Source organism: Lelliottia sp. RWM.1, assembly GCF_016859735.1.
Taxonomy (GTDB): Bacteria; Pseudomonadota; Gammaproteobacteria; order Enterobacterales; family Enterobacteriaceae; genus Enterobacter.
This window is the reverse complement of sequence record NZ_WLVC01000009.1, coordinates 1-57,671: the sequence shown is the minus strand read 5'-3', so window position 1 is coordinate 57,671 and position 57,671 is coordinate 1. Positions and strand designations below refer to the sequence as shown.

The following is a 57,671-nucleotide window of genomic DNA, read 5'->3' as shown; positions in this document are numbered from 1 at the left end:
TCCGGGTCCTGGCCCAGATTACCGACGAGAATCACCTTGTTTACGCCTCTGCTGGCCATGTTCGTGTCTCCTGAATACGTTTCTTAATAGTGTAAACGCGCGAGTGTACCATTTCCATGCGGCCTTTTGATAGTTTCGACGCATCTTCCAGAGTTCTCGCGTGGACAGATCATTGTTGCACAGTCGATCTGAATTTGCATTCCAATACTGTATATTCAAACAGGTCGAATTGTGTCATAATTAGCCGTTTCTGACAGCCGGTTGTCCTTCAAACAGACCAGGCAAACAGTGTTCCTACCGGGAAAGGTGAATGGATAAGATCGAAGTTCGGGGCGCCCGCACCCACAATCTCAAGAATATCAACCTCATAATCCCTCGCGACAAACTCATCGTCGTGACCGGGCTTTCGGGGTCTGGCAAATCCTCACTGGCTTTCGACACCTTGTATGCCGAAGGACAGCGTCGTTACGTTGAATCGCTCTCTGCGTATGCACGTCAGTTCCTGTCACTGATGGAAAAACCGGACGTTGACCACATTGAAGGGTTATCGCCTGCTATCTCCATTGAGCAGAAATCCACGTCACACAACCCGCGTTCCACCGTGGGGACGATCACTGAAATTCACGACTACCTGCGTCTGCTGTTCGCCCGTGTGGGTGAGCCGCGTTGTCCGGATCATGACGTTCCTCTGGCTGCGCAGACCGTAAGCCAGATGGTGGATAACGTTCTGGCACAGCCGGAAGGTAAACGCCTGATGCTGCTCGCCCCTATCATTAAAGAACGTAAAGGCGAGCACACCAAAACGCTGGAAAACCTGGCAAGCCAGGGCTATATCCGCGCCCGTATCGACGGTGAAGTGTGTGACTTATCCGATCCGCCAAAACTCGAGCTGCAAAAGAAACATACCATCGAAGTGGTTATTGACCGTTTCAAAGTACGCGAAGACATGGCGACACGTCTGGCAGAATCCTTTGAAACGGCGCTTGAACTTTCGGGTGGCTCGGCCATTGTTGCCGATATGGACGATCCGAAAGCCGAAGAATTACTCTTCTCCGCCAACTTTGCCTGCCCAATATGCGGCTACAGTATGCGCGAACTGGAACCACGTCTGTTCTCGTTCAACAACCCGGCAGGGGCATGTCCAACCTGTGACGGCCTGGGCGTGCAGCAATACTTCGACCCGGATCGGGTGATTCAGAACCCCGAATTATCACTGGCTGGCGGCGCGATCCGCGGCTGGGATCGCCGTAACTTCTACTATTTCCAGATGCTGAAGTCGCTGGCAGAACACTACAAATTCGATGTCGAAGCGCCGTGGGCCAGCCTGAGTCCGGCAGTTCATAAAGTGATCCTCTCCGGTTCCGGCAAAGAGAACATCGAATTCAAGTATATGAACGATCGTGGTGATACCTCGGTGCGTCGCCATCCGTTCGAAGGCGTACTGCACAATATGGAACGCCGCTATAAAGAAACAGAATCCAGCGCGGTACGTGAAGAGCTGGCGAAGTTTATCAGCAACCGTTCCTGCACCACCTGCGACGGAACCCGTCTGCGCCGTGAAGCGCGCCACGTCTTTGTTGAAAATACCGCGCTACCGACCATCTCGGATATGAGCATTGGTCATGCGATGGACTTCTTCAACAACCTGAAACTTTCCGGCCAACGCGCACAAATCGCGGAAAAAGTGCTGAAAGAGATCGGCGATCGCCTGAAGTTCCTGGTGAACGTTGGCCTGAACTATCTGTCACTTTCTCGCTCAGCAGAGACGCTGTCCGGTGGTGAAGCACAGCGTATCCGTCTGGCAAGCCAGATTGGCGCTGGCCTGGTCGGTGTGATGTACGTACTGGATGAGCCGTCTATTGGGTTGCATCAGCGCGACAACGAACGTCTGCTCGGTACGCTTATCCACCTACGCAATCTCGGCAACACGGTGATTGTGGTTGAGCATGACGAAGATGCGATTCGCGCAGCCGATCATGTGATCGATATCGGCCCTGGCGCAGGTGTGCATGGAGGCCAGGTTGTGGCAGAAGGTACGCTGGATGCCATTATGGCTGTACCTGAGTCGCTCACGGGTCAGTACATGAGTGGCAAACGCAAAATTGAAGTCCCCAAACAGCGTGTCGCGGCTAACCCGGAAAAAGTGCTTAAACTCACCGGGGCGCGAGGCAACAACCTGAAAGATGTCACCCTGACGCTGCCTGTTGGTTTGTTCACCTGCATCACGGGCGTCTCAGGTTCAGGGAAATCCACCCTTATCAACGACACGCTGTTCCCGATTGCGCAAACGCAGTTAAACGGGGCGACACTCGCAGAACCAGCGCCGTATCGCGATATTCAGGGCCTGGAACATTTCGATAAAGTTATCGACATTGACCAAAGTCCGATTGGCCGAACCCCACGCTCTAACCCGGCAACCTATACCGGCGTGTTCACACCTGTACGTGAACTCTTCGCAGGCGTACCGGAAGCCCGTTCGCGCGGGTATACACCAGGACGTTTCAGCTTTAACGTGCGTGGCGGACGCTGCGAAGCCTGTCAGGGCGACGGAGTGATCAAAGTGGAAATGCACTTCCTGCCGGATATTTACGTACCGTGTGACCAGTGCAAAGGCAAACGCTATAACCGCGAAACACTGGAGATCAAATACAAAGGCAAGACCATCCACGAAGTGCTAGATATGACCATTGAAGAAGCACGTGAGTTCTTTGATGCCGTTCCGGCACTGGCGCGCAAGCTGCAAACGTTGATGGACGTGGGCCTGACCTATATCCGTCTTGGTCAGTCAGCAACGACGCTTTCGGGTGGTGAAGCCCAGCGCGTGAAGCTGGCGCGTGAGCTGTCCAAGCGTGGCACAGGCCAGACGCTCTACATCCTTGATGAACCAACAACAGGCCTGCACTTTGCGGATATCCAGCAGTTGCTCGACGTCCTGCATCAGTTGCGCGATCAGGGCAACACCATTGTGGTGATTGAGCACAACCTGGATGTGATTAAAACCGCAGACTGGATTGTCGATCTCGGTCCGGAAGGCGGCAGCGGCGGCGGTGAAATCCTCGTTTCGGGTACACCAGAAACAGTCGCTGAGTGCGAAGCCTCGCACACCGCGCGCTTCCTCAAACCATTGCTGTAATTGTCACACCGAGAGTTGCTGTCGGGTCGTTTCCGGCAGCAACTCAACGGCCTGCTGATAGGACGCATCCACCAGATAGTAAATCTGTGATCCTGGCAGAGAACCATCAAGATAGACGGTACTCCAGTGCAACTTATTCAGATGTTTACTCGGCCTGACATCATGATGCTGCTGGCGCAGCAACTCTGCCAGATGCGGGCTGGTTTTCAGTGATGCCGCCGGGCGGCCTTCAACCTCTTTCACCATTGCAAAAAGAACATCCCCGACCTTTATCTGCGTAGCTTTCCAGTCACTGTGGACGCTTTGTTCAGCGCCGGGTTTGTTCATGCAGTATTGAAGTATCTCCGAAATTGTCATCTTTGCTCCCCTGTAAATGGGTTGAACGCGACCTGAGTATCTGCCCTTTTAAGTGTGCAGCAAGACGACAAAAGGTAAACCCGGCAGACCAGATTTGTTCAAAAAAACAGCATGCCTAGTATTCCGAATTAACGATCACCTCTTCACCAAACGCACCTGCCATCGGCAATGGTCGATAGGTCGAGTTAGAGGCGCGTAATACCCGAATACCTCTGGCCCCAACATCGCGGGCTGCCGTGATGTCGTTATCAGAATCACCGTAGAATACTTTGATATTTTTCTGTTCCAGCCACTGCATCTTGGTATTTTGCCCGGCTTTATCACCGGCAAAAATTACCGGATTCATGTTGACTGCCGGGATCAGAAAATCATCCTGCAACGTTTTGGAAACCGTTTCAGTTTTGGTCTGGCTACGTCCCGTAACAAAATAGATGCTGTCACCACGTTTCACGTGCATGGCAATCAGTGAGCGGGCCACCTCTTTCGGGATACTGAACTCATCCCAGCCGTTGTTCATCTTTTCCCAGAACTCCGGGTTCTTCAGATAAGCTTCGCTGTCAGGTGAGTAGGTTTTTTTACCACGCCAGAAGCCAGGGCTGGAAAACAAGACCGTATCGTCGATATCAAAACCGACCGCCATGGGTGGACGCCCCATCAGGCTATTTTCAATTTGAGCCACGGAAACCCAGTGAATGGGGGCTTGTTCGGCAAGAATGGCGGCGGTGGTTCCGGTGTAAAGCGGCGTCGGTGCGGAGGCGCGCGCAACGACTGCACTATTAAGCGAGAACAATAAGCAGGCGGCGCTGAGCGCCAGTGTGATCTTGCGCATATTTTCCCCTGAATATTCAGTTTGTTATCGTTTTATTTTGAGCAAATGGTCAAAAAACTATCCGACCATAACCTCTGGGGGAGTCGAATGAAAGGAGTTTTTACTTATGAATCTGAATAAAAAGAAGAAGATCACAGAGTGCTGAGCGACATGCAGGTACGGCCTGATGCCCTCACACCGCCTCTCTCCCTGTGGGAGAGAGGCGTGTAAGTGAGTGCTTACATCACGGCAGCAAAGGCCTTTGCCACACGCTGAACATTGTTTACGTTAAGCCCTGCCACGCACATTCGGCCGCTGGCAATCAGGTAAACGCCAAACTCGTCCCGCAGACGATCAACCTGCGCCGGGCTGAAACCGGTATAGCTGAACATGCCGCGCTGCTTAAGCAGATAGTCAAAATTATGTTCTGGCGCAGCGTCTTTCAGCACATCAACCAGCGTTTGACGCATCGCCAGGATCCGCTTACGCATGGTTTCCACTTCCGCAAGCCAGCGAGCTTTAAGCGGCTCATCACCCAGCACCGTCGCGACAACCTGCGCACCAAACGCTGGCGGGCTGGAGTAGATGCGACGTACTGTAGCTTTGAGCTGGCCCAGTACGCGCCCGGCAGCCTCTTCATCTTCACATACCACAGACAGGCCACCCACACGCTCACCGTACAGGGAGAAAATCTTGGAGAATGAGTTGCTGACCAGGGCAGGCAGCCCGGCGCGGGCAATCGCGCGAATGGCATAAGCGTCGTCTTCCATGCCTGCGCCAAAGCCCTGATAGGCGATGTCGAGGAATGGGATTAGGTTGCGCGCCTTCAGCACTTCAATGACGGCATCCCACTGGGTATGAGTCAGATCAGCACCGGTCGGGTTATGGCAGCACGGATGCAGCAGGACGATACTGCGCTCCGGTAACGTATTCAGTTTTTCCAGCAGTGCATCTGCGCGAACACCGTTGGTTTCGGTGTCGAACCATGGATAAGTCCCTACAACAAAACCCGCACCTTCAAAGATGGCGACGTGGTTTTCCCACGTTGGATCGCTGACCCACACACCGGAATCCGGGAAGTATTTCTTCAAAAAGTCTGCACCCACTTTCAACGCGCCCGATCCACCCAGCGTCTGAATAGTCGCCACCCGTTTTTTCTGCAGCACCGGATGATCGGCCCCAAACAGCAGTGGCGCAACGGTGTGGCGATAGGTATTCAGCCCTTCCATCGGTAAATAGAGCGATGCACCATGCGGAACGGCATTCAGACGCGCTTCCGCTTCGGCCACGACCTGCAACTGAGGAATAATGCCCTCTTCATTGTAATAAAGGCCAATGCTGAGATTCACTTTGTCGCTACGAGGGTCTTCTTTGAAACGCTCCATTAAGGAGAGAATGGGGTCGCCGGCATAGGCGTCAACTTTTTGAAACACGCGATGGTTCTCCGGAAATCGATGAGGCAGGGATTTCAACAATAAACCGGAATATGACGTAACACCACTCTTTCCCCCCTATCCCGCAGATGACATAGGTTCTTTGTGTCTACCAGATGGGATATTTGCCAAATACCCCGCACATTTTCAGTGCCGTAATGTGACTCCTGCGCAACCGCGCATTCACTGATTCAAGGAGTTCACATTATGGATTCACAATTTATTGGTTCAGTTATCAACGCCCTTCCACTTGAACATATGATTGGCGGCCCACTGCAGGCCATGATCAAAGCTCAGGTACAGGCCAGCAAATCCTATACCGATTTCCTGCTTTCCGTTTGTATCAAGGACGGAAAAGCTGTTGCAATCGAGTTTGATTACGACGAAACGTTGGTGGATGAGCAAGGGGTAAGCAAAGGCAGCGTCACCCGCAAAATGAGCATTCCGCTGCTGGCTGCCATTGCTCATCCGATTATTTGCATCGAAGAGGGTACGATCGACTTCGAGCTGGAGGTGAGCCAGAGCGAGGCCAGCTCAAGCAGTACCGACACCGAAGCGTCCGTGGAAGCCTCCATTGGCTGGGGGATTTTCAAAGCCAAAATGACCGGCAAAGTCTCACATAAATCCGAGCAAACCCGTTCGACTGATACACGCGCCAAATACTCCATCCATACGCAGATTAAGCGCCAGGAACCCCCTGAAGCCCTGCAACGCGTTATCGATTACTTAACCAACGCCAAAACCAAGCCTGTCGCTGCGCAGTAACGCTTCGCGCCGTGAGTGTATTGCTATTCCGTCACACAGGGGCCGCCACCGGTGGCCTCCTTTCAGGAGCGAATTATGTCTTTTAAAAAATGGCTACGCGGCGACAAGGATGAAGAACCGGAAAACAAGACGGAGAAAGAGGCTGCAGGAACATCGCCTCCGGTACAGGGAAATAATCCACCGTCGCCTCCAGCAGATATTCCCGGCCTGCCGGTCACGCTTGAGGACATTACGCGTGGAATGCAGTACGCGGCAACGGCTGCGAACGAGTTAATTGCTCAGCAATATATGAAAGCGCTGGATCCTTTCTTCGAACCTGCAGATGACGGTTCACTGATACCGCGTACCGTACAACTGGCTCTGGATGAAAACCACTATTTCGATCTGCCTTTAGTCGCCCTGTCTACTCCACGCGGACTGATGCTGGAAAAGATGAAAGTGAACCTGACGATACGTACAGAAGGTATGCAGGCGCCCTCCCGGCAATCGGGAGAAAACGAATTTGGCCGCTTTCATGTCAGCCTCTCGCCAGCCAGCGATAACAAAGGGGGCCGTGACAGCAGGCATGTCGATGTGGAAATGCAATTCACCGCTCTGGAGCCACCTGAGAGCGTGATGCGTTTGATAGACGAATACACCAATAAAGTGATCCCCCGTCCAAAAGCAGAGGAGACTCGATGATGCAAAAACAACCTGGAAGTACAGGCGAAAAAGGTGTGCAGCTGATTTGCCAGTTTGAAGGACTCAAGCTGGAACGTTATCGCGATGCCGTAGGTTTATGGACCATTGGTTACGGTCATTTGATTTTAAAAGAGGAGATGGAAAAACTGACAAAAATCACCACAGGAGAAGCCAAAAGCATCCTGCGTAACGACCTGAAGCGCACGGAAGATGGGGTGAAAAGACTCCTGACGCATTCTGCAACGCAGAACCAGTTCGATGCATTGATCTCATTTGCGTTCAACCTGGGGGTCGGGAACTTAAAAAAATCGACACTCTTAAAGAAATTTAATTCCGGCGATATGGAAGGCGCGGCATTGCAATTCAAAAGCTGGAATAAAGCAGGCGGTAAAGTGCTGGCGGGACTCACAAGACGCCGTGAAGCCGAAATGAAATTATTTCTTAGCTAAGTGAGAGGAAACTCCGATGAACACAATGTTTTCACTGAAGATGGCTCTCGCGCTCATCACTCTGTCCGCCACGCTGCAAGTCCATGCGGCACTCAAAACCTGCGAAGAAGAAATTAAGGAAACGAATACTTTTTTAACCGGGCAAGGCGCAGTTCCCGTTAATGACATCACGGATCTTGCCACTACACTTCGCACGATTAAAAATTTTGGCCGCTTGCCGGATCGCTATATCACGACGGAAGAAGCCAAAAGGCTTGGCTGGTCTGGTAAAGATTCAGAGTCACTTTGGGGGTTAAAACCGACCAATAAAAAGTGGGTTGGCGGCGATCGTTATAGCCATCCATCTCTGCCTACACCTCAGACCTGGCTGAGCGCAGATATTGATGTTGCCAAAGGCCATCGCAGCCCTAAGCACGTGATTTATAGTTTTTCTGGGCAGCAGCGGTATATCACTACCGATAATTATCAACACCTGGTTGAGTTAGCGCCTTGCCAATAACGAGTCTATGTAACGGTGATAAAGTCCCCTTCTTAGTTAAGGGGATTTTATTCTTGCTGAGGATAATTTCATGTCTGCTATCTATCTTCCGACACTGATAAGTGAAGCATTACTGGCTTTTTCAGGTTTATTTGGTGGTGTGAGTATCTCTTTTTTCTGGCAGCCTCAACGATTACACCAGCATAGCCGGTTTATGGCTGGCATTATATTTGGTGGTATCAGTATGGGAGCAGCAGTAGCCCTTGGAGGGCTATCTGCCCGCTGGCTAAAAATCGATCTCAATCAGGCCGATATTACCCTAGGACTGGGATATATATTGGGCGCACTCAGCAACGGTTTGATTGTCTGGCTGGCCAATTTCTTTCGACGCAATGAACAACGCGATATTTTCGATGTTGCCAGCGTCATTAGAAGAAAAGTCAGAAATGAGTCTATCCCTTCGCCACAGTTAAATGACAATAAAATAGACGGAGAGTAGCATGCCTAACATCATGAATGGTTGGCTTCTGTATTTTATTATTGCTGTCGATCTTATCACATCATTTCTTATCCTCTTTGCAGCGTATAGTCGTAGAGTTCATGCTTTACCCGTAATGAGTAAAGTCGGCATAGCCGCACTGGCGTTTGGTTTTTTTGGTGAAAGCAGTTTGAACATAAAATTCATTTTAACGGGGGCTGATATTCTGAGTGACAGTTTTCCTTTCTGGCTACTGCAGGATTTTGGAACGCTGGTTGTTGTGATTTATTACTTTCAAGCAAAATATAAATAGCATGTTTAAAGCGCAACACAATACTGCTTGTTGCACTTTAATTAATGCGTACTGCGACGCCATAATAAAATTTCGTAAACAATATCTAATTAGCAATATATTTAAAATAGATCATCGCGGCTTGTGTGCGGTTGTTAACCTGGAGACGGTGAAAAATAGATTCAAGATGAACCTTTACCGTCCCCGCGCTGATATTCAACTGCCGACTGATTTGCTTATTAGTCCCTCCATTTGCCAGAAGATGCAACACCTCTTGCTGACGCTGGCTTAGTGAGTGAATGGGGGCAGCAAAGGTGGGTTGCTCACGGTGTACGACTGCCTGCTCAGGAAAACAGACCACACCAGATGCCACCATCGTCAATATTTGGCTGATCTTCTCCACAGAGAGATCTTTGGTGAAGATACCTTTTACATTCTGCCTAATATAAAAATTAAATATTCTCTCCGTCGTTTTTCTCAACATAACCACAATGGGCAATGCTGGCCGCTCCGACGTCAGTATATTTATAAAATCACTGCATTTTATTTCTCCATCCAACAAAACAATACTGATTTGCCTTGATGACAAAATTGATTGTGCATCTTCAATGCTGTTTGTAGCAAACACGGTACACTCCGGCATCACTCTCTTCAGTTCAGTCTTCATACCGTGAATGTAGATCGGTAATTCATCGATCATCAATATATTCATTGCGATTTGACCTCATGTAATTTCGTCTTCCTTAGATTATTCAATCAACCTTTTCCGAAATGAGTATGGGTGGTATTTTCAAACTTTAAAAACTGCATTTGGCATAAGGCAATTGTCATATTCCTGTTTAAATATTTAAGCCGCACTTAACAAAAAATATAGCTCTAATTAACTATATACAGCCATTGATCATACGAACAATAACCTGGGCTTATCGGTCTATTTTATCATGCGTTTTTCATGTTTATTATTCAAACGCACATGTGCCTTCCCTTTACATATTAATATTTAAATGAGGTTTGCTATGACAACATTAACAGTGTATTTCTGTGGTACAGGCTCTAATAAATTTGATGATTCACATGATAATTATTGGAATGGCGAATTGATTTCAATGCTGGCGGCGAATAACAAAGGAAAAGAGTTTGCGGAATGGGTTATTCTTGATGGTCCAGGAAGTGGTAACCTGCAAAGCGACGAGTTATGGGTTAAAAGTGGTGATTACTCTCAACTGCGAGGGCAACTCCTTGGAAGTGGCTGGAAAGAGAATGTTCAGCATGCTCTCAATATTATGAAAGGACATATTGACTGGCAGCGTGAAAAACTGACCAAAGAAAATTACGCTCAGTTGAAAAAAGCAGGTATTCCCATTGAAGATGTTGAAGTAACAGGTTCCTTCTGGTGGCGAAAATATGATTATGGCGATCGAAAAGTCACCCAACAGGAACTTCAGCAGCAGATTATTAAAACCTTCCGAAAAGGACAGATTCTGCCAACACAGGTCAACTTAGTGGGATGGAGTCGGGGTGGCATTAGCTGCCACATGCTCGCCAATGCCATGCTTGCCGATCCTGTTCTGACCACCATCCCGGTCAATATTTTTGCAGTTGATCCGGTTCCGGGAACAGGTAATTTTCAGACAGAGAAAGTGACCTTAGGCAGTAACGTCAGAGAATATGTTGCATTCTATGCTAAAGATGAGCGCTCAAAAGGTTTCTCCTGCGTTATTCCGAAAACAGACAAAGTGACCCAGGTGCATATTTACCCTATGGCAGGGCGACACGCCACACTCGTCGGAAATGCATCTGCAAACGGAGACAAAGGCGAGAAGCTCCTGCACGAACCGGGGATGATCGTGCGTCATTTTGCAGAAGTTTGCCTGCAAAGATGGGGAGTGAATATGGATAAAAAACTCAGTCTGGATGGCGTACAACTGCTGGAGTTGCACCAGTCGATCCAACGCAAAGCCGCGCTGTTTATGCAAATGCAAAAGAGCGTCTATACCGTTTCCGAGAATGATAAAGGTGAACGCTATGTCTCTTCAGGCAGCACCGGCGTGCCTTTCTCGACTCTGCGGGGAAATACTTTCATACCGGAATCAGGACTGGCCTCGGACTATTTAACCCATCAGGCTATTTATGATGTGCTGAAACCATAAAAAGTCGGCATAGCATCCAACAGCCATCACGTCTGTTGGATGCATTGACTCAAGCCAGCTTAATCAACGTACTTCATTGCGACCCGTGAGGTCAGGCGCGTAATAAGTTCGTAAGCACTTACTTTTGTCATTTCAGCAATGCGTTCAACGGGTAAGCCTTCACCCCACATCACCACGGCATCACCGGCTTTATCTTGGGCGTCTGGGCCCAGATCGACGCAAATCATGTCCATCGCCACGCGGCCCACGATCGTCACTTCACGACCATTGACCAGCACTGGCGTGCCGGATGGCGCAGCGCGCGGATATCCGTCACCATACCCCATTGCGACCACACCCAGCCGGGTATTACGCTCACTGACCCAGGTTCCACCGTAACCCACCGGCTCACCCGCCATGTGATCGCGTACGGCAATCAGATTAGACACCAGCGACATCACAGGCTGGAAGCCAAAATCAGGCCCCCAGGGCTTGTTCTCCAGCGGTGAAACACCATAGAGAATAATCCCCGGACGCGCCCAGTCGAAGTGAGACTGCGGCCACAGCAAAATGCCACCGGACGCCGCAATAGAGCGCATTCCCGGCTTGCCTTCACAGAAGGTATTGAAAATATCGAGCTGTTGCTCCGTCGCACCGCATTCCGGTTCATCAGCACGGGCAAAGTGGCTCACAATATTCACCGGCTGGCGTACGTTTTTGCACTGACAAAGACGCTGGTAAAACGCCTCTGCATTTTCCGGGCGCACACCCAGACGATGCATACCGGTATCAAGCTTCATCCAGACGGTGACAGGCTCACTCAGCTCTGCGGTTTCGAGTGCAGAAAGTTGCTCTTCGTTATGTACCGCCGTATGCAGATGCTGGTCGGCAATGGTCGGCAGATCTGCCGCTTCAAAAAACCCTTCGAGCAACAGGACGGGTTGTGTGATCCCTCCCGCGCGCAGTCGGAGGGCCTCTTCGAGACGGGCGACACCAAAAGCATCGGCATCGGGGAGCGTTCGCGCGGTCTCAAGAAGACCGTGTCCGTAAGCGTTCGCTTTCACGACTGCAACGAGCTTGCTGGCAGGAGCCAGTTCACGAAGGCGTTGCAGGTTGTGTCGCAGAGCGCGGCGGTTAATGACTACTGTTGCCGCTTGCATTTGAAATCCTTAATAAAAGAATCTCCAGAATCATTCGCGTTGCAGGAAAGCGACAAGCCCGTGAATCTCCCGGAGCTTAGAAAGCTAAGTGTCTGGGATGATCGGGCGTTGTCAACGTACCTGCGGCGTGAAGGATGACGGAGATTTATTCGTCATCATACTGAGGGCCAGCGTAATTATCGAAACGCGACCATTGTCCGTTAAAGGTCAGACGTACCGTACCGATAGGGCCGTTACGCTGCTTACCAATAATGATTTCGGCGATCCCTTTCAGGTCGCTGTTCTCGTGATAAACCTCATCACGATAGATAAACATGATTAAGTCGGCATCCTGCTCGATGGAGCCCGATTCACGCAGGTCGGAGTTTACCGGGCGTTTATCCGCACGTTGTTCCAGGGAGCGGTTCAACTGTGACAAGGCAACAACAGGAACCTGCAACTCTTTGGCTAATGCCTTGAGTGAACGGGAGATCTCTGCGATTTCCAGCGTACGGTTATCCGACAGCGATGGCACACGCATCAGTTGCAGGTAGTCGATCATGATGAGGCCGATACCGCCATGTTCGCGGGCGATACGACGTGCGCGGGAGCGGACTTCCGTCGGCGTCAGGCCAGAGGAGTCATCAATATAGATATTGCGCTTTTCCAGCAGAATCCCCATCGTGCCGGAGATACGCGCCCAGTCCTCATCGTCGAGTTGGCCAGTACGAATTCGGGTCTGATCAACGCGCGACAGCGAGGCCAGAGAACGCATCATAATCTGATCCGATGGCATCTCAAGGCTGAAGATAAGAACTGGTTTATCCTGCAACATCGCTGCATTTTCGACGAGGTTCATAGCAAATGTCGTTTTACCCATCGAAGGACGCGCCGCGACAATAATCAAATCCGACGGCTGTAGGCCCGCGGTTTTCTTATTGAGATCGTCATAGCCCGTGTTGACGCCCGTGACCCCATCATGTGGCTGCTGGAACAACTGCTCAATGCGTGCGACAGTCGAATCAAGCACTTCGGCAATGTTTCTTGGGCCTTCATCTTTATTGGCGCGGCTTTCGGCGATTTTAAAGACACGAGATTCGGCAAGATCGAGCAGATCTTCGCTGGTACGCCCCTGTGGATCAAAGCCCGCTTCAGCGATTTCATTCGCGACGGCGATCATTTCACGGACAACAGCACGTTCACGAACAATGTCAGCATAAGCGCTAATGTTCGCCGCACTTGGCGTGTTTTTAGATAATTCAGCCAGGTAGGCAAACCCACCGACGCTGTCCAGTTGCCCCTGACGCTCCAGCGACTCCGCGAGCGTGATCAGGTCAATCGGGCTGCCCGACTCTTGCAGTCGTGCCATTTCGGTAAAGATATGGCGGTGAGGACGGGTATAGAAGTCGTCGGACACGACGCGTTCGGCAACATCGTCCCAGCGTTCGTTGTCCAGCATTAAACCGCCCAACACCGACTGTTCCGCTTCAATCGAGTGTGGCGGGACTTTTAACCCGGCAACCTGAATATCGCGTTCACGGGGTTCAGTCTGTTTGTTGAAGGGTTTGTTTCCTGCCATAGTGAATGGAGTTACCGAGATAAAGAGTGGGTCGAAAGATTACCACATTTTCTTATGGAGGAAGCATGGCAACGCGTATTGAATTTCACAAGCATGGCGGCCCTGAAGTACTCAATGCGGTGGAGTTTACCCCCGCAACACCTGGCGAAAATGAAATCCAGGTTGAAAACAAGGCTATCGGCATTAATTACATTGATACCTACATTCGCGGCGGCCTGTACCCGCCTCCGTCGCTGCCCAGCGGACTGGGAACCGAAGCCGCTGGTGTGGTGATTAAGATGGGCAGTGGTGTCAGGCATATTAAAGAAGGCGATCGTGTCGTGTATGCGCAATCATCGCTGGGTGCTTACAGCTCTGTGCATAACGTTCCGGCAGATAAAGCCGCTATTTTACCGAACGCCATCTCCTTCGAGCAGGCAGCCGCTTCGTTTCTGAAGGGGCTGACGGTTTATTATCTGCTGCGCAAAACCTATGAAATCAAACCTGACGAGCCGTTCCTGTTTCATGCGGCCGCAGGCGGCGTGGGATTGATCGCCTGTCAGTGGGCGAAAGCGCTGGGTGCAAAGCTGATTGGTACAGTGGGGAATGCACAAAAAGCACAACGCGCCCTGCAAGCTGGCGCATGGCAGGTGATTAACTATCGCGAGGAGAGCATTGTCGAGCGCGTGAAAGAGATCACTGGCGGCAAGAAATTACGCGTGGTGTATGACTCCGTTGGTAAAGATACCTGGGAAGCATCGCTGGACTGCCTGCAACGTCGGGGCCTGATGGTGAGTTTTGGTAACGCATCGGGCGCCGTAACCGGCGTGAACCTGGGCATTCTAAACCAGAAAGGGTCTCTGTATGTGACTCGCCCTTCACTGCAAGGCTATATCAGCACACGTGAAGAGCTGGAGGAGGCCAGCAACGAGCTGTTCTCGCTGATCGCCAGCGGTGTGATTAAAGTGGATGTGGCAGATGCGCAGAAATACGCTCTCAGCGATGCGCGGCGTGCGCATGAAGTGCTGGAGAGTCGGGTAACACAGGGGTCAAGTCTGTTAATTCCCTGAGCCCTAAAAAGAAATTGGGCTTCCCGTAGGAAGCCCTTTCTTTTTTTAGTTCGGCTGTATGTAGGGTACAGCTCGATGAATTCTTTAACGGCGGTCATAGTGACAGATTCGATAAGTAAATCCTATTCCGTTCTAAGCAATGCCGCAGGAAAAGTTGCAGGTATGTGACGAACCCCTCAATACCTTAGTAACGAAAGCGGTTATTGCGCTGATACTGCGAAACTTTTGGTGTTTTAATCGCCCGAATCACCCACACCACAACAACGGCCAGGAGCAGCCATGGCAGCAGCTTAATCATCAGCGCAAACAAGCCACCAATAAACATCACGGCAGTCGCAACAACAATTGCCGCCAGAATGCCAAGCAGTGAAACACCGGTCACCAGCAACATGACAAAAAATCCAACGATAAAAAGAAGTTCCAGCATGATTCCCCCTAAAAATTATCTTGTCCGGCGGCATTACGCGTACCGGCTTGCATGCAAAGGGGATTACAAGAAATGTGCCAAAATTAATTCATTGATTTAAAAGCAAAACGCCCCGCAAGAGGGTTGCAGGGCGTGGTGAATTTGACCATCTTTTAGCGAAATTTATCGCTTATCTGCCACCAGACGCAGCGCGTGCTCCAGCACGTTAATGTCTGCACCCGCTTTATGTGCATTTTCACTCAGGTAGCGACGCCACTGACGCGCACCAGGAATCCCCTGGAACAAGCCGAGCATGTGACGCGTGATATGGCCAAGATAGGTTCCATTACTCAACTCACGCTCAATGTACGGGTACATCGCCCGCACCACAGCAACCGGATCGGTATCCGCACCTTCGACACCAAAAATTTCACGATCAACCGTCGCCAGAATACCTGGATTTTGGTACGCCTCGCGTCCCACCATCACCCCATCCATATGCTGAAGATGCGTTTTGGCCTCCTCCAACGATTTAATGCCACCGTTAATCGACATCGTCAGATGCGGGAAATCGCGCTTAAGTTGATAGACACGCGGATAATCCAGTGGCGGGATTTCGCGGTTCTCTTTCGGGCTCAGGCCTGAAAGCCAGGCTTTGCGTGCATGGATGATGAACATCTCGCACTCACCTTTACCGGCAACCGTCGTCATGAAATCGCAGAGAAATTCGTAGCTGTCCTGATCATCGATCCCAATACGGGTTTTTACGGTGACCGGAATCGACACCACATCGCGCATGGCCTTCACGCAATCGGCAACCAGTTGAGCATTGCCCATCAGACATGCGCCAAACATGCCGTTTTGTACACGATCGGAAGGGCAACCGACATTCAGGTTGATCTCATCGTACCCGCGCTCTTCCGCCAGCTTCGCACACTGGGCAAGCGCGGCCGGATCGCTTCCACCTAACTGCAACGCAACCGGATGTTCTTCCTCGCTGTATGCCAGATAGTCTCCCTTGCCGTGAATAATCGCACCTGTTGTCACCATTTCGGTGTACAGCAGCGTATGGCGAGAGAGCTGACGCAAGAAATAGCGGCAGTGTCTGTCCGTCCAGTCGAGCATAGGTGCGATGGAGAAACGGTGTGCAGGGAAAACAGGCTGTGATTCTGACGACATGGCGAACTTTTAAGCATCTGGTGGAAAAGGGGCGCTACTATAGCACAAAGAAAAGTCGGAGGCGCAGCGCCTCCGCTTCACTTTAGAACGCCACGCTCAACTGTGCACCTGCACCCCAGGTTTCGTCCTCACCATAGAGCCCCATCAGGTCAACATGTACCGTGTTAAACGGTGCAAACCCGACACCTGCGGTAAAGACATTGCTGTCGTTATTCTTCACATCAGCACGATAACCGGCACGAACGGCCAGCCAGCTTAACGGGGTCACTTCCGCGCCCACGCCAACGTACTGGGAATTCTCTTCACTTTTAAAACCTTTGGTTTCGGTCAGATCACCATCGGCAGTCAGCGTCACCAGGCTGGTATGCCAGGCCACACCTGCTGTCACGACAGGGCTGATTTGGTAGGTATCGCGTACACCATCCACCTCTTTGGTGTCGATATCGCGGGAGAAGAGGTTTTGCCCGGTCAGACCGACCGTCCAGTTCTCGCTAAAATCGGCGGCAAGGCCAGCATCGACGTTAAATCCTGTGTCATCATTACGATAGCGGCTGCTGTTAATATCGTCGCTGTTAAAATTGTAAATCGACACGGTGTAATTATAGAGCCAGGTTTTCTGCAACTTCGGAGTGATCCCGACCGAAACCGGTACGCCACTGATATCAAACTGTCGCGCCAGCGCAACGCCATAATCAGAAACAATCGCCGCCCGACCAAAGCCTTTAGATTTCAGATTATCCGGATCAACGCCCAGGATTGTTGCCGGTGTTTTTTCAACCGCGCGCAGCATATCGATATCACCCTGATCGATATAAGAACTGACGCGCGCACGCGCATTCGCTTTTGCCACAAACGCGACGGATAACGTGTCATTCGGAATACTGACAGCAATGCCACCCCCCGCTTTCCCGCTGGCGGTTTTTCCTTTCAGAGATTCCAACTGGCTGGCCAGATCGCCTGCCGCAGAAGAGACCTGCTTGTAGCCGGAGCTGGTGGGGTTGAAGAGATCGAAAAGGTTAATGTCATCCAGGGAGCTGCGGTAGCGATTGATATCGTCGCTGACGTCATCAATTTTATCCCGCAGGTTGTCTTTGTCGGAAATTTGCGCGCCAATAGACGGCAAAATAACGGTAATGCCATCGTCAGGCTTTGCTTTAGCCAGCAAAGCAGGGTTGATTAACACCCCGCTTCCGTAGCTGCCTGCGGCAACACCTGTGCCCCCCATTGCGTCACTACGCGCTTCTGTCCAGGTATTGGCGGCAGATGCCTGATGCGCCGCAAAAAAAGAGACAGCAATGCTAACCACCGAAAATTTAAATACTTTTTTCACAGTATGCTCGTCTTATAGTCTGTTATGAAATAGCCCTGTCTGTTATCACCCAAACAGGAACGAACTATTGCTGTGAATAAGTACAAAAAGACCCGCTATTTCCTTAAGTTAAATCACCCATCTGGCCTATTGTATTTTGTGACGGCCCTCAATATTTATAGAAGAGGATATTATTTTCGCCCAGCTTTTCCGTCATGCGGGCCAAAAAACTGCGGTGGATGGTCAACCCAGCGATCCTCACGCGTCGCGGCATAGACCGGATTCAGCGGGTAATAGATGCGGTTATGCTTTTTATTTGCCTCGCCAACAACCAGCAGCCGCACCTCTTCATCAGTGTTATTGATAAAGGTATGGCATACGCCGGTTCCGGCAGGAAACCCGACGCTATCACCTGGCTCCAGCTTCCACAGGTAGCCGTTAATCCAGGCTTCGGGATATCCTTCCAGCACGTAGATAAACTCCTCTTCATCACTTTCTGCATGTGGATACGAGGTGCGACGCCCTGGGGGTAATCGCTCATGGTGAATACCAATACGGCCAAGACCGAGTTTTCTGGCCAAGGGCGCGCCAATGGAGAAACGTTCGTCACTGTCGGGATACGTTGCATCGTCCGCACCTTCGATGTCTCGCCAGTGCCGGATACAGTCAGGTCTTTTCATTATTTATTTCCTGTATTGCGATGCGTCAGGTATAGCACAGCCCGGCGGATCTCGGTGTTTTTAGCAGAACATGGTAAAGTGAGGGTTTTCGATCCTACAACATCCGAGGTGCTAAATGGATAAGACCACAACGCAAGAGCTGTTAGCGCAAGCTGAAAAGCTGTGTGCCCAACGCAATGTGCGCCTGACTCCACAGCGCCTTGAAGTCTTAAGGCTGATGAGCCTCCAGCAAGGTGCGATCAGTGCATACGATTTGCTCGACCTGCTTCGGGAAACAGAACCACAGGCGAAGCCTCCAACGGTGTATCGCGCGCTGGATTTCCTGCTGGAACAAGGCTTTGTGCATAAGGTTGAATCAACAAACAGTTATGTTCTGTGCTACTTGTTTGATCAGCCCACCCATACCTCTGCGATGTTTATCTGCGACCGCTGTGGCGTGGTGAAGGAAGAGTGTGCGGAAGGTGTTGAAGACATCATGCATACGCTGGCAGCGAAAATGGGCTTTGCACTGCGTCACAATGTTATTGAAGCACACGGGTTGTGCTCAAACTGCGTAGAAGTGGAGTCCTGCCGGCATCAGGGTGAATGTCACCACGACCACTCGATTCTGGTAAAGAAAAAACCCCGCTGACGGCATAGAAAAGGGCGGCTCAAAGCCGCCGACAGGGAGTACATCCTTGTACTTACGGGTATAACCTGTTTACCAGCGGTAATCGTTACGTTTTTCCCAGTCACCCACTTCTTTCTCTGCCTGTTCTTTAGCGTAGCCGTAACGCTCCTGAATTTTACCGACAAGCTGATCGCGTTTACCTTCGATGACGGTCATATCATCATCAGTCAGCTTACCCCACTGCTCTTTCGCTTTACCTTTGAGCTGTTTCCAGTTGCCGCCGATTTCGTCTTTATTCATCATCACATCCTCATCGTTCGGTCATTCAATAGTGAAAAGGGTCGCCCGAAACCTTCATTTCATGCTGGACGTGATAATAATTTTAGTCGAGCCTGTGGCATCTAAGAATTTATTCAGAATCTTTTACCATCAGGAGATTTTAAGGCGTTATGAAAACCAGGTGTTATTCCGCCAGTGGCGATGCCAGATAACCGCCAGTGATAACCCTCGCAGGGAAAGAAAGACCGCCAGTGCCAGCCATAGCCCGTGGTTACCCAGATACGGTAACGTGAGCAACGTCAGTGCAAATCCAGCAGCGGCAACGGCCATACTGTTGCGCATTTCCGCTCCACGCGTCGCACCGATGAACATGCCATCCAGCAGATAACACCAGACCCCCACTATCGGTAGTACCACCTGCCAGATGATGTAGTGGCCTGCCAGTTCGCGCAGTGCCGGTAATGACGTTAATAGCCCCACAATATGTTCGCCCAGGAAGGCGTAGATCAACGCAAAGATCAGCGCCACCAGCCCCGCCTGACGGCAGGCCGCGCGCCAGACATCCTGCAACTGACCGCTTTCCCCCGCACCGTACGCGTGCCCGGAGTGGGCTTCAACGGCATAGGCAAAGCCGTCCAGTGCATAGGCGGTAAAGGTCAGCAGCGTCATCAGTACTGCATTAACCGCCACAATCTCTGGCCCAAGGCGCGCGCCGAAAACCGTGAGCGCACCAAAACAGAGTTGCAGGAGGAGCGAGCGGAGCATAATGTCGCGATTCAGCGCCAGGAGTTTACGGATATTGCCGCGCCAGGCTGCTTTCAGCATCGCCAGAGAGATACCGCGCATTTTCAGCACCCGCCACACCATCCATAACCCAATGATGAACGTCCCATACTCTGCAATGGCAGTCGCCAGTGCCGCCCCCTGCACGTTCATGTGCAGCCCCATCACCAGCCACAGGTCGAGCACAATGTTGAGGATATTTCCCACCACCAGCAGGATCACGGGGGCACGCGCGTACTGAACGCCCAGCAGCCAGCCAAGCAACACCAGGTTTGCCAGCGAGGCCGGAGCACTGAGCCAGCGGATCTCAAGAAAGCGACGAGCCTGTTCGAGAACGGCCTCGCTACTTCCTACAATATGCAATGCGAGATCGATTAGCGGAGCACGTAACAGGACGATCACAGCACCCGCTCCCAGCGCCAGAATCAATGGCTGAACCAGAGCACGCGCCAGACGAAGCGGATCTTTCGCACCAAACGCCTGAGCGGTAAGACCCGTGGTACTCATCCGCAAAAAAAGCAACAGCATGAAGAGGAAGCTGGTCGCTGTCGCGCCAATCGCCACACCGCCCAGATAGACCGGCGAATCCAGATGGCCAATTACTGCCGTGTCCACCAGTCCCAATAACGGAACGGTGATATTCGAAAAGATCATTGGCAACGCAAGACGCCACAGCGCCTTATCTGAAGCAGTCAGCAGTGACATGAGAAAATACCGGGGCAGGAAAATAAGTCAGGCTGCGGGGATACCGCAGCCTGTCAGGAAGAGATTACAGCCATTCACCGTTACGGATAACGCCAACGGCAAGGCCTTCAATAGAGAAACTTTGCTCGCGAAGGTCAACTTCGATAGGAGAAAACTCGCTATTTTCTGGCAGAAGCTGAACGGTATTACCCTGTTTTTTCAGTCGCTTAACGGTCACTTCATCATCGATACGCGCGACAACAACTTGCCCGTTACGCACATCCTGCGTTTTATGTACCGCCAGCAAGTCACCATCAAGAATACCGATATCTTTCATTGACATGCCACTTACGCGAAGCAGGAAATCAGCGCTTGGTTTAAACATGCCTGGATCAACCTGGTAATGGCCTTCGATATGCTGCTGTGCCAACAGAGGCTCGCCCGCAGCCACTCGGCCTACAAGCGGAATACCGGTTTCTTCTTCCACCAAAAGGCGAATACCACGTGAAGCACCGGAAACAATCTCCAGGACGCCCTTACGTGCCAGCGCTTTGAGGTGCTCTTCGGCAGCATTTGGAGAACGGAAACCCAGACGCTGAGCGATCTCCGCACGCGTGGGTGGCATACCCGTCTGGCCGATATGATCCCGGATGAGATCAAACACCTCTTGCTGCCTGGTCGTTAACGCTTTCATTCCGCCCCCTGGGTGTATATACAGTTATGCTGTGAGTATATACAGTCAAAGGTGATTTTGGAATCAAAAACTGCACAAAAAACCAGGGAGTTACTTATTCCTGAAGGCTTATCGGAAATGTGACCAAAGAAGCGTGCCCCAGGTAATCATGGCGGTAATAATCGCCAGTAATACCGCTGCGGAACCCATATCTTTCGCACGCCCAGAAAGCTCGTGAAAATCAGAGCCAATACGGTCCACCACAGCTTCAATAGCACTATTAAGAATTTCCACTATCATCACCAAAAGCACCGAGCCAATAAGAAGAACGCGGGTGATAGCATCAACATCAAGGAAACAGGCGATAATCACCGCGACAATAGCGGCGATACCTTCCTGACGGAAAGCAGCCTCATTGATCCAGGCGGCGCGGAAACCTTTCCATGAATAGCCAGCTGCTTTGATAATTCGGGTTAACCCAGTGGTATTATTGGCCATTAAAAGAACCTTTTATGAGAAATAGCGTCAGTAACTATAGCCGCAGTCCATTTGACTGCTGCCTGAAGTATGACGGGTAACAACAGAAATTTTGCGCGCTTTCTGTTATCCTTGCGCAGCAATTGCATTATTAACCAGAGGCTTTACATCGTTTATGTCCGGCTGGCCACGAATTTACTACAAATTACTTAATTTACCATTAAGCGTCCTGGTAAAAAGCAAGTCTATCCCAGCAGAACCCGCGCTGGAATTAGGGCTCGATACCTCTCGCCCTATTATGTATGTTTTGCCTTACAACTCGAAGGCAGACTTGCTGACGCTCCGCGCCCAATGTCTGGCGCATGACTTACCCGATCCGCTTGAACCGCTGGAAATTGATGGCACATTGTTGCCACGCTATGTCTTCATCCACGGCGGACCGCGTGTGTTTACCTATTACACGCCAAAAGAAGAGTCCATCAAGCTGTTCCATGATTACCTCGACCTGCACCGCAGCAACCCCGATCTGGATGTTCAGATGGTTCCGGTGTCGGTGATGTTTGGTCGTCGTCCTGGGCGCGAAAAGGGTGAAGAAAACCCACCGCTGCGTATGCTCAACGGCATCCAGAAATTCTTTGCGGTGTCATGGCTAGGCCGTGATAGCTTCGTGCGTTTTTCCCCTTCCGTCTCCCTGCGCCGAATGGCGGACGAACACGGTACGGATAAAATCATTGCGCAAAAACTGGCGCGTGTTGCGCGTATGCACTTTGCCCGTCAACGTCTGGCTGCTGTAGGCCCACGCCTTCCGGCGCGTCAGGACCTTTTCAACAAGTTGCTGGCTTCCAAAGCCATAGCACGCGCTGTTGAAGACGAAGCCCGTAGCAAGAAGATTTCACACGAGAAAGCACAACAGAATGCCATCGCCCTGATGGAAGAGATCGCTGCGAACTTCTCCTATGAGATGATTCGTCTGTCCGATCGTATCCTGAGCTTCACGTGGAACCGTCTCTATCAGGGGATCAACGTGCATAACGCAGAGCGTGTGCGTCAGTTGGCTCACGACGGTCATGAAATTGTCTATGTGCCCTGCCACCGCAGCCACATGGACTACCTTCTGCTCTCCTACGTGCTTTATCACCAGGGGCTGGTTCCACCGCACATTGCTGCCGGTATCAACCTGAACTTCTGGCCAGCGGGCCCGATTTTCCGCCGCCTGGGTGCGTTCTTTATTCGCCGTACCTTCAAGGGCAACAAACTCTATTCCACCGTGTTCCGTGAGTATCTGGGCGAGCTGTTCAGCCGCGGCTATTCCGTTGAATATTTCGTTGAGGGTGGCCGTTCCCGTACCGGACGTCTACTCGATCCGAAGACGGGCACGCTGTCGATGACGATTCAGGCGATGCTGCGTGGGGGAACGCGTCCTATCACACTGGTTCCGATTTACATTGGCTATGAACACGTCATGGAAGTGGGAACCTACGCGAAAGAACTGCGCGGAGCGACCAAAGAGAAAGAGAGCCTGCCGCAGATGCTGCGCGGCCTGAGCAAGCTTCGCAACCTCGGCCAGGGCTATGTGAACTTTGGCGAACCAATGCCACTGATGACCTACCTGAATCAGCATGTACCAGAGTGGCGTGAGTCTATCGATCCAATCGAAGCCATCCGTCCCGCCTGGCTCACCCCAACGGTAAATAACATTGCGGCCGATCTGATGGTGCGTATTAACAATGCCGGTGCGGCTAACGCCATGAACCTGTGTTGTACTGCACTTCTCGCCTCGCGCCAGCGCTCGCTGACCCGTGAGCAACTGACCGAGCAGGTCGATTGTTATCTGGACATCATGCGTAATGTTCCGTATTCACCTGACTCAACCGTTCCTGCAGCAACGGCCAGCGCCCTGCTTGATCACGCGTTGCAGATGAACAAGTTCGAAGTCGAGAAAGATACGATCGGTGACATCATCATTCTGCCGCGCGAGCAGGCGGTGCTGATGACGTACTATCGTAATAACATTGCGCACATGCTGATGCTGCCATCGCTGATGGCGGCCATTATTACTCAGCACCGTCGCATTTCTCGTCAGGAAGTGCTGCGTCACGTTGAAGCGCTCTACCCAATGCTGAAAGCCGAGCTGTTCCTGCGCTGGAGCAAAGAAGAGCTGGCGGCAGAGCTGGACAAACTCACCGTTGAATTGCATCGTCAGGGGCTGATCACCGTGAATAACGATGAGCTCAACATCAACCCATCACGTTCCCGTACTCTGCAGCTGCTGGCCGCTGGCGCACGTGAGACGTTGCAACGCTATGCCATCACCTTCTGGTTGCTGAGTGCGAACCCGTCGATTAACCGTGGAACGCTGGAAAAAGCGAGTCGCACACTGGCACAACGTCTGTCCGTCCTGCACGGCATTAACGCACCAGAGTTCTTCGACAAAGCGGTCTTTAGTTCGCTGGTGCTGACGCTGCGTGACGAGGGCTTTATCAGTGATACGGGTGATGCCGAGCCTGAAGAGACACTGAAGGTTTACCAGATGCTGGCAGAGTTGATTACCTCTGATGTACGCCTGACGATTGAGAGTGCGGCACAAGACGAGTGATACCCTCTCCGGTGGAAAGGATGAAAGGATGGCAGCCAGATGGCTGCCATTTTTTTACGAGAAGTAGCTCATCGCCAGCCCTAAAAACAGCACCAGACCAACGTAGTTATTATTCAGGAAGGCCTTAAAACACGCGTCACGCTCACGTTTCGCGATCAGCTTTTGCTGATACGCAAACAGCAGCCCCGCCACCAGCACTGACCAGTAGAACGCCCAGTTGAGCCCGTTCAGACGGCCAATCTCTACCATCAACGCCAGCACCGCGACCTGCAAGATACCGATGATCAGTTTGTCCTGACGACCAAACAGGATCGCGGTCGATTTGATGCCAATTTTGAGATCATCGTCACGATCGACCATCGCATACTGCGTGTCGTAAGCCACAGCCCACAAAATATTCGCCAGGAACATCAACCAGCAGCTCAACGGTACGGATTCACTTACCGCCGCAAAGGCCATCGGTATCGACCAGCCAAATGCCGCGCCCAATACCACTTGCGGTAAATGGGTATAACGCTTCATGAACGGGTAAACCCAGGCAAGCGCAAGAGCAGCCACTGAAAGCAAGATCGTCATGGTGTTAAGCGTTAATACCAGCAGGAAAGAGAGCAATACCAGCGCAATAAACAGCGTGCGTGCTTCTTTTTCCGTGACCTGCCCGCTGGGCAGCGGCCGATTAGCGGTACGTTTTACATGTCCGTCAAATTTACGGTCAGCATAGTCATTGACCACGCAACCTGCTGCACGCATCAGCCAGACTCCGGCCACAAACACGGCCAAAATCCACAACGGCGGCAAACCCGGTGTCGCGACCCACAGCGCCCACAAGGTTGGCCACAGCAGCAATAGCGCACCAATCGGTTTGTCAGTACGCATTAAGCGGTGATAGGCCAGCAGCTTGCTCTGCGTCAGACTCCACTCCATTTTTCTCTTCCTCTCAGTACAACGGCGATGCCGGTAAAAAAAGCTCCGTTAGCATTAACGGTTTACCACTCAGACGGAGACGGGAACGACGCCCCCACAAATCAGCATCGCGACCAATTTCAATAAAATCGCGGGTGAGCTCAGATGACGTAAAGAGATATCGTCCTAGCGGGGTTTTTCCCAATTGTTGCAGCGCCAGCTCCGGTCCGGAAAGGGTTGATTCTGGTACAACCGTCCGCCCTGCGAGCCACGGCTCACCATCAGCACACAGTAAAATTTCGCGTAACCAGTAGCGTTCTTCTTGCGGCAAAAGAGGTAATTCACTGGCGATGGCTTCAGGTGGCACAAACCCTTCCTGAATCAACGTTACCGTAACCGTTTTACCCTGTTGCTCAAAACGTTTAGTCATGGAATCTTCCAGCAGCAACCAGTCCAGTTGCTCCGGGTCAAGCGCAGGTATTTGGTCGAAATAGCGCAGCGCACGCAGTTGCGTTAGCGCAGGGTGTGACATGCCAGACTCTCCGATACATAACGTGCGGCTATTGTATCGCAGAAACCGCAAATGAGGGCGGGCAAACGCTATTTAGCGATCAATATCGCAACAGCGGTGCAACAGGGTGTTGGCTGAAAAAAAAGTGCGCCCACTCAGGCGCACTAAACAACGAACAAATCAGCACTGCGGGGAGATGATTACCCCTTGCCTTTTACACTGCTGATAAAGGTGGAACGGGCAGTGGTGGAACCCAGACGCTCAGCTTCATCAAGCAGTTTCAGCGCCTTATCGACGTCGCCGCGCTTAACAGCCTGCTTAATAGCGTTATTGAAGTAAGTTTCGGTGTCATTCAGCATCGGATCGGCTTTTTTCGCCGGAGCCGCTGCTGCTGCAACCGGGGCCGCGACGGCAGGCGCAGCATAAACCGGTGCAGCGGTATTACCTACGGTGACAGGACCTGTGCCGGAAGAACCAAACAGAGGACCAACCAGCACGCTGGACGCATTGTTGGTGGAGACTTTCAGCTTCAACAGGCCGTCAGTAACGTGGCGCGCTAACGGGTCCGGAATATCTGGTACGGCGTTACCCGCCCCTTTAGCGTAGGCTTTTGCTGGATCAACCAGCTTCGTGGTTTGCTGCAAATCTTTATCTGTTGTGAAAACCAGAACATAAATTTTCTGCTGACCCAATGCAGGCGTCAGGCGCATTCTGCCTTCCAGGCGATCAGCGCTCATGACGCCAGGCTCCTGGTAGGTAAAGTATTCGCTTGGGAAAAATGCTGATGGCGTCAGGTTCTGATCCAGGATCAATACGTTAGGCGCAAACACGCTGGTCTGTTTATTCACTTCACTGGTCAGCGTGAGCGTCAATTCACCGATATTCGCCGGGACACTAAACGCGGCCACGGGACCGGTAATACCTGGCACGTTGAGTTGCTGGCCACCCGCAGAAAGTTGCGTCGCCTGAGCTTTAGACTGGTCAACAGGGGTCCAGGTCAATTGCTGGAGTGCCGCGGCCGGAATAGCCGGCGCTGCACTGGTATTTTGTGGAACGAAATTCACATCTGCAAAGGTGATCGCCGGAGCACAAGCCAGCAGCCCCGCAGAGAGGCACAGCGCGACGAGACTTTTCTTCATTTTCATTGTTATTACCTCTGATAGCGTGAGCACTGCGGTGGCCAGGCAATAGCGCGCAGCACCCTAAGGATAGAGGGGCTTTCGCCCCTCTTTTTAGGTCATTACGTCAGGTCTAACGAATTACCACCAGATTTCCATCTGAGCACCGAAGGTCCACTCGTCGCTATCGCCACGGCTGAAGGTCTTCGCGGAAGTGTCGCGATATGCAACGCCGGACGTGTAAGCGTCACCGGAATCACTGTTCGCGTAACCCCATTTCTCATCCCACTTCGCATAAGTTGCGAAGACACGGATAGCCGGACGAGACCAGATGCTGTCGCCTGCCTGCCATTGTTGTGCCAGGGTGATTTTGTACTGGTTGTTGGTTTCGCTGGTTTTCTGCGATTTAACGTTGTCGTAGCCAACTTCCAGCAGGGTGCTCATGATTGGCGTCCATTTGAACATAGGACGCACACCGACGGTCCACCATTTAGTCCCGTTGTTGTTATCCAGGTTGATGTCCTGGTACATCCCCACGTACATCAGATCCCAGGAGTCGCCCAGAGAGATCGCACCGTGATCCAGCACGCGCCACATGTCGCCGTTGTTGTTGATGCTACCACCTTCCGGACGGCCTTTACCGTTGGAGGTCATAGAGTCAGTTGCGTACTGCAGTACGAATTTGTTGAAGCCCTTCAGCATGCTCTGGGTATGTTCAGCAGTGAACATCCAGCCATCTTTAGACGCATCTGGAGCCAGAGAGTAGTTGTCTGGCAGGTTGGTGTGACCGTAGTCAACACCGAACTCCAGCGTACCGCCTGGGTTGATTTCCATCTGAGCTAAACGGACGTCGAAGACATCGTTCGGTACCAGGTTGTCATAAATACGGTTACCCAGTGCATCACGATCGGCGAACGTACCTGAACCACCCGCTTCAGAAGAACGCGTTGCTGCCAGGGACAGTTTACCGAAGCCCAGATCGATGTTTTCGATACCCGCACCAGGACCAGAAATATCCCAGTAGTAGAAGTCGATCATGTGAACGTCATGACGTTGGTAGAAACGTTTACCGGCCCAGATGGTTGAACCTGGTAATGCGTCGATGAGGTTTTTACCCTGCACGTTAGCTTCACGGAAAGCTGGGCTGGTTGATTCCCAGTCATTCTGCTGAGAAACGGAATACGCTACGTTGGTGTCGAAATAGAAGCTCTTATCACCTTCTTTCCACACTTCCTGACCCAGTTTCAGTTCGGCATAAGTTTCACATTCGTTACCGAGACGGTATTTACTTTGAGCACCGGTTGCCTGGAAACATTGTTGTTCACCGCCACTCCCGGTCCAGCCAATGCCAGAACGAGCATAACCTTTAAAATCAACAGCACTCGCCTGGGCAGACAGGATGCCTGCCGCAATGGCGATTGCCAGAGGAACTTTGCGCAGAGTAATCATTATTCTATCTCCTGAGATCATTGCTTTTCTTTGAACACTTCACCTGTCGGTTTCGTGCCTTTTATTGGGATTGCTTAAACGCCTGGTTCTTTATGCAACCGACGACATGCAGTGCCATCCTCACGGAACAGATGGCAACGCTCTGGCGGCAAACCGATAGCGAATGTGGCACCCTCTTCTACCAACACCACGTCATTCTGGCGGTACACCAGGTTCTGACGGATGGCGGGGATCTGGATATGAATCTGTGTTTCGTGACCAAGTTGTTCGACAACCTGAACCTCACCTTCCAGGGTCACATCCGCGATGTGGCTAGGCAGAAGATGCTCAGGACGGATACCCAGGGACATGTTCGCCCCGACCTGCACGTTGGCACTCTCCACCGGCAACCAAATTTGCTGACGGTTTGGCAGTTCCACCTGTACCTGTTCAATCGCTGTCGCGGTCACTTTGACGGGCAGGAAGTTCATCTTTGGCGAGCCAATAAAGCCCGCAACAAAGCGGTCCGCAGGATAGTGATACAGCTCAAGCGGTTTACCTACCTGCGCGACACGGCCTGCGTCCAGCACCACAATTTTGTCGGCAAGCGTCATCGCCTCGACCTGATCGTGGGTGACATACACCATGGTGCGGCCAAGACGTTTGTGCAGACGGGAGATTTCAATACGCATCTGGACACGCAGCGCGGCGTCCAGGTTGGAAAGCGGTTCATCAAGCAGGAAGACACGAGGCTCGGCCACCAGCGTACGGCCAATCGCCACACGCTGACGCTGACCACCGGAGAGTGCTTTTGGTTTACGTTCCAGCAGGTGCGCCAGTTGAAGGACTTCAGCAACCTGTGTCACGCGCTGGTTAATCACCTCTTTCTTCGCTCCGGCCAGTTTCAGACCAAAGGACATGTTCTCAGCAACAGAGAGGTGGGGATAAAGTGCATAAGACTGGAATACCATGCCTACGCCGCGCTCGGCGGGTGGGATGTCATTCATGCGGGTATCACCAATAAACAGGTCACCGCTGGTGATCGTTTCAAGTCCGGCAATCATACGCAGCAGAGTTGATTTACCGCAGCCTGATGGACCAACAAACACCACGAACTCACCCTCGTGGATGTCCAGATTGATGTCTTTTGACACCACAACGTCGCCCCAGGCTTTCGTTACATTACGCAGCTGTACGCTCGCCATGCCCTTCTCCCTTCGTTACAACCTGTCACCGACAGAAACATTCAAGATAAGTTCACTATGGGGTATCCATTACTTCCGTGAATCCTCCACCCCCCGGCTTTTTTATGGGGGAGGAGGCGGGAGGATGAGAGAGCAGGCTCTGCCACCGCCATTGGCGGGCAGGGGCTAAAATCGTGAAGCCACCTGCAAAATTCAGTGTGTTTTTATGTGCGCCATGGCTCATAACTTAAATTTATGCAACGGAGATCACACAAAGCGGGGGTGGGGCGTAGGGCTAAGGAGGATGGAAAGAGGATGTCAAATAAGGAGACTGAGTCACGTTGAACCACCTCAGTATCCACGAGCACATCACCATAAAAGGATGGCAGATATGAAGATCAAGACTGGCGCACGCGTTTTCGCATTGTCCGCCCTGGCAGCAATGATGATTTCCGCACCGGCTCTCGCCAAAATTGAAGAAGGTAAGCTGGTTATCTGGATTAACGGCGATAAAGGCTATAACGGCCTGGCCGAAGTGGGTAAAAAATTCGAAAAAGACACCGGCATTAAGGTAAGCATTGAACACCCGGACAAACTGGAAGAGAAATTCCCGCAGGTTGCCGCTACGGGTGACGGCCCGGACATCATCTTCTGGGCACATGACCGTTTCGGTGGTTACGCGCAATCCGGCCTGCTGGCTGAAGTGACACCAGATAAGGCGTTCCAGGACAAACTCTTCCCGTTCACCTGGGACGCTGTTCGCTATAACGGCAAGCTGATCGCTTACCCAATTGCGGTTGAAGCGCTCTCCCTGATTTACAACAAAGACCTGGTCCCGAACCCACCGAAAACCTGGGAAGAAATTCCTGCGCTGGATAAAGAGTTGAAGGCGAAAGGTAAGAGTGCGCTGATGTTCAACCTGCAAGAACCGTACTTCACCTGGCCGCTGATTGCTGCGGATGGCGGTTACGCCTTCAAGTTTGAAAATGGCAAATATGACGTGAAAGACGTGGGCGTGGACAGCGCAGGCGCGAAAGCGGGTCTGACCTTCCTGGTTGACCTCATTAAGAACAAACACATGAACGCAGATACCGATTACTCCATCGCAGAAGCGGCGTTCAACAAAGGCGAAACCGCGATGACCATCAACGGTCCGTGGGCCTGGACCAATATCGATAAGAGCAAGATCAACTATGGCGTCACACTGCTGCCAACCTTCAAAGGTAAGCCGTCTAAACCGTTCGTTGGTGTGCTGAGTGCCGGTATTAACGCCGCAAGCCCGAACAAAGAGCTGGCAAAAGAGTTCCTCGAAAACTACCTGCTGACCGATCAGGGTCTGGATGAAGTGAACAAGGACAAACCGTTGGGTGCTGTTGCGCTGAAATCCTTCCAGGATACGTTAGCAAAAGATCCACGCATCGCGGCAACTATGGATAACGCCCAGAAAGGCGAAATCATGCCGAACATCCCGCAGATGGCAGCATTCTGGTATGCCACTCGTACAGCGGTCATCAACGCAGCCAGCGGTCGTCAGACTGTCGATGCCGCACTGAAAGATGCGCAGGGCCGTATTACGAAGTAAGCCGTAATTCCCTCTCCCGTGGGGAGAGGGTTAGGGTGAGGCTTGTCGTTATCCGTCCTCATCCCGGCCCTCTCCCTCTGGAGAGGGAGAAAAGATCACACGTTGTAGAGGAAGAACCCCATGGATGTCATTAAAAAGAAACACTGGTGGCAAAGCGACACGCTGAAATGGTCAGTGATTGGTCTGCTGTGCTTACTGGTGGGTTACCTTGTTGTTTTAATGTACGTACAGGGGGAATACCTGTTCGCCATCATGACGCTGATTTTAAGCTCTGCTGGCCTGTATATTTTCGCCAACCGTAAAGCCTATGCCTGGCGCTATGTGTATCCAGGTGTCGCCGGGATGGGGCTGTTCGTCTTGTTCCCACTGATTTGTACTATTGCTATCGCCTTCACTAACTACAGCAGCACCAACCAGCTCGCTCAGGAGCGCGCCCAGCAAGTGCTGATGGATCGGTCTTACCAGGCAGGAAAAACTTTTAACTTTGGCCTGTATCCAGAAGGGAGCGACTGGAAGTTAGCACTCACTGACGAAGAAAGCGGCAAGAACTTTGTTTCTGACGCGTTCAAATTTGGCGGCGCGCAAAAACTGTCCTTAAAAGAGGCCGCGGCCCTGCCAGAAGGTGAACGTGCCAATCTGCGCATTATTACCCAAAATCGTCAGGCGCTGACCCAGTTAACCGCTGTACTGCCCGATGAAAGCAAAGTGACCATGAGCTCACTGCGCCAGTTCTCCGGCACACAACCGCTGTACACACTTGCGAATGACGGTACGCTCACCAACAACCAAAGTGGCGTGAAGTATCGCCCGAACAACGATATTGGCTTCTATCAGTCCATTACAGCCGACGGTAAATGGGGCGATGAAAAACTCAGCCCAGGCTACACCGTGACTATCGGCTGGGACAACTTCACCCGCGTCTTTACCGACGAGGGGATCCAGAAACCATTCTTCGCTATTTTCGTCTGGACGGTGGTCTTCTCGGTACTGACCGTGATTTTGACTGTCGCCGTGGGGATGGTACTGGCCTGTCTGGTGCAATGGGAATCTCTCAAGGGCAAAGCGATTTACCGCGTGCTGTTGATTCTCCCTTATGCCGTCCCGTCGTTTATCTCGATTCTGATTTTCAAAGGCCTGTTCAACCAGAGCTTCGGTGAAATCAACATGATGCTGAGCGCGCTGTTCGGTATCAAACCCGCCTGGTTCAGCGACCCGACGACCGCCCGTTCGATGATTATCATCGTCAACACCTGGCTCGGTTATCCGTACATGATGATCCTGTGCATGGGGCTGCTGAAGGCGATTCCGGACGATCTGTATGAAGCCTCAGCAATGGATGGCGCAGGCCCATTCCAGAACTTCTTTAAGATCACACTCCCGCTGCTCATTAAGCCGCTGACGCCGCTGATGATTGCCAGCTTTGCCTTTAACTTTAACAACTTCGTGCTGATTCAGTTGTTAACCAACGGTGGTCCGGATCGCCTCGGGACAACGACACCAGCAGGCTACACCGACCTGCTCGTAAGCTACACCTACCGTATTGCCTTTGAAGGCGGCGGCGGTCAGGACTTCGGTCTGGCGGCAGCGATTGCCACCCTGATCTTCCTGCTGGTAGGCGCTCTGGCGATTGTGAACCTGAAAGCAACACGCATGAAATTTGACTAAGGAGGGCATCGATCATGGCAATGGTACAACCCAAATCTCAGAAATTGCGCCTCTTCGCGACGCACTTAGGGCTGCTGATTTTTATCGCGGCCATCATGTTCCCGCTGCTGATGGTCATCGCCATCTCCCTGCGTTCGGGTAACTTTGCCACCGGGAGTCTGATCCCGGACGAAATATCCTGGGAGCACTGGAAATTAGCCTTAGGTTTCAGTGTTGAACATGCGGATGGCCGCGTCACGCCACCGCCATTCCCGGTCCTGTTATGGCTGTGGAACTCGGTGAAAATCGCCGGGATCACCGCACTTGGCATCGTGACTCTCTCCACAACCTGTGCTTATGCCTTTGCCCGCATGCGCTTCCCTGGTAAAGCCGCACTGCTGAAAGGGATGCTGATTTTCCAGATGTTCCCTGCGGTTCTGTCGCTGGTTGCCTTGTACGCCTTGTTTGACCGTTTGGGCCAGTATGTACCATTTATCGGCCTGAACACCCACGGCGGCGTGATCTTCGCGTATCTGGGGGGGATCGCCCTGCATGTGTGGACCATTAAAGGGTATTTCGAGACCATTGACGGCTCGCTGGAAGAAGCAGCTGCGCTGGATGGCGCAACGCCGTGGCAGGCATTCCGTCTGGTACTGCTGCCGCTGTCAGTCCCTATCCTGGCGGTAGTGTTTATTCTCTCGTTCATCGCAGCCATTACCGAAGTCCCGGTCGCATCACTGCTGCTGCGTGATGTAAACAGCTACACCCTGGCCGTGGGTATGCAGCAATACCTCAACCCGCAAAACTACCTGTGGGGCGACTTTGCCGCTGCGGCTGTACTCTCTGCCATCCCGATTACCGTGGTATTCCTGCTGGCACAACGCTGGCTGGTCAACGGCCTGACGGCGGGCGGTGTGAAAGGTTAAGTTTCATTGTTCCAAGCCACTGCAACCCTCAACTTTGACGTATTGTATTGACCCAACTTGTGACTGTTGTTAGGCGGCCTCCGGGCCGCCATTTTTTTATTCGCGTTTCAGCCGCTTCGAGTTACACAGCCAGAGGGTGATCACGAGCAACAGAATCGCAGCTGAATAGATCAGCACGTCGAGCGGGGATTTATGATCGACGATGATCAGCCGCACAATTGCGGTGATCCCGATATAGACAAAATAGCGTAGCGGGAAGTGAAATCCGGATTGAAAATACTTCACAATCAGGGCGATAAATTCAAAGTAGAGAAAATAGACCACCAGTCCTTCCACCAGCTCATACTTGCTGGTTTGTTCGGGGGCAAACAGCACATCCGCCAGATGCACCGTTTCTTTACCCAGGAAGACCACCAGTATCAGGCCAAGGCTCAACAGACCGAGGTTTAGCACGGTCTGGAGGATGGTTGAGATAAACTCAACGCGCGGGCGAGTCAGGGATGTCATACAGCACCTCATTCTCCAGGGCGAGATTCCTGTATAACGCAAAAATGTGACAGAGATCTATATTTTTTAATTATGTTTTATGTAGGGAGCAAACTGATGGAGCGTAAACCAACCGGGGTGCGAAACGTAACTTACGGCGACAATGTGACCGTATACGAACCCGCCAATCTTTATGACTGCACGCTTGGCAACGATGTATTCATCGGCCCGTTTGTTGAAATCCAGGGCAATACGCGCATTGGTGACGGTAGCAAGATCCAGTCGCACACCTTCATTTGCGAGTATGTCACTCTCGGCGACCGCTGTTTTATCGGTCATGGGGTGATGTTTGCCAACGATATGTTTCGAGAAGGTAAACCCAATGCGGACCGCAACAGTTGGGGACGGATTACCGTGGGTAATGATGTCTCAATAGGCAGCGGTGCGACCATTCTGTCTGTTTCTATCTGCGACGGGGTAGTGATTGGTGCAGGAAGCGTGGTAACGAAATCGATTGTCGAGAAAGGTGTCTATGCCGGGAACCCGGCAAGGTTGATGCGCCGTTTGTGATTCGCCCGCATGCGCTTACCGGGCCTGTAAAACCACAGGCCGGGCAAACGAAATGCCGCCCGGCCTGGAGTGCTAGCGGAAGTTAATGTTCTTATCGCTGGTCATGTCATACAGCTGGAACTTACGCCCAAGCTGTTGTCCCCCATCACGTGTCAGTGGCGTCCAGCCAATTGCCGCACGACTGCGGGTTGGCCCTGATGAGAAGAGATCCAGTGGAATCGACACATACACACCTTTGGTGAAATCCCCTTCCCCATATTCCTCTGGCGAGACATTGGTGATAGTCGCATAACCGCCAACCACGACACCGCTGTCGAAGTGTTTGGAGATATCCAGTGTGCCGCCTTTGTCACCGGCCAGATACTGTCCAACACTGGCTTTCACCAGCACATCCTGGGCGAATGATGGTGTCCAGTAGGCCGTCAGGTGGCCAGTTTTCACGCTGTAATCAGTGAACTTCATCATATCCTGCGCACTGCGCCAGTCACGCTGCTTAACGTAGTTGGCATCAACCCCGAATGCCCAGTCACTGTCGACCGGACGATACAGCACCTCGGCCCCTGCGCCACCGTACATTGTTTCCAGATACCCCCCGTAGACCTGGCCGTAGAATCCGTTACCGAAGTACTGGAAGTAGTTGGCCTGCAGGTTATTCACATACACATCGTTTTGTACATATTCACGCACACGGGTACGCACGCGCGGCAGCGTCGAGTCATTTGGCGGGTTGGTGTAGTTAAATTTACCGTAGTTGTTAGCCACATTGCCAAACAGACTACCGGTGGTTAGCAGGTGGTCTGTCATCCACAAATCGGCGGTCGCCATCACCCCAAACTGGTACATATAGAAGTTTTCCGGCCCGCCAACGGACTGGTTCAGTACAGGGTCGATATGGAAATCAAAACGCGATTTGTCGATGTACCAGCCCTGTTCGGTTGTTTGTGGAACCACCGGTTCAATGCGTTTTTGCACCAGCTCAGTTTCATGTCCCAACGGCTCGCCTTCAAGATGACGTTTAAGGCTGGCAACATCGGTCTCCGTCGTCACTTGTGGCAGGTTAAGACGATTCTCCGTCACGCGGATCGTGCGGATCCCCTCGGGGAGATCGTTCATGATGATCCGGTTGGCACGTTCGATCCCCTCACGGGAATCACGGTATTTCACCTGCTCCCCTGTGACATACAGGGTGTCACCTTTCGCCTGAATTTTCGGATCGGCAAACCCTGCATTGTATTTCAGCAGCGTCAGCTGATTGGCGACCACGGAATGCTGAATGATCGCATCCTGCGGTTCTGGCTGGTATGTTGGCCGCGTATTGTCGTTGTAATGTGGGCGCATATCGCTGAAGTTAGTCCGCAGCGTGACGCCAAACATGAAGGTGTTGCCACGCTCATAGCTCAGGTTAACGTCAGCCCAGTCGGTGACGCGATAAATCGCCCCAACGTTGAATGCACTCCGCTGTTCAAGCTTACCTGCATAATCCTGGGTATAGTTGTTGCCCTCATATTCCAGCTTCAGCCGCAACGGTTGCCATGGGGTCTGGTACTCAACGCCCCCAAACAGCGAAGCCGGGCCGTGGAACATCTGGTCGCCGTTGATCGACCCCGCTTTTTGATAGCTGTTGTCGCGATAGCAATACTTTTCACTGTAGGAGCAGAACGGGTTTTTCACGTTACCGCGGGTTCCGAGATAACCCCAGCCCATCCCCAGAGAGAAATCGAACGGTCCCCAGGCTTTGTTCGCCACGATGTACTCGGCGTCGAACAGACCCGTACCACCGATATCCCTCGCCCCTACTGATACCTGTGGCATCCAGTAGCTCTCTTCCCACAAACGCACCTTCACATCGAAGGCTTTGTCTTTATAGGTCTGGTTACCGGAGAAGGCTTCAACGCTACTGTATGCTTTGGTGCGTACATCGGTATAGCGCAAGGTAGTTTCGAGCCAGGGGAACAACTGCACTGATGCAGAGTAGTAGCGATATTGGTCGTTATCGCGGTAGTTAAGGCTTAATTCGCCTTCACGCGCCATGCGTGCCGTGGGGGTTTGCAGTAAACCTACGCCGCCAAAATCTGACTGCGAAGGCCCGACTGGCGCAGGGTAAGTTTCGGCATGGCAGGCGGCACTTACGCACAGCGCCAGCATGCTGTAGAGATAAGTTCTTTTCATTAGTCCGGTATCCGCTGCGCGAAGGAGTGAAGGATATCGGCATTCAGCCCGTCATAATCCTTCGTCCAGAAATGGTCGGCAAAACCGACAAAAATCACGCTGCCGGGCATCGGTTCGATATGGCGCTTGTTCCAGTACGCAACCGGGACTTTCTGAGTATGACCATCCGGATACACAACCCAGGCATAGCTGTTTTCCGCACCACTCAGCAGATGCTGTTCATCGAGATAGCCCGCCACATCTCGTCCTGGTGTAAAGGGCTTTTTGCCAGGGCTGCTGATGAGCCCGGCCACCGTGATGGTCGATGGTTGCGCCGGGAGCCACAGCGTGTATTCCCCTTCCAGAGTCGGGTTACCCTTTTCAGCAACACGGACCTTGTCGGGGTCCAGATTCACCTGCTGACGACCCGTGACTTTCAGGGCCTTCAGTTGCTGGCGAACACTGTTAATGGCTGCCGCATCTTCGCCATGCTCTTGTCCTGCCAGTGCTGTCAGCCTGGCTAACAGCGCCTGCTGCTGCTGTTCCGCTCGTGCCGTTGCCTGCCGTTCGCCGATCACCGCACCAGACCACCAGCTGTTGGCCAGCCGGGGTTGCCCAACAAGATCGAGCAGATGCTCTGCATTGGATAATGTTTTGGGTTGCGTGCTGTCAGCGGTGTAGACCTTCACCGTCCCCGCCGACCATGCCAGCGGTGTAAGAAGACTCCCCATCAACACAGCAAAAAAGAGTGTTTTCATGCTTTCGCTGCCTTAATCAGGGTGGTTTTTACCGGGAAGAAGTCTGCGCCAAGATATTGCAATGACTGGCGGATCTGCCCTTCATCATCGATCCAGAAACGGTTATGCCAGGTTGCCTGGTCAGTGACCACCTCTTCATCAAGCACCCGAACCGGGGTGGTGTCGCTTCCTACGCTGACACTGTCCTGGCCATCCCAGCGGAAGGTGGATCGCGCCGTCGCATAACGCACCTGTTTATGCTCGGTCCAGCCAAGCGTGCGTGTCCAGCTTGCTCCGTCCGTGATGTGGTTCGGGTTTATGAGTGGGTCGGCTGCAATATTATTCACCTCCAGCAGGTTGTCGCCTCCGAGCAAGGTTTTCACGATGCGCCCATGCTGCGTCACGATGGTGGCCTGATCCTGCGTCACCCATTTCTGCTGCCCGTTTTCAGAGAAAGCGAGCACCACAAACAGCTGCGGGCCATCGTTTAACTGCATGTACTGGCTGGCGTACGGCATATTCTGGAGTTCGTCATCGGTCAGATGTACGCCAGGCGTACCAAATACGCTGTCCCACAGTGAGTTTCCCAGCCCTTTCGTGGTGGCTGAACACGCCTGTAAAAGCAGGCAAATCAGAATGATTCCAGGTCGCTTCACGACTCTTCTCCGGGGGGCGGAATAACCACACCGAAGTGTGGTTAGAGTTAATGCACCCGGACTATCGGGTGCTTGTTGTCGTGGTGGTCGTGGTTCCGGTATTGGAGCCATCACCGCCACCGGTTGCCGCGAGCGCGACACCCACGGCTGAACTCACGGTGCTCGTGCTGGCTGCAGTAGAACTTCCCGCAGACGCAGACGTCGCTGCCGAGCCTGCTGCATCCCCGACCTGAACCGGAGCTGCATACACAGACGTCGCCGCAAGCGCAGATATGGCAAAAATGCCATACAGTATTTTCTTCATAACAATTTCCCTTCAATGAATGAATGGAGATTTGCCTGAAATGAAATTCAGGCGGATTCGAGTATACACAACTAAAGCAGCGGGATTGCTGAATGAGGAAATAGGATGGTTGTTTTCGGACTATTGGATAATAAAGAAATTAAAACAAGAATAAATAAATTATAATCAAATGATAATCAATAAGTTACAACATAATCAATATTATTAAATCCTCCGTATATTCCTAAAGTAAACCGCAGTAATTAACGGGTTAACGATGTTTTTCAGATTAAACTCATAATAGATATTTGCGTTAAATAACAGACATCAGGATTTATCTGATAAAAAAAATGCCGGCATTTCGCCGGCATTGCTTACGTATTTGTGATTAAGCGCGCCATGATTTATAGCGGTTAATCAAACCATTCGTCGAGCTGTCGTGAGTGGTAATGGATTGATCATCACCCAGTTCTGGCAGAATGCGGTTTGCCAGCTGTTTACCCAGTTCAACGCCCCACTGGTCGAAGGTGAAGATGTTCAGGATCGCACCCTGAGTGAAGATCTTGTGTTCGTACAGCGCAATCAGCGCACCCAGGCTGAACGGTGTGATTTCGCGCAGCAGGATGGAGTTGGTCGGACGGTTACCTTCGAATACTTTGAACGGAACAACGTGATCAAGCGTTGCCGGGTCTTTACCCTGGTCACGGTATTCTTGCTCAACCACTTCACGGGATTTACCGAACGCCAGCGCTTCAGTCTGGGCAAAGAAGTTAGACAGCAGCTTCGGATGGTGATCGGACAACGGGTTGTGAGTGATGGCTGGCGCGATGAAATCACAGGGAACCATTTTGGTTCCCTGGTGAATCAGCTGGTAGAACGCGTGCTGACCATTCGTACCCGGCTCACCCCAGATGATTGGGCCAGTCTGGTAATCCACCGCGTTGCCGTTACGGTCAACGTATTTACCGTTGGATTCCATGTTGCCCTGCTGGAAATACGCCGCAAAGCGGTGCATATACTGGTCGTACGGCAGAATCGCTTCGGTTTCAGCACCGAAGAAATTGTTGTACCAGATGCCGATCAGCGCCAGCAGTACAGGCAGGTTTTTCTCTGGTGCTGTCGTGGCAAAGTGCTTATCCATCGCGTGTGCGCCGGAAAGCAGCTCAACAAAGTTGTCGAAACCAACGGACAGGATGATCGACAGGCCGATAGCAGACCACAGAGAGTAACGACCGCCAACCCAGTCCCAGAACTCAAACATGTTTGCCGTATCAATACCGAACTCACCCACCGCTTTACCGTTGGTAGACAGCGCAGCGAAGTGTTTCGCCACATGCTTGTTGTCACCTGCGGTTTTGAGGAACCAGTCACGCGCGCTGTGGGCGTTGGTCATGGTTTCTTGCGTAGTGAAGGTTTTGGACGCGACCAGGAACAGCGTTGTCTCTGGGTTTACCTTTTTCAGCACTTCAGCGATGTGCGTACCATCGACGTTGGAAACAAAGTGCATGTTGAGGTGATTTTTATAAGGACGCAGCGCTTCGGTCACCATGAATGGGCCGAGGTCAGAACCGCCGATACCGATGTTAACCACGTCGGTAATTGCTTTGCCGGTATACCCTTTCCACTGACCGGAGATGATCGCTTCAGAGAACGCTTTCATCTTTTCCAGCACCGCATTCACTTCCGGCATCACATCTTTGCCGTCAACGATGATGGGGGTATTGCTACGGTTACGCAACGCCACATGCAGCACGGCACGGTCTTCGGTGCGGTTAATTTTCTCACCAGAGAACATAGACTTAATGGCATCCGCCAGTTCGGTCTCTTTCGCCAGATCCTGCAATTTCGCCAGCGTTTCTTCGGTAATGCGGTTTTTGGAGAAATCCACCAGCATCAGGTCGTCGAAGGTCGCGGAGAATTTAGTGAAACGATCGCCATCTTTCGCGAACAGGTCCGCAATAGTGACATCTTTCATTTCATCAAAGTGTTTTTGTAGTGCCTGCCAGGCAGCGGTCTGCGTTGGGTTGATGTTTTTCATTAGCAATACTCTTCTGATTTGAGAATTGTGACTGCGGTCGATTGTAGCGCCTGCGGGTGAAAATTGTGATGGTTTTTATGCCATTGTCCTGGCCTGCGTCAAACGCAGGCAAAAAGGCACAAAAAGTATAGCTGTTATAAGTCCTGTTACTCAGGGGGGAGACCCCATAAAAAATCCGCATAATCCCAGCGTTGACATGATTCGCCCCGCATTTTATTTATAGGGCGGTATTTTGCGCCTGCACCTGCTTTTGTTTCATTCTTGTGCCAAGGTCGCTTTATTCATTCCCTGACACGAGGAAGTTATGACGAGTTTTGTTGTCGCCAAATTTGGCGGTACAAGCGTGGCTGATTACGATGCCATGAACCGCAGCGCTGATGTAGTGCTGGCCGATCCGAATACCCGACTGGTGGTGCTCTCCGCATCCGCTGGGGTAACCAACCTGTTGGTTGCTCTCTCTGAAGGTCTGGAAGCGACTGAACGCTTCGTTAAGCTTGATGCCCTGCGCAAGATTCAGTTCAATATTCTCGAACGTATGAAGAATCCTCAGGTGATTCGCGAGGAAGTTGAACGCCTGCTTGAGAACATCACCACTCTGGCAGAAGCCGCTTCGCTGGCGACATCCACCGCGCTGACTGACGAACTGGTCAGCCACGGTGAACTGATGTCCACCCTGCTGTTTGTTGAGATCCTGCGTGAGCGCGAGGTTTTGGCGCAGTGGTTTGACGTTCGTAAAGTCATGCGCACCAGCGACCGCTTTGGCCGCGCTGAACCGGACGTAGAGATGCTGGCAGAATTGACCGCCCAGCAACTGACGCCACGCCTGGCCGAAGGTATGGTGATTACTCAGGGCTTTATCGGTAGTGAAGCCAAAGGCCGCACTACCACGTTAGGCCGTGGCGGTAGTGACTACACGGCAGCACTGCTGGGTGAAACGCTGCATGCCTCCCGCGTAGATATCTGGACTGATGTTCCGGGCATTTACACCACGGACCCACGCGTAGTAGCAGCCGCTAAACGTATTGATGTGATTGCCTTTGAAGAAGCTGCCGAAATGGCAACTTTCGGTGCGAAAGTACTGCATCCTGCAACACTGTTGCCTGCCGTACGTAGCGACATTCCGGTCTTCGTTGGCTCCAGTAAAGATCCCAAAGCGGGCGGGACGCTGGTTTGCAAGAAAACGGAAAATCCACCGCTGTTCCGTGCACTGGCGTTACGTCGTAAGCAGACGCTGGTCACGTTGCACAGCCTGAACATGTTGCACTCTCGCGGGTTCCTCGCGGAAGTGTTTGGGATTCTGGCACGCCACAATATCTCCGTGGACCTGATCACCACCTCCGAAGTCAGCGTAGCGTTAACGCTGGACACCACAGGGTCAACCTCGACTGGCGATACGCTACTGACGCAGTCATTGCTGATGGAGCTGTCCGAATTGTGTCGCGTGGAAGTGGAAGAAGATCTGGCACTGGTCGCCATCATCGGCAACAAACTGTCGCGCGCCTGCGGTGTGGGCAAAGAAGTCTTCGGCGTCCTCGATCCGTTCAGCATTCGTATGATTTGCTACGGTGCATCCAGTTACAACCTCTGCTTCCTTGTTCCCGCGGATCAGGCAGAGCAGGTCGTGCAAAAACTTCATCAGAATTTGTTTGAATAAAATTCGTTAGCACGATAAACAATATCTATAAGCCGGGCACAGACCCGGCTTTTTCATAACTAAACAACACAATCGCAAGGAATACCTATGTTATCCGCTATCACGCGGCTGTTCCCGTTATGGGCGCTGCTGCTTTCTGTACTCGCGTATTATACCCCTACAACCTTTATCCCCATCGGCCCCTGGGTTACGACGCTTCTCATGCTGATTATGCTGGGGATGGGCGTACACCTAAAAATTGATGACTTTAAACGTGTGCTGTCACGCCCTGCCCCTGTGGCCGCGGGAATTTTCTTGCACTATCTGGTTATGCCGCTGGCCGCCTGGCTGCTGGCGATGGCGTTTAAGATGCCGCCGGATTTATCTGCCGGAATGGTGCTGGTCGGCAGTGTGGCCAGTGGTACAGCCTCCAACGTGATGATCTATCTGGCGAAAGGCGATGTGGCGCTTTCAGTTACCATTTCGTCCGTCTCCACGCTGGCTGGCGTCATTGCCACACCTTTGCTGACACGCCTGTATGTCGATGCACATATCCAGGTAGATGTGATGGGCATGCTGCTCAGCATCCTGCAAATCGTGGTGATCCCGATTGCGCTTGGTCTGGTGATCCACCACCTTTTCCCCCGGGTGGTGAAAGCCATTGAACCCTATCTTCCGGCATTTTCGATGCTCTGTATTTTGGCAATTATCAGCGCCGTGGTGGCGGGTTCAGCGTCGCATATAGCTTCCGTGGGCTTTGTGGTGATCATCGCTGTCGTGCTGCATAACACCATTGGCCTGTTGGGTGGGTACTGGGGAGGCAAATTATTTGGCTTTGACGAATCCACCTGTCGCACGCTGGCAATTGAAGTGGGGATGCAGAACTCAGGCCTGGCAGCCGCACTCGGCAAAATCTACTTCTCACCACTTGCGGCACTGCCTGGCGCGTTGTTCTCCGTATGGCATAACCTTTCAGGCTCGCTGCTGGCGGGTTACTGGTCCGGTAAACCGATTGAAGAACAACAGAAAAAAGATGTGGTGAAAGAGGGTTAATTCACTTCGCGACACGTCTGACATGCCTTACACTGAAGCCTCTTCCACAGGAGGCTTCAGCGATGGCAATACCGAGACTGACCCAGAAAGACATGACGGAAAGCGAGCAGCGTGAACTCAAAACCCTGCTCGATCGCGCCCGTATCGCACATGGCCGTACGCTGACCAATGCCGAAACCAATCAGGTTAAAAAAGAGTACATCGACAAACTGATGGCTCAACGCGAAGTCGACGCTAAAAAAGCCCGTAAGTTGAAGAAGCAGCAGGCTTATAAGCCAGATACCGAATCCACGTTTTCGTGGTCGGCAAATACTTCAACACGTGGAAGGCGCTAATTAGCGCCCTTTCTTTTTGCGACCTGGTTGAACAAAGCGTTTCCCGGCAGGTTTTCCGCGATCTTTTTCGCTGGATTTAGGTGCGCTCACGACAGGACGTTTGACGCTCTGGGTTTTGGGTTTTGCCTTCGCTTTTGGCTTCGCCTCTGACGACGAATTCTCAATAAGCTTAAATAACTCAATCAGCTCATCACCTGTCAGGTCACGCCATTCTCCCAGCGGAATACCGGAAAGGCTGACGTTCATGATGCGCGTACGCTCCAGCTTCGTCACTTCATAGCCAAAGTGTTCACACATACGACGGATTTGGCGGTTTAGTCCCTGAACCAGGGTAATGCGAAACGCAAACGGCGCTTCTTTTTTCACCTTACACTTTTTCGTGACTGTTCCAAGAATCGGTACACCCGCCCCCATGCCACGGATAAATTCATCGGTGACAGGTTTATTGACCGTAACGATATACTCTTTTTCATGGTCGTTGCCCGCGCGCAGGATTTTGTTCACCAAATCGCCGTGGTTGGTGAGAAAGATCAGCCCTTGCGAGTCTTTATCCAGACGACCAATCGGGAAAATACGGCTACTGTGGTTCACGAAATCAACAATGTTGTCTCGCTCACCCTCTTCCGTGGTACTGACGATACCCACTGGCTTGTTCAACGCGATAAACACCAGGTCTTCTTCATCTCTTGGCTCGATAAGTTGACCATTCACTTTCACCACATCACCAGAAACAACCTGATCGCCAATGGTGGCGCGTTTACCGTTGATAAACACGTTACCCTGCTCGATGTAACGGTCAGCCTCACGGCGCGAGCAAATTCCGCTCTCGCTGATGTATTTGTTTAATCGGGTTGATTGAGTTGGCAGCATAATTTCTCCTGTAGAGGCGAAATATACCTTAGGTTTGGGCAGGTAAAAAGATCAGCCTACGGTAACTAAGACGGGTTTTTTAGTTTGCGAGATGCTTTCCGGATTTAGCGCCCTGTCATTTGCCTGCATGCTCATACCTTTTAGTTTTGCTTTCCAGACACAATCATTTGTAGTTTATAAATTACAGTGAGTAATATGAAGGAGATCGTTCAGACAGAATCCTTCCGCCGCTGGGAGCAAAAACTAACAGATCGGCGAGCAAAGACGATTATCGCTAAAGCCCTGGGCGTTGTCGCGCGAGTCAAAGGAATGTCAAACATTTCACAGCAAACCGGCTTATCACGGGAGCAGCTTTACCGGTCATTCAGTGATAAGGGAAACCCAACGCTTAGAACCACCCTAGCGGTCATGAAAGCATTGGGTTTTGGGCTAACAATCAAACACGCTGGAAATTAATAATCATCCCGCTCATCATCTTCATCGGGCTGTTCCATCACGCTATACGCCACAGAACAGAACAACGAGTTAAGACGTTTCATATCGCCCAGCAACCCCAGATGCAGGGAGCTGGTCTCAATGCTCTGCACGTTTTGCTGATGCAGACGTTCAACGTGCGCATGTGAATAGCGGCGGTTGAGGATCCGGAAACGATGTTTGTTACGGCGCAAGCGTCGTGCACTGGGGACGTCACCCGAGAAGAAGACCGACATTGCCAACTGGAGGTTACTCAACAGTTGTTCATGTAGTGCCTCAAGCTCTTTTAACCCTTCGATGGAAAACGCGCGACGCGCGGCCAGCGACTTATCTGCAATCTCGCTCCCCATGCGTTCGACGATATCCGATGCCTGTTCCAGGTTGAGTGACATCTCGATAATCTCCGCCCAGCGGCGCGACTCTTCCTCAGCCAGCTCATCCTGCGGCATACGCGCCAGATAGAGCTTGATGGCGGTATAAAGCACGTTGATGTCGTCTGCCAGTTTGCGCAGCTCTTTCTCTTCGCGCGGTTCGCCATGCATCACTTTTTGTAAACCTTCGAGCATCTGTTCCATGGCATCACCCATACGCAACGTCTCACGGGCAGCATTGGCAAGCGCAAGTGCCGGTGTATCCAGTGCCGAGGTATCCAGGTGCTTAGGTTTCAGGCGAGGGTCCAGCTCAGGCTCGTCACGGATCATCCGTTTACAGAATCGCGCCATGGGTTCCGCAAAAGGAACCATCGCCAGGCAACGGATGAGGTTGTAGAACACGTGGAAGTAGATAACCAGTTCGGCATCCGGCAACGGTAGCTTGTGCATGACGTCTGCCAGGATATGGACGAACGGCAGGATGATCAGGCTCCCCACCAGCTTAAACAGCAAGCTTCCTAGCGCAACGCGGCGTGCGGCTGCATTAGCCGCGCTGTTATTGAGCATCGCCAGCAGGCCTGAGCCCAGGTTAGCACCGATCACCAGACATAGCGCCACCGGGAAGGAGATCGCCCCTGCACTTGCCAGCGTGGCCGTCAGCAATACAGCGGCCAGACTGGAATAACTGATAATGGCAAAGACTGCGCCGATCAGCGCATCCAGCATAATATCGCCCGTTAACGAGGCGAAAATCACCTGCACGCCATTGGCCTGCGTAATCGGTGTGACTGCCTGGACAATCAGCTCCAGCGCCAGCAGGATCAGACCAAGACCAATGCCCACACGACCAAGCTGCCCTGAGCGTGTCTGCTTGCGACCGAGGAAAAAGATAACGCCGATAAAAATCAGCAGTGGTGACAGCCAGGAGAGATCGAAGGTCAGAATACGCGCCATCAGCGCGGTCCCGACATCCGCACCGAGCACAATCACCAGTGCTGGAGTCAACGCCACCAAATCTTGCGCCACAAACGAGGTGACGAGCATCGTGGTGGCGTTACTGCTTTGAACCAGCGCGGTGACGCCAATACCCGCGCAGAATGCGAGCGGTTTTTTCTCCACACTGCGGCTCAGTACGGTACGTAAACGCGCGCCAAAGACACGCATGACGCCGGTACGGACAATATGCGTGCCCCAGACCAGCAGCGCCACGGCAGAAAGCAGGTGTAACAGAGTCAGCACGGAAGTGGGTTCTCCTTATCGTTATGTGTTCCTTCATCCAGTATAAGGGTTTAAACACAAGAAAGAGACAGGGCGCCCAATGAGCGCCCTGTTTGTTGTAAGGAAAAGTGACGTTAGTCCGCGTCGTAGCCGAGATTTGGCGCTAACCAGCGCTCAACGTCTGACACGCTCATCCCTTTACGCTGCGCGTAGTCTTCCACCTGGTCGCGCTGAAGCTGCGCAACCGCGAAGTATTTGCTGTCAGGGTGACTGAAATACCAGCCAGAAACAGATGCACCTGGCCACATGGCGAAGGATTCCGTCAGCTTCATCCCGGTGTGAGTTTCCACATCCAGCAACTGCCAGATCGTACCTTTCTCGGTATGCTCTGGACATGCCGGATACCCCGGAGCCGGGCGGATCCCCTGATAGTTTTCGCGGATCAGCTCTTCATTACTGAGATTTTCATTGGCAGCATAACCCCAGTGCACTTTGCGCACGCGCTCATGCAGGTATTCTGCGAAGGCTTCCGCCAGACGGTCTGCAATCGCCTTAACCATGATTTTGTTGTAATCATCGTGCTGCGCTTCGAAGGCATCTGCCAGCGCATCTTCTTCCAGGCCGCCGGTCACGGCAAACGCGCCAATATAGTCGGCTTTACCGGAAAGTTTTGGCGCGACAAAATCGGCCAGACAGTAGTTGGCAAAACCCACTTTCTCAGTTTGCTGACGCAGATGGCGGCTCACCGCCAGCACATGGGTTCGCGTTTCATCACGATAGATTTCCACATCATCACCGACACGGTTGGCCGGGAAAAGCCCGACTACGCCACGCGGGTTGAGGGTTTTCGCAGCACTCAACTGGTCGAGCATATCGTTGGCATCCTGGAACAGACGTTTCGCCTCTTCGCCTACCACCTCATCTTCGAGGATGCGTGGGTATTTACCCGCCAGTGACCAGGTCATAAAGAACGGCGTCCAGTCGATGTAGTTGCGCAGAGTTTCGATACTGGCTGAAACCTCCTGCACGCCCAGGCGGTGCGCCACCGGTGGCGTATAGCTGGCCCAGTCGAATGCCAGGTCGTTATCGCGTGCCGCTGCCAACGTCACCGGCGGGGTTCGCGGTTTCTTACGGGCGTGCTGAATGCGGACGGTTTCGTACTCTTTGCGGGTTCTTGCAACAAAATCATCGTGTTGTGTATCAGACAGTAATGCAGAAACCACACCGACGGTACGTGAGGCGTTCTGGACATAAACCGTTGGCCCACTGTAATTCTGCTCGATTTTGACGGCCGTATGCGCTTTTGAGGTCGTCGCCCCGCCAATCAGCAGCGGAATGGTAAAGCCCTGGCGCTCCATCTCCTTCGCAACGTTAACCATTTCATCCAGAGACGGGGTAATAAGGCCAGACAGACCAATCAGGTCGGCGTTAACTTCACGCGCGGTTTTGAGAATTTTGTCCGCCGGGACCATCACGCCCAGATCGATAATTTCGTAGTTATTGCATTGCAATACCACACCCACAATGTTCTTGCCGATGTCATGGACGTCACCCTTCACGGTGGCAATAACCATCTTGCCGTTACTGGAGCCTTTTTCTTTACTGGCTTCAATATACGGTTCCAGATACGCCACGGCCTGTTTCATCACACGCGCGGATTTCACCACCTGCGGCAGGAACATTTTGCCCTCACCGAACAGATCGCCCACCACGTTCATACCATCCATCAGCGGCCCTTCAATGACCTCTATCGGACGCGTGGCCTGCTGGCGAGCTTCTTCAGTATCCAGCTCAATAAACTCGGTAATGCCTTTGACCAGTGAATATTCCAGACGTTTTCTCACATCCCAGGCACGCCATTCGGCCTGCTGGATGTTTACAGCATCATCGGATTTACTGCCGCGATATTTTTCCGCCAGTTCCAGCATGCGCTCGGTGGCGTCATCACGACGGTTAAGGATCACATCTTCTACGCCGTCGCGCAGCTCTGCTGGCAGATCGTCGTAAATCGCCAGTTGCCCGGCATTCACGATCCCCATGTCCATGCCATTACGGATGGCGTAGTACAGGAACACGGCGTGGATGGCTTCACGGACCGGGTCGTTCCCCCTGAATGAGAAGGAGACATTGGAGACACCGCCCGAAATCAACGCGTGCGGCAGCTCGCGTTTAATGTCCTCACATGCCCCGATAAAATCCTGAGCATAATTGTTGTGCTCTTCAATACCCGTTGCCACCGCAAAAATGTTCGGGTCGAAGATAATATCTTCCGGCGGGAAACCAACGTCTTCCGTCAGAATTTTATACGCACGACGGCAAATCTCGATTTTACGTTCGCGGGTATCTGCCTGGCCGATCTCGTCAAAGGCCATCACTACCACTGCAGCACCATAGCGGCGGACCTGCTTCGCATGGTGGATAAAAGGTTCGATCCCCTCTTTCATCGAGATAGAGTTGACGATCCCTTTCCCCTGAATGCACTTCAGTCCCTTCTCGATGACGTCCCATTTTGAGGAGTCGATCATGATCGGCACGCGCGCGATGTCCGGCTCACCGGCAATCAGGTTGAGGAAGCGCACCATTGCCGCTTCAGCGTCGAGCATCCCCTCATCCATGTTGATATCGATAATCTGCGCCCCGCTTTCCACCTGCTGGCGAGCCACGTCTAACGCTTCGTTATACTTCTCTTCTTTAATCAGACGCTTGAACTTAGCAGAACCGGTTACGTTGGTTCGTTCACCGACGTTCACAAACAGGCTGTCATCGCCGATCGTCAGCGGCTCAAGACCGGCAAGACGACAGGCTACCGGCAGTTCAGGCAGCTTGCGCGGCGGTAACCCAGCAACAGCATTGCTCATGGCAGCAATATGTTCCGGCGTCGTACCACAACAGCCCCCGACGATGTTCAGGAAACCAGATTCAGCCCATTCACGGATTTGCGCCGCCATGGTGTCCGCATCAAGATCGTATTCGCCAAACGCGTTCGGCAGGCCTGCATTAGGGTGTGCAGTGACATAACACTCAGCAATGCGGGAAAGTTCCTGCACGTATTGGCGCAGTTCATCTGGCCCCAGCGCACAGTTAAGACCGAAGGTTAGCGCATCGGCATGCCGCAGAGAGTTATAGAAAGCTTCGGTCGTCTGGCCGGAAAGCGTACGTCCTGAGGCATCGGTGATTGTGCCGGAAATCATGATCGGCAGATCAACACCCAGCGCGTCGAACTCTTCTTTTACTGCATATATCGCGGCTTTGGCGTTGAGAGTATCGAACACCGTTTCGATCATAATGAGATCGGAACCCCCCTCCACCAGTGCTTTGGTTGATTCACGGTAAGCGGCCACCAGCTGATCAAACGTAATATTACGGAATGCGGGATCGTTCACATCGGGCGAAATGGACGCCGTCCGGTTCGTCGGCCCGAGAACGCCGGCGACATAGCGTGGTTTTTCCGGCGTGCGAGCGGTCCATTCATCGGCGCAGGCACGAGCCATCTTCGCCGCTTCAACGTTGATTTCCGCCGACAGGGATTCCATCTGGTAATCCGCCATGGCAATGGTTGTCGAGTTGAACGTGTTGGTTTCAACGATATCCGCGCCCGCCTCGAAATAAGCGTTGTGGATAGCCGCAATGACCGACGGTTTACTCAGAACCAGCAGGTCGTTGTTCCCTTTCAGATCGCAAGGCCAGTCGGCAAAGCGCTCTCCACGGAAATCCTCTTCACTCAGACGATAGCTCTGGATCATGGTTCCCATGCCGCCGTCCAGCACCAGAATTCGTTCATTTAACTGCGCACGCAGTTGCTCTACTTTGCTGCTCACACTTGCTCCCGACAACGCTCAACCAGGCCAAAAGGCCAGCAGTCCATACTGGCATAATCTCGCAGGGTGGAAAAGTCACTCAGCGGTAACATGAGACATGTTCACCATCACTCCTCCGATCAGTCAGGATAACGGTTGCAAAATCACCAAATAAAACGAAAATGATTTCCACGATACAGAAAAGGAGTCCGTCATGGTCGCTACCGTTCCCGCTAAACGCGGCAGAAAACCTGCTGCCACCACTGCCACACAACCCGGCGGCCAGGTTCAATCACTGACGCGTGGTCTGAAACTGCTGGAATGGATAGCTGAATCGCACGGCAGTGTTGCGCTGACAGAACTGGCACAACAGGCGGGCTTACCCAACTCCACCACGCACCGTCTGCTGACCACCATGCAACAGCTAGGTTTTGTGCGACAGGTCGGCGAACTGGGCCATTGGGCGATTGGCGCGCATGCATTTATCGTCGGCAGTAGTTTCCTGCAAAGCCGTAATCTGCTGGCGATTGTGCACCCTATTCTGCGCAAGCTGATGGAAGACTCTGGTGAAACGGTGAACCTGGCGGTGCTGGACCAGAGCGATCATCAGGCGATTATCATCGACCAAGTGCAATGTACGCAGCTTATGCGTATGTCTGCGCCAATTGGCGGTAAGCTACCGATGCATGCCTCAGGGGCGGGCAAAGCATTTCTGTCGCAATTAAGCGAAGAGCAAGTGACCGGTTTGCTGCACCGCAAAGGGTTGCATGCCTACACTCACGCCACCCTGGTGTCACCGGTACATCTGAAAGAAGATTTAGCCCTGACCCGCAAACGTGGTTACTCGTTTGATGATGAGGAACATGCGCTGGGTCTGCGTTGTCTGGCGGCCTGTATTTTTGATGAGCACCGCGAACCGTTCGCTGCAATCTCGATTTCAGGCCCGATCTCCCGCATGACCGATGACCGCGTAACCGAGTTGGGTGCGCTGGTGATTAAAGCGGCAAAAGAGGTCACACTGGCCTACGGTGGGATCCGTTAAGATTGAATGCGGCTTGATGTCCTCTCCCACAGGGGGAAAATCAAGCCGCGTACCTCACGCAAAAACGCTGCCGCCGGCGGTAGGCGTACACATCTTCCACATGCCCATTTTTAATCCGCGTTTGCAGGCCACGCCAGTAGCTGGCACGGAACAGGTCGTCATGCATCTCTTCAAATAGGGGTCCGATACGCGGGTCGGCACACAGCCAATGACGGAACTCTTCCGGGAAAACGTCGCCAGGCGAAACGCTGTACCAGGGCTCACCGGACAGTTCATCTTCAGGGTAGCGAGGCTGCGGGATATCGCGGAAATTCACCTCGGTCATATAGCAAATTTCGTCGTAATCGTAGAACACCACGCGTCCATGACGTGTGACCCCGAAGTTTTTGAACAGCATATCGCCAGGAAAAATGTTGGCAGCAGCAAGCTGGCGAATGGCATTGCCATACTCTTCGATCGCATCTCGCAGCGCCTGGCCTTCTGACTTTTCCAGCCAGATATTCAGCGGAACCATACGTCGCTCGATATAAAGATGGCTAATGACAATTTTGTCGCCAAGATCGGTGATCTTGCCGGGAACCTCCTGCAGTAAAAGCGCCATTAATGCGGGATCAATCTGCTGTTTATCCAGCACGAAGTTTTCAAACTCCTGAGTATCCGCCATCCGTCCGACGCGATCGTGCTCTTTGACCAGTTGATAGCAGGCCCGAACGTGTGCGGCAGTCATCTCTTTCTGTGGGGCGAATTTATCCTTTATCACCTTGAATACTCGGTCAAAACCCGGCAGGGTGAAAACCAGCATCACCATACCGCGAATCCCTGGCGCCTCGATAAATTGCTCGTCGGCGCTGGCGATATAATGGAGATATTCCCGGTAGCTTTCTGTCTTGGCGTGTTTCTGGCAACCAATTGCCATATACAATTCAGCGGTGGTTTTTCCCGGCAACAATTCACGCAGCCACTCCACTAACGCGGCGGGCAGTGGGGCATAAACCATAAAATAGGACCGGGCAAAGCCAAAAACAATACTGGCCTCGGCGCTGGTTGTCAGGCAAGTATCGACAAACAATTCCCCATCATCAGTGCGATGGATCGGCAACAGGAAAGGAACCGTGGCGGACGGTGTGACCAGCTTTCCCACCAGCCAGGCCGCTTTATTACGATAAAATAGCTCATTCGCGACCTGCAAATGGCTGAGGTTTAACACTTCATCCCCGAAGGTTTCGCGAAGATGTGCAGTGACATAGCCAATATCCCGGGACTTATTCTGCCAGGGTAAGCGTAACGGTAAATCGGTTAATACACGGTGCAGTAACGTCTCCCAGCCGTGGTCGGGATGAAAATCTTTCGCCAACGGACGTGGGATGGAGCGGAAGCGACGTTCAGGTTGTGAGCTAAAAATAAATAACCGCTCAGGAGATAACGAGCGGTGGTCAAATAACCGACAATAGACGGAGTTGAAAAAGCTCTCCGCAATCTCGAAGCGCGGATAATCCGGTAATAAGTGGGTGTAGTGCTCTTTCACGCGCAGTAAAAATGCCGCCTCCGGACTTTTGCCATCCGTGATACAGCGTAGCTGCTCTACCACCAAACCCACATGGTGATCATAGAGGTGAATACGCTGCTTCATCGCCTGCTGGACAGCATGCCAGTCGGCTTGTTCAAACCGCTGTTGCGCACCAGATGTGACTTCCAGAAAACGGCCATACTGCGCGTCAAAGCCTTGCAGAATGGTTTGTGCAATCAATAATTCCAGACCGCGCGGCATACCTTCCCCCTCACCCAACCCTCTCCCCGAGGGGAGAGGGTGAAAACATCAGAATTGTGCTTCTTCGGTTGATCCCGTTAAGGCGGTGACGGAGGAAGCGCCGCCCTGAATAATGGTGGTGACTTTGTCGAAGTAACCTGTTCCCACTTCCTGCTGGTGAGAAGCAAAGGTGTAACCCTCTTTGCTGGCGGCAAACTCTGGCTGCTGTACTTTTTCAACATAGTGCTTCATGCCTTCGCCCTGCGCGTAGGCATGAGCCAGGTCGAACATGTTGAACCACATGCTGTGAATACCCGCGAGAGTGATGAACTGGTATTTGTAGCCCATCTCTGACAACTGCTGCTGGAAACTGGCGATAGTTTTGTCGTCCAGATTTTTTTGCCAGTTGAACGATGGCGAACAGTTGTACGCCAGCAGTTTGCCAGGATATTTCGCATGAATGGCATCGGCAAAGCGCTTCGCCAGTGCCAGGTCTGGGGTGGAGGTTTCGCACCAGACCAGATCCGCATAAGGTGCATACGCCAGGCCACGGCTGATCGCTTGCTCAATACCGGCGTGCGTACGGTAGAAGCCTTCGCTGGTGCGCTCACCGGTGATGAATTCACTATCGTAGGGGTCGCAATCGGATGTAATCAGATCGGCAGCATCTGCATCAGTACGGGCAATAACCAGCGTCGGTACGCCCAGGACATCGGCTGCCAGACGTGCAGCAACCAGTTTCTGAATTGCTTCCTGAGTCGGGACCAGTACTTTACCGCCCATATGACCGCATTTCTTCACTGACGCCAGCTGATCTTCGAAGTGTACGGCCGCTGCACCGGCCTCAATCATCGATTTCATCAGTTCAAAGGCGTTCAGTACACCACCGAAACCGGCTTCAGCATCAGCAACGATCGGCAGGACGTAATCCACAAAACGCGGATCGTTTGGCTCGATGCCTGCAGACCATTGGATCTGATCCGCACGGCGGAAGGTATTATTGATCCGATCCACAACAGAAGGGACCGAGTTTGCCGGGTAAAGGGACTGATCCGGATACATACTGGAAGCCAGGTTCGCATCTGCCGCAACCTGCCAGCCAGAAAGATAGACGGCTTCAATACCCGCTTTCGCCTGCTGCAAGGCCTGGCCTCCCGTCAGCGCTCCCAGGCTATTGATATACCCTTTTTTGGAACCACCGTGCAGCAGATGCCACATTTTCGCTGCGCCAAGCTGTGCCAGCGTGCATTCCGGATTGACCGAGCCACGTAATTTCACCACGTCCTCTGCGCTGTACGGGCGGCGAATGCCTTCCCAGCGCGGTTGTGTCCACTCTTTCTGTAATTCTTCGATTTGTTGGGTACGGGTTTTCATGTGCAGATGCTCCATATTGTTATGTGGTGGATTACGCCAGCAGGCGGTAGCCAGGCAGGGTGAGGAAATCGATTAATTCATCTGATGTGGTGATTTGCTCCATCAGGCGCGCGGCATCATCAAAACGTCCGCTGCTGAAGCGGTATTCGCCCAGCTCGTTCTGGATAACCAACATCTCTTCGGCCAGCATCTGGCGGAACAGGGATTTCGTTACCGGTTTGCCGTTGCTGAGTGTTTTTTGGTGGTGGATCCACTGCCAGATAGAGGTACGAGAGATCTCCGCCGTGGCCGCGTCTTCCATTAGGCCGTAGATCGGTACGCAACCATTACCGGAAATCCATGCCTCGATGTACTGCACTGCAACGCGAATGTTAGCGCGCATGCCTTCTTCTGTACGCTCGCCCTCACAAGGAGCCAACAGCTGTGCCGCCGCCGTTGGGGCATCAGCTTCACGAGTCACAAACAGCTGGTTTTTATTGTCGCCCAGAATCTGATTGAAAACGTCCATCGCGGTATCCGCAAGGCCGGGGTGAGCAACCCATGTACCATCGTGGCCGTTACGCGCTTCCAGCTCTTTATCCGCTTTCACTTTGTTCAGTACCTGGTTATTTCGCTCAGCGTCTTTACTCGGGATAAACGCCGCCATGCCGCCCATCGCAAATGCACCACGCTTGTGGCAGGTCTTAATCAACAGACGCGAGTAGGCGCTCAGGAACGGTTTATCCATCGTCACAACCTGGCGATCGGGCAGTACGCGGTCGGCATGATTTTTCAGCGTTTTGATGTAGCTGAAGATGTAATCCCAGCGACCACAGTTCAGACCGACAATATGGTCGCGCAGCGCATGCAGGATTTCGTCCATCTGGAATACCGCAGGCAATGTTTCAATCAACAGCGTCGCTTTGATCGTCCCACGTGGCAGATTAAAACGGTCTTCGGCATAGCTGAAGACCTCGCTCCACCAGGCGGCTTCCTGCCATGACTGTGTTTTTGGCAGATAGAAATAGGGGCCGCTTCCTTTTGCCAGCAGGGTTTTGTAGTTGTGGAAGAAATAGAGTGCGAAATCAAAAAGACTGCCGGGGATTGCTTCGCCGCGCCAGGTCACATGCTTTTCAGGCAAATGCAGGCCACGCACGCGGCAAATCAGTACTGCCGGATTCGGTTTGAGCTGATAAATTTTCCCGGCTTCGTTGGTGTAGCTGATCGTACCGTTAACAGCATCACGCAGGTTGATCTGCCCTTCAATCACTTTGCGCCAGTCTGGAGCCAGTGAGTCTTCAAAATCAGCCATAAAGACTTTCACGTTCGCATTCATGGCGTTAATCACCATTTTGCGCTCCACCGGGCCGGTGATCTCGACGCGGCGATCCTGCAAATCCTGGGGAATACCACGAATTTTCCACTCTCCATTTCGAATGGAAGCAGTTTCCGAAATAAAATCAGGCAATTTACCGTCGTCAATTTCCTGTTGTTGCTGAATACGTGCCGCCAGCAGCTTATTACGCTTTGGTGTAAAGCGGGTCACCAGCTCGGTCAGGAATTCGACGGCATCTGGCGTCAAAATTTGTTGTTCTTGTTCGCCATGTGGCTGGTTAAAGGCCAGTTCATCTGCCGTGGTTGCCTGTTGCGTCATTTCTCTGCTCCTCATCAAAGATCCAAAAACACTCTCCCGATGCGAGCGAAAGATCGTTGTGTCATTTTCGCTCAGCAGAATTAAGACTATCCGTTATTTTTTCAAAATCAAAAACAATTTCCATTTTTAATTTAAAATGAAATTAATGCATTGATTATTAAGGAGATAAATATTTATTTACTGTCGGAGATTGTTTCGGAAATAAAAAAAGCACCCGAGGGTGCCTGATTTGGAATGCTGAAACGCTTTAGGATCGCTTAGTGCAGAAGATTACTCCAGTGTTGGATTCATGTGTCGCAGATCGTACGGTGTAATTTGGTACACGTAATAGTTGAGCCAGTTGGTAAACAGCAAATTGCCGTGGCTACGCCAGGAAGCTGGCGGTGTTTTTTGCGGGTCATTTTGGGGGAAATAGTTGTACGGAACATCAGGGTTAAGACCGGCTTCCTGATCGCGGAAAAATTCAGCCGCAAGGGTATGCGCATCATACTCAGGATGCCCGGTAACAAAAGCAATACGTTTATCTTTGCTGGCAAACAGGTAAGCATCACCGTTTTCCGTTTCGGCAAGAATATCCAGATCGGTGTAATCACGGATCAACTGTGCCGGGAAATCGGCATACCGGGAATGCGGGGCCAGGAAGGAATCATCAAAACCACGGGTGAGTAGTGCGTGAGGATGAAGGATATGGTGCTCGTATACGCCAGAAAGCTTCTCGGTGCGTGTTTGCTTAGGAATGCCATAAAGAATATTCAGTGCGGCTTGTACCGCCCAACAGACAAACAGCGTCGAGGTAACGTGATCTTTTGCCCACTCCAGAACCTGCTTGATCTGCGGCCAATATGCTACATCGTTAAATTCAACCAGACCAAGCGGCGCGCCCGTCACGATCAATCCATCGAAGTTCTCATCGCGGATATCGTCGAAGTTACAGTAGAAGTTGTTGAGGTGCTCAGTGGGTGTGTTACGCGACTCTCTGGCATCGATACGCAGCAGCTGGATATCAACCTGCAGTGGCGAATTCGAAAGTAAACGCAGGAACTGATTTTCTGTTTCGATCTTTTTGGGCATCAGGTTGAGAATAAGCACCTTCAGCGGGCGAATTTCCTGACCTGTAGCACGTGATGCCGTCATTACGAAGACATTTTCATCACGCAAGAAATTGACGGCTGGTAGCTCGTCCTGCACCCGAATCGGCATAACCTTATATCCTCACAACATACGTATAAACGTTTAGACATCCAGATAGCTAACGATACCCAGAATTAACCAGAATGTCGAGTCTGCAGGAGTAAGGTGAGAAAGTTTCAGGGTGAGGCTGACGAAAATATGCAGGTACACAGATGCAAAAAACCCCGGACCTTACGGACCGGGGTTTCCTGCTTAATTGATGCCTGGCAGTTCCCTACTCTCACATGGGGAGACCCCACACTACCATCGGCGCTACGGCGTTTCACTTCTGAG

At 52.2% G+C, this 57,671-nt stretch carries 53 protein-coding genes (1 of these 53 running past the window's edge); 20 read left to right on the top strand and 33 right to left on the bottom strand.

Features of this window, described 5'->3' with window-relative positions:
- A protein-coding gene (ssb1, locus tag GF617_RS09735) for a single-stranded DNA-binding protein SSB1 (RefSeq protein WP_181621853.1) crosses the window boundary here: on the bottom strand, positions 1-59 show its start. The gene continues 466 nt to the left of window position 1, outside the view; the window shows 59 of its 525 coding nt (coding positions 1-59); the start codon lies at positions 57-59; the stop codon falls past the left edge of the window.
- A gap of 251 nt (positions 60-310) precedes the next feature.
- On the opposite strand from ssb1, the gene uvrA reads away from it, so the two are divergent.
- Positions 311-3,133 carry an excinuclease ABC subunit UvrA gene (gene uvrA, locus GF617_RS09730; RefSeq protein ID WP_181621852.1) on the top strand — a complete coding sequence of 941 codons (2,823 nt, stop codon included), beginning with the start codon at positions 311-313 and terminating at the stop codon, positions 3,131-3,133.
- Between the two features lie 3 nt (positions 3,134-3,136).
- Here the strand turns inward: uvrA and GF617_RS09725 are convergent, their stop codons facing one another.
- The 3 genes from GF617_RS09725 to tyrB all read right to left on the bottom strand — a co-directional run bounded on the left by GF617_RS09725 (position 3,137) and on the right by tyrB (position 5,731).
- Positions 3,137-3,490, bottom strand: a complete 354-nt coding sequence (locus GF617_RS09725; protein WP_181621851.1) for an MmcQ/YjbR family DNA-binding protein — start codon at positions 3,488-3,490, stop codon at positions 3,137-3,139.
- A gap of 115 nt (positions 3,491-3,605) precedes the next feature.
- Positions 3,606-4,319 carry an acid phosphatase AphA gene (gene aphA / locus GF617_RS09720; RefSeq protein ID WP_203451576.1) on the bottom strand — a complete coding sequence of 238 codons (714 nt, stop codon included), beginning with the start codon at positions 4,317-4,319 and terminating at the stop codon, positions 3,606-3,608.
- 218 nt (positions 4,320-4,537) lie between these two features.
- Positions 4,538-5,731 (bottom strand): aromatic amino acid transaminase, encoded by a 1,194-nt coding sequence (gene tyrB / locus GF617_RS09715; protein WP_203451575.1) that lies wholly within the window; start codon positions 5,729-5,731, stop codon positions 4,538-4,540.
- Between the two features lie 207 nt (positions 5,732-5,938).
- Here tyrB and GF617_RS09710 point away from each other — a divergent pair, with 207 nt between their 5' ends.
- From GF617_RS09710 to GF617_RS09685, 6 genes are all read left to right on the top strand, one after another.
- Positions 5,939-6,496 carry a DUF2589 domain-containing protein gene (locus tag GF617_RS09710; protein WP_203451574.1) on the top strand — a complete coding sequence of 186 codons (558 nt, stop codon included), beginning with the start codon at positions 5,939-5,941 and terminating at the stop codon, positions 6,494-6,496.
- A 75-nt stretch (positions 6,497-6,571) separates the two neighbouring features.
- Positions 6,572-7,177 (top strand): DUF2589 domain-containing protein, encoded by a 606-nt coding sequence (locus tag GF617_RS09705; protein WP_181621847.1) that lies wholly within the window; start codon positions 6,572-6,574, stop codon positions 7,175-7,177.
- Positions 7,177-7,626 carry a lysozyme gene (locus GF617_RS09700; protein WP_181623663.1) on the top strand — a complete coding sequence of 150 codons (450 nt, stop codon included), beginning with the start codon at positions 7,177-7,179 and terminating at the stop codon, positions 7,624-7,626. The genes GF617_RS09705 and GF617_RS09700 overlap by 1 nt, the downstream gene beginning before the upstream one ends.
- A 16-nt stretch (positions 7,627-7,642) precedes the next feature.
- Entirely contained in the window at positions 7,643-8,125 is a 483-nt protein-coding gene (locus GF617_RS09695; RefSeq protein WP_203451573.1) for a ribonuclease domain-containing protein, read from the top strand.
- Positions 8,126-8,195: 70 nt separating this feature from the next.
- Positions 8,196-8,603: a hypothetical protein gene (locus GF617_RS09690; RefSeq protein WP_181621845.1), complete on the top strand. Its 408-nt coding sequence runs from the start codon at positions 8,196-8,198 to the stop codon at positions 8,601-8,603.
- Between the two features lies 1 nt (position 8,604).
- On the top strand, positions 8,605-8,895 hold the full coding sequence (locus tag GF617_RS09685) for a hypothetical protein (RefSeq protein ID WP_203451572.1): 291 nt from the start codon (positions 8,605-8,607) through the stop codon (positions 8,893-8,895).
- An 85-nt stretch (positions 8,896-8,980) separates the two neighbouring features.
- Here GF617_RS09685 and GF617_RS09680 read toward each other — a convergent pair whose 3' ends face one another.
- Entirely contained in the window at positions 8,981-9,574 is a 594-nt protein-coding gene (locus tag GF617_RS09680) for a response regulator transcription factor (protein ID WP_239006406.1), read from the bottom strand.
- A 316-nt stretch (positions 9,575-9,890) separates the two neighbouring features.
- Between GF617_RS09680 and GF617_RS09675 the strand changes: the two genes are divergently transcribed.
- Positions 9,891-11,024 (top strand): hypothetical protein, encoded by a 1,134-nt coding sequence (locus tag GF617_RS09675; RefSeq protein ID WP_181621842.1) that lies wholly within the window; start codon positions 9,891-9,893, stop codon positions 11,022-11,024.
- Positions 11,025-11,083: 59 nt separating this feature from the next.
- Here GF617_RS09675 and alr read toward each other — a convergent pair whose 3' ends face one another.
- Together alr and dnaB are read right to left on the bottom strand one after the other, a co-directional pair.
- Positions 11,084-12,163 carry an alanine racemase gene (gene alr, locus GF617_RS09670; RefSeq protein WP_181621841.1) on the bottom strand — a complete coding sequence of 360 codons (1,080 nt, stop codon included), beginning with the start codon at positions 12,161-12,163 and terminating at the stop codon, positions 11,084-11,086.
- A 145-nt stretch (positions 12,164-12,308) separates the two neighbouring features.
- Positions 12,309-13,721 carry a replicative DNA helicase gene (gene dnaB, locus GF617_RS09665; RefSeq protein ID WP_181621840.1) on the bottom strand — a complete coding sequence of 471 codons (1,413 nt, stop codon included), beginning with the start codon at positions 13,719-13,721 and terminating at the stop codon, positions 12,309-12,311.
- A gap of 65 nt (positions 13,722-13,786) precedes the next feature.
- Here dnaB and GF617_RS09660 point away from each other — a divergent pair, with 65 nt between their 5' ends.
- Positions 13,787-14,770 carry a quinone oxidoreductase gene (locus tag GF617_RS09660; protein WP_203451571.1) on the top strand — a complete coding sequence of 328 codons (984 nt, stop codon included), beginning with the start codon at positions 13,787-13,789 and terminating at the stop codon, positions 14,768-14,770.
- A 184-nt stretch (positions 14,771-14,954) separates the two neighbouring features.
- Here the strand turns inward: GF617_RS09660 and pspG are convergent, their stop codons facing one another.
- From pspG to GF617_RS09640, 4 genes are all read right to left on the bottom strand, one after another.
- The gene (gene pspG / locus GF617_RS09655) at positions 14,955-15,197 is read right to left on the bottom strand and encodes an envelope stress response protein PspG (protein ID WP_181621838.1); all 243 of its coding nucleotides are present in this window, start codon (positions 15,195-15,197) and stop codon (positions 14,955-14,957) included.
- Between the two features lie 162 nt (positions 15,198-15,359).
- Positions 15,360-16,355, bottom strand: coding sequence for a tRNA dihydrouridine(20/20a) synthase DusA (gene dusA / locus GF617_RS09650; RefSeq protein ID WP_203451570.1), 996 nt, complete (start codon positions 16,353-16,355; stop codon positions 15,360-15,362).
- 82 nt (positions 16,356-16,437) lie between these two features.
- Positions 16,438-17,685, bottom strand: coding sequence for a conjugal transfer protein TraF (gene traF, locus GF617_RS09645; protein WP_203451569.1), 1,248 nt, complete (start codon positions 17,683-17,685; stop codon positions 16,438-16,440).
- 170 nt (positions 17,686-17,855) lie between these two features.
- On the bottom strand, positions 17,856-18,344 hold the full coding sequence (locus tag GF617_RS09640) for a cupin domain-containing protein (RefSeq protein ID WP_181621835.1): 489 nt from the start codon (positions 18,342-18,344) through the stop codon (positions 17,856-17,858).
- A gap of 115 nt (positions 18,345-18,459) precedes the next feature.
- Between GF617_RS09640 and zur the strand changes: the two genes are divergently transcribed.
- Positions 18,460-18,975 (top strand): zinc uptake transcriptional repressor Zur, encoded by a 516-nt coding sequence (gene zur / locus GF617_RS09635; protein ID WP_181621834.1) that lies wholly within the window; start codon positions 18,460-18,462, stop codon positions 18,973-18,975.
- A gap of 69 nt (positions 18,976-19,044) precedes the next feature.
- On the opposite strand, the gene GF617_RS09630 is transcribed toward zur, so the two are convergent.
- From GF617_RS09630 to GF617_RS09615, 4 genes are all read right to left on the bottom strand, one after another.
- Positions 19,045-19,254, bottom strand: a complete 210-nt coding sequence (locus GF617_RS09630) for a CsbD family protein (protein WP_181623662.1) — start codon at positions 19,252-19,254, stop codon at positions 19,045-19,047.
- Between the two features lie 147 nt (positions 19,255-19,401).
- Positions 19,402-20,721: an MATE family efflux transporter DinF gene (dinF, locus tag GF617_RS09625; RefSeq protein ID WP_203451568.1), complete on the bottom strand. Its 1,320-nt coding sequence runs from the start codon at positions 20,719-20,721 to the stop codon at positions 19,402-19,404.
- Positions 20,722-20,785: 64 nt separating this feature from the next.
- A complete protein-coding gene (gene lexA / locus GF617_RS09620) occupies positions 20,786-21,394 on the bottom strand; it encodes a transcriptional repressor LexA (RefSeq protein WP_181621832.1) in 609 nt (202 codons plus the stop codon).
- A gap of 108 nt (positions 21,395-21,502) precedes the next feature.
- Positions 21,503-21,871 (bottom strand): diacylglycerol kinase, encoded by a 369-nt coding sequence (locus GF617_RS09615; RefSeq protein ID WP_181621831.1) that lies wholly within the window; start codon positions 21,869-21,871, stop codon positions 21,503-21,505.
- Between the two features lie 154 nt (positions 21,872-22,025).
- Between GF617_RS09615 and plsB the strand changes: the two genes are divergently transcribed.
- Positions 22,026-24,446, top strand: a complete 2,421-nt coding sequence (plsB, locus tag GF617_RS09610) for a glycerol-3-phosphate 1-O-acyltransferase PlsB (protein WP_181621830.1) — start codon at positions 22,026-22,028, stop codon at positions 24,444-24,446.
- 54 nt (positions 24,447-24,500) lie between these two features.
- Here the strand turns inward: plsB and ubiA are convergent, their stop codons facing one another.
- From ubiA to malK, 5 genes are all read right to left on the bottom strand, one after another.
- Positions 24,501-25,370: a 4-hydroxybenzoate octaprenyltransferase gene (gene ubiA, locus GF617_RS09605; RefSeq protein ID WP_203451567.1), complete on the bottom strand. Its 870-nt coding sequence runs from the start codon at positions 25,368-25,370 to the stop codon at positions 24,501-24,503.
- Between the two features lie 13 nt (positions 25,371-25,383).
- Entirely contained in the window at positions 25,384-25,881 is a 498-nt protein-coding gene (ubiC, locus tag GF617_RS09600; protein ID WP_181621828.1) for a chorismate lyase, read from the bottom strand.
- A gap of 179 nt (positions 25,882-26,060) precedes the next feature.
- Entirely contained in the window at positions 26,061-27,005 is a 945-nt protein-coding gene (gene malM / locus GF617_RS09595; RefSeq protein WP_203451566.1) for a maltose operon protein MalM, read from the bottom strand.
- 114 nt (positions 27,006-27,119) lie between these two features.
- The gene (locus GF617_RS09590) at positions 27,120-28,430 is read right to left on the bottom strand and encodes a maltoporin (RefSeq protein WP_181623661.1); all 1,311 of its coding nucleotides are present in this window, start codon (positions 28,428-28,430) and stop codon (positions 27,120-27,122) included.
- Between the two features lie 71 nt (positions 28,431-28,501).
- Complete coding sequence (gene malK / locus GF617_RS09585) at positions 28,502-29,611, bottom strand: maltose/maltodextrin ABC transporter ATP-binding protein MalK (protein ID WP_181621826.1); 1,110 nt, start codon at positions 29,609-29,611, stop codon at positions 28,502-28,504.
- A 370-nt stretch (positions 29,612-29,981) separates the two neighbouring features.
- Between malK and malE the strand changes: the two genes are divergently transcribed.
- The 3 genes from malE to malG all read left to right on the top strand — a co-directional run bounded on the left by malE (position 29,982) and on the right by malG (position 33,742).
- Positions 29,982-31,172: a maltose/maltodextrin ABC transporter substrate-binding protein MalE gene (gene malE / locus GF617_RS09580; RefSeq protein ID WP_181621825.1), complete on the top strand. Its 1,191-nt coding sequence runs from the start codon at positions 29,982-29,984 to the stop codon at positions 31,170-31,172.
- A gap of 120 nt (positions 31,173-31,292) precedes the next feature.
- Complete coding sequence (malF, locus tag GF617_RS09575) at positions 31,293-32,837, top strand: maltose ABC transporter permease MalF (protein WP_181621824.1); 1,545 nt, start codon at positions 31,293-31,295, stop codon at positions 32,835-32,837.
- Between the two features lie 14 nt (positions 32,838-32,851).
- Positions 32,852-33,742, top strand: coding sequence for a maltose ABC transporter permease MalG (gene malG / locus GF617_RS09570; RefSeq protein WP_181621823.1), 891 nt, complete (start codon positions 32,852-32,854; stop codon positions 33,740-33,742).
- A 96-nt stretch (positions 33,743-33,838) separates the two neighbouring features.
- Here malG and psiE read toward each other — a convergent pair whose 3' ends face one another.
- On the bottom strand, positions 33,839-34,249 hold the full coding sequence (gene psiE / locus GF617_RS09565; RefSeq protein ID WP_014068487.1) for a phosphate-starvation-inducible protein PsiE: 411 nt from the start codon (positions 34,247-34,249) through the stop codon (positions 33,839-33,841).
- A 96-nt stretch (positions 34,250-34,345) separates the two neighbouring features.
- On the opposite strand from psiE, the gene GF617_RS09560 reads away from it, so the two are divergent.
- Positions 34,346-34,798, top strand: a complete 453-nt coding sequence (locus tag GF617_RS09560) for an acyltransferase (protein WP_375289932.1) — start codon at positions 34,346-34,348, stop codon at positions 34,796-34,798.
- A gap of 72 nt (positions 34,799-34,870) precedes the next feature.
- Here the strand turns inward: GF617_RS09560 and GF617_RS09555 are convergent, their stop codons facing one another.
- From GF617_RS09555 to pgi, 5 genes are all read right to left on the bottom strand, one after another.
- The gene (locus tag GF617_RS09555) at positions 34,871-36,967 is read right to left on the bottom strand and encodes a YjbH domain-containing protein (RefSeq protein WP_203451565.1); all 2,097 of its coding nucleotides are present in this window, start codon (positions 36,965-36,967) and stop codon (positions 34,871-34,873) included.
- Positions 36,967-37,704, bottom strand: a complete 738-nt coding sequence (locus GF617_RS09550) for a capsule biosynthesis GfcC D2 domain-containing protein (protein ID WP_181621821.1) — start codon at positions 37,702-37,704, stop codon at positions 36,967-36,969. The genes GF617_RS09555 and GF617_RS09550 overlap by 1 nt, the downstream gene beginning before the upstream one ends.
- The gene (locus GF617_RS09545) at positions 37,701-38,339 is read right to left on the bottom strand and encodes a YjbF family lipoprotein (protein WP_181621820.1); all 639 of its coding nucleotides are present in this window, start codon (positions 38,337-38,339) and stop codon (positions 37,701-37,703) included. Before GF617_RS09545 ends, GF617_RS09550 begins: the two co-directional genes overlap by 4 nt.
- Before the next feature lie 61 nt (positions 38,340-38,400).
- Complete coding sequence (yjbE, locus tag GF617_RS09540) at positions 38,401-38,643, bottom strand: exopolysaccharide production protein YjbE (RefSeq protein WP_181621819.1); 243 nt, start codon at positions 38,641-38,643, stop codon at positions 38,401-38,403.
- Positions 38,644-39,010: 367 nt separating this feature from the next.
- Positions 39,011-40,660 carry a glucose-6-phosphate isomerase gene (pgi, locus tag GF617_RS09535; protein ID WP_181621818.1) on the bottom strand — a complete coding sequence of 550 codons (1,650 nt, stop codon included), beginning with the start codon at positions 40,658-40,660 and terminating at the stop codon, positions 39,011-39,013.
- Positions 40,661-40,964: 304 nt separating this feature from the next.
- On the opposite strand from pgi, the gene lysC reads away from it, so the two are divergent.
- From lysC to GF617_RS09520, 3 genes are all read left to right on the top strand, one after another.
- A complete protein-coding gene (lysC, locus tag GF617_RS09530; RefSeq protein ID WP_203451564.1) occupies positions 40,965-42,314 on the top strand; it encodes a lysine-sensitive aspartokinase 3 in 1,350 nt (449 codons plus the stop codon).
- An 87-nt stretch (positions 42,315-42,401) separates the two neighbouring features.
- Positions 42,402-43,346 carry a ketopantoate/pantoate/pantothenate transporter PanS gene (panS, locus tag GF617_RS09525; RefSeq protein ID WP_203451563.1) on the top strand — a complete coding sequence of 315 codons (945 nt, stop codon included), beginning with the start codon at positions 42,402-42,404 and terminating at the stop codon, positions 43,344-43,346.
- 62 nt (positions 43,347-43,408) lie between these two features.
- On the top strand, positions 43,409-43,681 hold the full coding sequence (locus GF617_RS09520; RefSeq protein ID WP_181621815.1) for a DUF3811 domain-containing protein: 273 nt from the start codon (positions 43,409-43,411) through the stop codon (positions 43,679-43,681).
- On the opposite strand, the gene rluF is transcribed toward GF617_RS09520, so the two are convergent.
- Complete coding sequence (gene rluF, locus GF617_RS09515; protein ID WP_181621814.1) at positions 43,682-44,551, bottom strand: 23S rRNA pseudouridine(2604) synthase RluF; 870 nt, start codon at positions 44,549-44,551, stop codon at positions 43,682-43,684.
- A 195-nt stretch (positions 44,552-44,746) separates the two neighbouring features.
- Between rluF and GF617_RS09510 the strand changes: the two genes are divergently transcribed.
- Complete coding sequence (locus GF617_RS09510) at positions 44,747-45,007, top strand: addiction module antidote protein (protein WP_181621813.1); 261 nt, start codon at positions 44,747-44,749, stop codon at positions 45,005-45,007.
- Here the strand turns inward: GF617_RS09510 and GF617_RS09505 are convergent.
- The gene (locus tag GF617_RS09505; RefSeq protein WP_181621812.1) at positions 45,004-46,635 is read right to left on the bottom strand and encodes a Na/Pi cotransporter family protein; all 1,632 of its coding nucleotides are present in this window, start codon (positions 46,633-46,635) and stop codon (positions 45,004-45,006) included. The genes GF617_RS09510 and GF617_RS09505 overlap by 4 nt on opposite strands.
- A gap of 113 nt (positions 46,636-46,748) precedes the next feature.
- Positions 46,749-50,432, bottom strand: coding sequence for a methionine synthase (gene metH, locus GF617_RS09500; protein ID WP_203451562.1), 3,684 nt, complete (start codon positions 50,430-50,432; stop codon positions 46,749-46,751).
- 193 nt (positions 50,433-50,625) lie between these two features.
- Between metH and iclR the strand changes: the two genes are divergently transcribed.
- Positions 50,626-51,453 (top strand): glyoxylate bypass operon transcriptional repressor IclR, encoded by an 828-nt coding sequence (iclR, locus tag GF617_RS09495; protein ID WP_181621810.1) that lies wholly within the window; start codon positions 50,626-50,628, stop codon positions 51,451-51,453.
- Between the two features lie 40 nt (positions 51,454-51,493).
- Here the strand turns inward: iclR and aceK are convergent, their stop codons facing one another.
- The 4 genes from aceK to metA form a co-directional block, all read right to left on the bottom strand.
- Complete coding sequence (gene aceK / locus GF617_RS09490; protein ID WP_203451561.1) at positions 51,494-53,221, bottom strand: bifunctional isocitrate dehydrogenase kinase/phosphatase; 1,728 nt, start codon at positions 53,219-53,221, stop codon at positions 51,494-51,496.
- A 48-nt stretch (positions 53,222-53,269) separates the two neighbouring features.
- Entirely contained in the window at positions 53,270-54,574 is a 1,305-nt protein-coding gene (aceA, locus tag GF617_RS09485; RefSeq protein ID WP_203451560.1) for an isocitrate lyase, read from the bottom strand.
- 31 nt (positions 54,575-54,605) lie between these two features.
- Positions 54,606-56,207 (bottom strand): malate synthase A, encoded by a 1,602-nt coding sequence (aceB, locus tag GF617_RS09480; RefSeq protein WP_203451559.1) that lies wholly within the window; start codon positions 56,205-56,207, stop codon positions 54,606-54,608.
- 270 nt (positions 56,208-56,477) lie between these two features.
- Entirely contained in the window at positions 56,478-57,407 is a 930-nt protein-coding gene (gene metA / locus GF617_RS09475) for a homoserine O-succinyltransferase (protein WP_181621806.1), read from the bottom strand.
- Positions 57,408-57,671 lie beyond the last annotated feature (264 nt).

Excerpts from the sequence above, each read along its gene's own strand:
- uvrA (WP_181621852.1), top strand. The coding sequence starts at position 311 with ATGGATAAGATCGAAGTTCGGGGCGCCCGCACCCACAATCTCAAGAAT.
- GF617_RS09725 (WP_181621851.1), bottom strand. The coding sequence starts at position 3,490 with ATGACAATTTCGGAGATACTTCAATACTGCATGAACAAACCCGGCGCT.
- aphA (WP_203451576.1), bottom strand. The coding sequence starts at position 4,319 with ATGCGCAAGATCACACTGGCGCTCAGCGCCGCCTGCTTATTGTTCTCG.
- GF617_RS09710 (WP_203451574.1), top strand. The coding sequence starts at position 5,939 with ATGGATTCACAATTTATTGGTTCAGTTATCAACGCCCTTCCACTTGAA.
- GF617_RS09705 (WP_181621847.1), top strand. The coding sequence starts at position 6,572 with ATGTCTTTTAAAAAATGGCTACGCGGCGACAAGGATGAAGAACCGGAA.
- GF617_RS09700 (WP_181623663.1), top strand. The coding sequence starts at position 7,177 with ATGCAAAAACAACCTGGAAGTACAGGCGAAAAAGGTGTGCAGCTGATT.
- GF617_RS09695 (WP_203451573.1), top strand. The coding sequence starts at position 7,643 with ATGAACACAATGTTTTCACTGAAGATGGCTCTCGCGCTCATCACTCTG.
- GF617_RS09690 (WP_181621845.1), top strand. The coding sequence starts at position 8,196 with ATGTCTGCTATCTATCTTCCGACACTGATAAGTGAAGCATTACTGGCT.
- GF617_RS09685 (WP_203451572.1), top strand. The coding sequence starts at position 8,605 with ATGCCTAACATCATGAATGGTTGGCTTCTGTATTTTATTATTGCTGTC.
- GF617_RS09680 (WP_239006406.1), bottom strand. The coding sequence starts at position 9,574 with ATGATCGATGAATTACCGATCTACATTCACGGTATGAAGACTGAACTG.
- GF617_RS09675 (WP_181621842.1), top strand. The coding sequence starts at position 9,891 with ATGACAACATTAACAGTGTATTTCTGTGGTACAGGCTCTAATAAATTT.
- alr (WP_181621841.1), bottom strand. The coding sequence starts at position 12,163 with ATGCAAGCGGCAACAGTAGTCATTAACCGCCGCGCTCTGCGACACAAC.
- dnaB (WP_181621840.1), bottom strand. The coding sequence starts at position 13,721 with ATGGCAGGAAACAAACCCTTCAACAAACAGACTGAACCCCGTGAACGC.
- GF617_RS09660 (WP_203451571.1), top strand. The coding sequence starts at position 13,787 with ATGGCAACGCGTATTGAATTTCACAAGCATGGCGGCCCTGAAGTACTC.
- pspG (WP_181621838.1), bottom strand. The coding sequence starts at position 15,197 with ATGCTGGAACTTCTTTTTATCGTTGGATTTTTTGTCATGTTGCTGGTG.
- dusA (WP_203451570.1), bottom strand. The coding sequence starts at position 16,355 with ATGTCGTCAGAATCACAGCCTGTTTTCCCTGCACACCGTTTCTCCATC.
- GF617_RS09640 (WP_181621835.1), bottom strand. The coding sequence starts at position 18,344 with ATGAAAAGACCTGACTGTATCCGGCACTGGCGAGACATCGAAGGTGCG.
- zur (WP_181621834.1), top strand. The coding sequence starts at position 18,460 with ATGGATAAGACCACAACGCAAGAGCTGTTAGCGCAAGCTGAAAAGCTG.
- GF617_RS09630 (WP_181623662.1), bottom strand. The coding sequence starts at position 19,254 with ATGAATAAAGACGAAATCGGCGGCAACTGGAAACAGCTCAAAGGTAAA.
- dinF (WP_203451568.1), bottom strand. The coding sequence starts at position 20,721 with ATGTCACTGCTGACTGCTTCAGATAAGGCGCTGTGGCGTCTTGCGTTG.
- lexA (WP_181621832.1), bottom strand. The coding sequence starts at position 21,394 with ATGAAAGCGTTAACGACCAGGCAGCAAGAGGTGTTTGATCTCATCCGG.
- GF617_RS09615 (WP_181621831.1), bottom strand. The coding sequence starts at position 21,871 with ATGGCCAATAATACCACTGGGTTAACCCGAATTATCAAAGCAGCTGGC.
- plsB (WP_181621830.1), top strand. The coding sequence starts at position 22,026 with ATGTCCGGCTGGCCACGAATTTACTACAAATTACTTAATTTACCATTA.
- ubiA (WP_203451567.1), bottom strand. The coding sequence starts at position 25,370 with ATGGAGTGGAGTCTGACGCAGAGCAAGCTGCTGGCCTATCACCGCTTA.
- ubiC (WP_181621828.1), bottom strand. The coding sequence starts at position 25,881 with ATGTCACACCCTGCGCTAACGCAACTGCGTGCGCTGCGCTATTTCGAC.
- malM (WP_203451566.1), bottom strand. The coding sequence starts at position 27,005 with ATGAAAATGAAGAAAAGTCTCGTCGCGCTGTGCCTCTCTGCGGGGCTG.
- malK (WP_181621826.1), bottom strand. The coding sequence starts at position 29,611 with ATGGCGAGCGTACAGCTGCGTAATGTAACGAAAGCCTGGGGCGACGTT.
- malE (WP_181621825.1), top strand. The coding sequence starts at position 29,982 with ATGAAGATCAAGACTGGCGCACGCGTTTTCGCATTGTCCGCCCTGGCA.
- malF (WP_181621824.1), top strand. The coding sequence starts at position 31,293 with ATGGATGTCATTAAAAAGAAACACTGGTGGCAAAGCGACACGCTGAAA.
- malG (WP_181621823.1), top strand. The coding sequence starts at position 32,852 with ATGGCAATGGTACAACCCAAATCTCAGAAATTGCGCCTCTTCGCGACG.
- psiE (WP_014068487.1), bottom strand. The coding sequence starts at position 34,249 with ATGACATCCCTGACTCGCCCGCGCGTTGAGTTTATCTCAACCATCCTC.
- GF617_RS09560 (WP_375289932.1), top strand. The coding sequence starts at position 34,346 with ATGGAGCGTAAACCAACCGGGGTGCGAAACGTAACTTACGGCGACAAT.
- GF617_RS09555 (WP_203451565.1), bottom strand. The coding sequence starts at position 36,967 with ATGAAAAGAACTTATCTCTACAGCATGCTGGCGCTGTGCGTAAGTGCC.
- GF617_RS09550 (WP_181621821.1), bottom strand. The coding sequence starts at position 37,704 with ATGAAAACACTCTTTTTTGCTGTGTTGATGGGGAGTCTTCTTACACCG.
- yjbE (WP_181621819.1), bottom strand. The coding sequence starts at position 38,643 with ATGAAGAAAATACTGTATGGCATTTTTGCCATATCTGCGCTTGCGGCG.
- pgi (WP_181621818.1), bottom strand. The coding sequence starts at position 40,660 with ATGAAAAACATCAACCCAACGCAGACCGCTGCCTGGCAGGCACTACAA.
- lysC (WP_203451564.1), top strand. The coding sequence starts at position 40,965 with ATGACGAGTTTTGTTGTCGCCAAATTTGGCGGTACAAGCGTGGCTGAT.
- panS (WP_203451563.1), top strand. The coding sequence starts at position 42,402 with ATGTTATCCGCTATCACGCGGCTGTTCCCGTTATGGGCGCTGCTGCTT.
- GF617_RS09520 (WP_181621815.1), top strand. The coding sequence starts at position 43,409 with ATGGCAATACCGAGACTGACCCAGAAAGACATGACGGAAAGCGAGCAG.
- rluF (WP_181621814.1), bottom strand. The coding sequence starts at position 44,551 with ATGCTGCCAACTCAATCAACCCGATTAAACAAATACATCAGCGAGAGC.
- GF617_RS09510 (WP_181621813.1), top strand. The coding sequence starts at position 44,747 with ATGAAGGAGATCGTTCAGACAGAATCCTTCCGCCGCTGGGAGCAAAAA.
- iclR (WP_181621810.1), top strand. The coding sequence starts at position 50,626 with ATGGTCGCTACCGTTCCCGCTAAACGCGGCAGAAAACCTGCTGCCACC.
- aceK (WP_203451561.1), bottom strand. The coding sequence starts at position 53,221 with ATGCCGCGCGGTCTGGAATTATTGATTGCACAAACCATTCTGCAAGGC.
- aceA (WP_203451560.1), bottom strand. The coding sequence starts at position 54,574 with ATGAAAACCCGTACCCAACAAATCGAAGAATTACAGAAAGAGTGGACA.
- aceB (WP_203451559.1), bottom strand. The coding sequence starts at position 56,207 with ATGACGCAACAGGCAACCACGGCAGATGAACTGGCCTTTAACCAGCCA.
- metA (WP_181621806.1), bottom strand. The coding sequence starts at position 57,407 with ATGCCGATTCGGGTGCAGGACGAGCTACCAGCCGTCAATTTCTTGCGT.